At 71.5% G+C, this 56110-nt stretch carries 54 protein-coding genes, 1 tRNA gene, 1 pseudogene and 2 riboswitches (1 of these 58 cut by a window edge); of the genes and pseudogenes, 36 read left to right on the plus strand and 20 right to left on the minus strand.

All coding sequences use genetic code 11. The annotated features are described in order from the left end of the window. Together ESG85_RS21040 and ESG85_RS21045 are read left to right on the plus strand one after the other, a co-directional pair. A partial coding sequence (locus ESG85_RS21040; protein ID WP_246095201.1) for an RDD family protein occupies positions 1–930 on the plus strand: 930 nt, incomplete at its 5' end. A gap of 199 nt (positions 931–1129) precedes the next feature. Next, the gene (locus ESG85_RS21045) at positions 1130–1924 is read left to right on the plus strand and encodes an RDD family protein (RefSeq protein ID WP_128981528.1); all 795 of its coding nucleotides are present in this window, start codon (positions 1130–1132) and stop codon (positions 1922–1924) included. 42 nt (positions 1925–1966) lie between these two features. On the opposite strand, the gene ESG85_RS21050 is transcribed toward ESG85_RS21045, so the two are convergent. After that, positions 1967–2248, minus strand: coding sequence for a hypothetical protein (locus tag ESG85_RS21050; protein WP_128981530.1), 282 nt, complete (start codon positions 2246–2248; stop codon positions 1967–1969). 333 nt (positions 2249–2581) lie between these two features. Between ESG85_RS21050 and ESG85_RS21055 the strand changes: the two genes are divergently transcribed. Together ESG85_RS21055 and ESG85_RS21060 are read left to right on the plus strand one after the other, a co-directional pair. Continuing rightward, positions 2582–5002 (plus strand): immune inhibitor A domain-containing protein, encoded by a 2421-nt coding sequence (locus tag ESG85_RS21055; RefSeq protein ID WP_128981532.1) that lies wholly within the window; start codon positions 2582–2584, stop codon positions 5000–5002. Between the two features lie 144 nt (positions 5003–5146). Continuing rightward, positions 5147–5449, plus strand: a complete 303-nt coding sequence (locus tag ESG85_RS21060) for a hypothetical protein (RefSeq protein WP_128981534.1) — start codon at positions 5147–5149, stop codon at positions 5447–5449. 66 nt (positions 5450–5515) lie between these two features. On the opposite strand, the gene ESG85_RS21065 is transcribed toward ESG85_RS21060, so the two are convergent. Both ESG85_RS21065 and ESG85_RS21070 read right to left on the minus strand, forming a co-directional pair. After that, on the minus strand, positions 5516–6109 hold the full coding sequence (locus tag ESG85_RS21065) for an isochorismatase family protein (RefSeq protein ID WP_128981536.1): 594 nt from the start codon (positions 6107–6109) through the stop codon (positions 5516–5518). A gap of 313 nt (positions 6110–6422) precedes the next feature. Beyond that, positions 6423–7802, minus strand: a complete 1380-nt coding sequence (locus ESG85_RS21070) for a nicotinate phosphoribosyltransferase (protein WP_374050316.1) — start codon at positions 7800–7802, stop codon at positions 6423–6425. Between the two features lie 102 nt (positions 7803–7904). Here ESG85_RS21070 and clpS point away from each other — a divergent pair, with 102 nt between their 5' ends. The 10 genes from clpS to ESG85_RS21115 all read left to right on the plus strand — a co-directional run bounded on the left by clpS (position 7905) and on the right by ESG85_RS21115 (position 15662). Continuing rightward, positions 7905–8210 (plus strand): ATP-dependent Clp protease adapter ClpS, encoded by a 306-nt coding sequence (gene clpS, locus ESG85_RS21075; RefSeq protein WP_128981538.1) that lies wholly within the window; start codon positions 7905–7907, stop codon positions 8208–8210. Then, positions 8210–8794 carry a DUF2017 domain-containing protein gene (locus ESG85_RS21080; protein ID WP_128981540.1) on the plus strand — a complete coding sequence of 195 codons (585 nt, stop codon included), beginning with the start codon at positions 8210–8212 and terminating at the stop codon, positions 8792–8794. The genes clpS and ESG85_RS21080 overlap by 1 nt, the downstream gene beginning before the upstream one ends. Before the next feature lie 358 nt (positions 8795–9152). Further along, positions 9153–10598 (plus strand): amino acid permease, encoded by a 1446-nt coding sequence (locus ESG85_RS21085; protein ID WP_128981542.1) that lies wholly within the window; start codon positions 9153–9155, stop codon positions 10596–10598. Between the two features lie 76 nt (positions 10599–10674). Further along, complete coding sequence (locus ESG85_RS21090; RefSeq protein WP_128981544.1) at positions 10675–11136, plus strand: M67 family metallopeptidase; 462 nt, start codon at positions 10675–10677, stop codon at positions 11134–11136. 7 nt (positions 11137–11143) lie between these two features. After that, a riboswitch (cobalamin riboswitch) is annotated at positions 11144–11290 on the plus strand. A 39-nt stretch (positions 11291–11329) separates the two neighbouring features. Next, complete coding sequence (locus ESG85_RS21095) at positions 11330–12307, plus strand: ABC transporter substrate-binding protein (protein ID WP_128981546.1); 978 nt, start codon at positions 11330–11332, stop codon at positions 12305–12307. After that, positions 12304–13314: a FecCD family ABC transporter permease gene (locus ESG85_RS21100; RefSeq protein ID WP_128981548.1), complete on the plus strand. Its 1011-nt coding sequence runs from the start codon at positions 12304–12306 to the stop codon at positions 13312–13314. Before ESG85_RS21095 ends, ESG85_RS21100 begins: the two co-directional genes overlap by 4 nt. Continuing rightward, a complete protein-coding gene (locus ESG85_RS21105) occupies positions 13311–14096 on the plus strand; it encodes an ABC transporter ATP-binding protein (RefSeq protein WP_128981550.1) in 786 nt (261 codons plus the stop codon). Before ESG85_RS21100 ends, ESG85_RS21105 begins: the two co-directional genes overlap by 4 nt. Positions 14097–14140: 44 nt before the next feature. Continuing rightward, entirely contained in the window at positions 14141–14314 is a 174-nt protein-coding gene (locus ESG85_RS35075; protein ID WP_164986287.1) for a putative leader peptide, read from the plus strand. A 104-nt stretch (positions 14315–14418) separates the two neighbouring features. Next, entirely contained in the window at positions 14419–14697 is a 279-nt protein-coding gene (locus tag ESG85_RS21110; protein WP_128981552.1) for a MoaD/ThiS family protein, read from the plus strand. Positions 14698–14711: 14 nt separating this feature from the next. Then, a complete protein-coding gene (locus ESG85_RS21115) occupies positions 14712–15662 on the plus strand; it encodes a PLP-dependent cysteine synthase family protein (protein ID WP_128981554.1) in 951 nt (316 codons plus the stop codon). Between the two features lie 235 nt (positions 15663–15897). Here the strand turns inward: ESG85_RS21115 and ESG85_RS21120 are convergent, their stop codons facing one another. Continuing rightward, positions 15898–16371: a type II toxin-antitoxin system PemK/MazF family toxin gene (locus ESG85_RS21120; protein ID WP_128981556.1), complete on the minus strand. Its 474-nt coding sequence runs from the start codon at positions 16369–16371 to the stop codon at positions 15898–15900. Positions 16372–16570: 199 nt separating this feature from the next. Here ESG85_RS21120 and ESG85_RS21125 point away from each other — a divergent pair, with 199 nt between their 5' ends. Next, entirely contained in the window at positions 16571–17323 is a 753-nt protein-coding gene (locus ESG85_RS21125) for an MBL fold metallo-hydrolase (protein WP_128981558.1), read from the plus strand. Between the two features lie 108 nt (positions 17324–17431). On the opposite strand, the gene ESG85_RS21130 is transcribed toward ESG85_RS21125, so the two are convergent. Next, a complete protein-coding gene (locus ESG85_RS21130) occupies positions 17432–18697 on the minus strand; it encodes a PTS transporter subunit EIIC (RefSeq protein WP_128981560.1) in 1266 nt (421 codons plus the stop codon). A 344-nt stretch (positions 18698–19041) separates the two neighbouring features. Continuing rightward, positions 19042–20349 (minus strand): PTS transporter subunit EIIC, encoded by a 1308-nt coding sequence (locus tag ESG85_RS21135; protein WP_128981562.1) that lies wholly within the window; start codon positions 20347–20349, stop codon positions 19042–19044. A 196-nt stretch (positions 20350–20545) separates the two neighbouring features. Here ESG85_RS21135 and ESG85_RS21140 point away from each other — a divergent pair, with 196 nt between their 5' ends. The 4 genes from ESG85_RS21140 (at position 20546) to rdgB (ending at position 22870) form a co-directional block, all read left to right on the plus strand. Then, a complete protein-coding gene (locus ESG85_RS21140) occupies positions 20546–20779 on the plus strand; it encodes a PTS sugar transporter subunit IIB (RefSeq protein ID WP_128981564.1) in 234 nt (77 codons plus the stop codon). 254 nt (positions 20780–21033) lie between these two features. Further along, positions 21034–21765, plus strand: a complete 732-nt coding sequence (gene rph, locus ESG85_RS21145; RefSeq protein ID WP_128981566.1) for a ribonuclease PH — start codon at positions 21034–21036, stop codon at positions 21763–21765. Between the two features lie 89 nt (positions 21766–21854). After that, positions 21855–22241, plus strand: coding sequence for a hypothetical protein (locus tag ESG85_RS21150; RefSeq protein WP_128981568.1), 387 nt, complete (start codon positions 21855–21857; stop codon positions 22239–22241). 8 nt (positions 22242–22249) lie between these two features. Then, complete coding sequence (gene rdgB, locus ESG85_RS21155; protein ID WP_128981570.1) at positions 22250–22870, plus strand: RdgB/HAM1 family non-canonical purine NTP pyrophosphatase; 621 nt, start codon at positions 22250–22252, stop codon at positions 22868–22870. A gap of 28 nt (positions 22871–22898) precedes the next feature. Here the strand turns inward: rdgB and ESG85_RS21160 are convergent. After that, a tRNA-Leu gene (locus ESG85_RS21160) sits at positions 22899–22982 on the minus strand. A 54-nt stretch (positions 22983–23036) separates the two neighbouring features. Beyond that, positions 23037–23510, minus strand: coding sequence for a thioredoxin-dependent thiol peroxidase (bcp, locus tag ESG85_RS21165; RefSeq protein WP_128981572.1), 474 nt, complete (start codon positions 23508–23510; stop codon positions 23037–23039). Between the two features lie 127 nt (positions 23511–23637). Between bcp and ESG85_RS21170 the strand changes: the two genes are divergently transcribed. From ESG85_RS21170 to ESG85_RS21180, 3 genes are all read left to right on the plus strand, one after another. Then, positions 23638–23958, plus strand: coding sequence for a DUF3618 domain-containing protein (locus ESG85_RS21170; protein ID WP_128981574.1), 321 nt, complete (start codon positions 23638–23640; stop codon positions 23956–23958). A 54-nt stretch (positions 23959–24012) separates the two neighbouring features. Then, positions 24013–24351, plus strand: a complete 339-nt coding sequence (locus tag ESG85_RS21175) for a GroES family chaperonin (protein ID WP_128981576.1) — start codon at positions 24013–24015, stop codon at positions 24349–24351. Positions 24352–24526: 175 nt separating this feature from the next. Next, positions 24527–24593: riboswitch (guanidine-III (ykkC-III) riboswitch) on the plus strand. Between the two features lie 35 nt (positions 24594–24628). Further along, the gene (locus tag ESG85_RS21180) at positions 24629–24949 is read left to right on the plus strand and encodes a DMT family transporter (protein ID WP_128981578.1); all 321 of its coding nucleotides are present in this window, start codon (positions 24629–24631) and stop codon (positions 24947–24949) included. A 113-nt stretch (positions 24950–25062) separates the two neighbouring features. Here ESG85_RS21180 and ESG85_RS21185 read toward each other — a convergent pair whose 3' ends face one another. Next, on the minus strand, positions 25063–27660 hold the full coding sequence (locus tag ESG85_RS21185) for a transglycosylase domain-containing protein (RefSeq protein ID WP_128981580.1): 2598 nt from the start codon (positions 27658–27660) through the stop codon (positions 25063–25065). Between the two features lie 397 nt (positions 27661–28057). On the opposite strand from ESG85_RS21185, the gene ESG85_RS21190 reads away from it, so the two are divergent. Together ESG85_RS21190 and ESG85_RS21195 are read left to right on the plus strand one after the other, a co-directional pair. After that, positions 28058–29326 carry a DUF445 domain-containing protein gene (locus ESG85_RS21190; protein WP_128981582.1) on the plus strand — a complete coding sequence of 423 codons (1269 nt, stop codon included), beginning with the start codon at positions 28058–28060 and terminating at the stop codon, positions 29324–29326. A gap of 51 nt (positions 29327–29377) precedes the next feature. Further along, on the plus strand, positions 29378–30238 hold the full coding sequence (locus ESG85_RS21195; RefSeq protein ID WP_128981584.1) for a hypothetical protein: 861 nt from the start codon (positions 29378–29380) through the stop codon (positions 30236–30238). 70 nt (positions 30239–30308) lie between these two features. On the opposite strand, the gene ESG85_RS21200 is transcribed toward ESG85_RS21195, so the two are convergent. After that, positions 30309–30617: a hypothetical protein gene (locus ESG85_RS21200; protein WP_128981587.1), complete on the minus strand. Its 309-nt coding sequence runs from the start codon at positions 30615–30617 to the stop codon at positions 30309–30311. A gap of 104 nt (positions 30618–30721) precedes the next feature. On the opposite strand from ESG85_RS21200, the gene ESG85_RS21205 reads away from it, so the two are divergent. The 4 genes from ESG85_RS21205 to ESG85_RS21220 all read left to right on the plus strand — a co-directional run bounded on the left by ESG85_RS21205 (position 30722) and on the right by ESG85_RS21220 (position 35379). Next, positions 30722–31192 carry a very short patch repair endonuclease gene (locus ESG85_RS21205; protein ID WP_128981589.1) on the plus strand — a complete coding sequence of 157 codons (471 nt, stop codon included), beginning with the start codon at positions 30722–30724 and terminating at the stop codon, positions 31190–31192. A gap of 166 nt (positions 31193–31358) precedes the next feature. Then, positions 31359–33431 (plus strand): helix-turn-helix transcriptional regulator, encoded by a 2073-nt coding sequence (locus ESG85_RS21210; RefSeq protein WP_342781369.1) that lies wholly within the window; start codon positions 31359–31361, stop codon positions 33429–33431. Beyond that, positions 33428–34411 (plus strand): hypothetical protein, encoded by a 984-nt coding sequence (locus ESG85_RS21215; protein ID WP_128981592.1) that lies wholly within the window; start codon positions 33428–33430, stop codon positions 34409–34411. Before ESG85_RS21210 ends, ESG85_RS21215 begins: the two co-directional genes overlap by 4 nt. Continuing rightward, entirely contained in the window at positions 34408–35379 is a 972-nt protein-coding gene (locus tag ESG85_RS21220) for a DUF6339 family protein (RefSeq protein WP_128981594.1), read from the plus strand. The genes ESG85_RS21215 and ESG85_RS21220 overlap by 4 nt, the downstream gene beginning before the upstream one ends. A gap of 4 nt (positions 35380–35383) precedes the next feature. Here the strand turns inward: ESG85_RS21220 and ESG85_RS21225 are convergent, their stop codons facing one another. The 7 genes and pseudogenes from ESG85_RS21225 to ESG85_RS21250 form a co-directional block, all read right to left on the minus strand. Beyond that, the gene (locus ESG85_RS21225; RefSeq protein WP_246095207.1) at positions 35384–36103 is read right to left on the minus strand and encodes a DNA cytosine methyltransferase; all 720 of its coding nucleotides are present in this window, start codon (positions 36101–36103) and stop codon (positions 35384–35386) included. Between the two features lie 57 nt (positions 36104–36160). Further along, positions 36161–36391, minus strand: a pseudogene (locus tag ESG85_RS36100) (DNA cytosine methyltransferase); the annotation flags it as partial. A 56-nt stretch (positions 36392–36447) separates the two neighbouring features. Next, on the minus strand, positions 36448–37512 hold the full coding sequence (locus tag ESG85_RS21230) for a DNA cytosine methyltransferase (protein ID WP_128981672.1): 1065 nt from the start codon (positions 37510–37512) through the stop codon (positions 36448–36450). A 42-nt stretch (positions 37513–37554) separates the two neighbouring features. Further along, positions 37555–40527: a Z1 domain-containing protein gene (locus ESG85_RS21235; protein ID WP_128981598.1), complete on the minus strand. Its 2973-nt coding sequence runs from the start codon at positions 40525–40527 to the stop codon at positions 37555–37557. 49 nt (positions 40528–40576) lie between these two features. Next, positions 40577–41560 (minus strand): PD-(D/E)XK motif protein, encoded by a 984-nt coding sequence (locus ESG85_RS21240; protein WP_128981601.1) that lies wholly within the window; start codon positions 41558–41560, stop codon positions 40577–40579. Beyond that, entirely contained in the window at positions 41553–43097 is a 1545-nt protein-coding gene (locus ESG85_RS21245) for an ATP-binding protein (RefSeq protein WP_128981603.1), read from the minus strand. Before ESG85_RS21245 ends, ESG85_RS21240 begins: the two co-directional genes overlap by 8 nt. 90 nt (positions 43098–43187) lie before the next feature. Then, on the minus strand, positions 43188–44189 hold the full coding sequence (locus tag ESG85_RS21250; RefSeq protein ID WP_128981605.1) for an SEC-C domain-containing protein: 1002 nt from the start codon (positions 44187–44189) through the stop codon (positions 43188–43190). 62 nt (positions 44190–44251) lie between these two features. Here ESG85_RS21250 and ESG85_RS21255 point away from each other — a divergent pair, with 62 nt between their 5' ends. Further along, the gene (locus tag ESG85_RS21255) at positions 44252–45067 is read left to right on the plus strand and encodes a class E sortase (protein ID WP_128981607.1); all 816 of its coding nucleotides are present in this window, start codon (positions 44252–44254) and stop codon (positions 45065–45067) included. 21 nt (positions 45068–45088) lie between these two features. Here ESG85_RS21255 and ESG85_RS21260 read toward each other — a convergent pair whose 3' ends face one another. Further along, positions 45089–46528: an MFS transporter gene (locus ESG85_RS21260; protein WP_128981609.1), complete on the minus strand. Its 1440-nt coding sequence runs from the start codon at positions 46526–46528 to the stop codon at positions 45089–45091. A 276-nt stretch (positions 46529–46804) separates the two neighbouring features. Between ESG85_RS21260 and ESG85_RS21265 the strand changes: the two genes are divergently transcribed. The 5 genes from ESG85_RS21265 to ESG85_RS36105 all read left to right on the plus strand — a co-directional run bounded on the left by ESG85_RS21265 (position 46805) and on the right by ESG85_RS36105 (position 51834). After that, positions 46805–47350, plus strand: a complete 546-nt coding sequence (locus ESG85_RS21265; RefSeq protein WP_128981611.1) for a winged helix-turn-helix transcriptional regulator — start codon at positions 46805–46807, stop codon at positions 47348–47350. 63 nt (positions 47351–47413) lie between these two features. Further along, positions 47414–47710 carry a DUF6412 domain-containing protein gene (locus tag ESG85_RS21270; RefSeq protein WP_128981674.1) on the plus strand — a complete coding sequence of 99 codons (297 nt, stop codon included), beginning with the start codon at positions 47414–47416 and terminating at the stop codon, positions 47708–47710. Between the two features lie 152 nt (positions 47711–47862). Beyond that, complete coding sequence (locus ESG85_RS21275) at positions 47863–48591, plus strand: YidC/Oxa1 family membrane protein insertase (protein ID WP_128981613.1); 729 nt, start codon at positions 47863–47865, stop codon at positions 48589–48591. A gap of 369 nt (positions 48592–48960) precedes the next feature. Continuing rightward, positions 48961–49818, plus strand: a complete 858-nt coding sequence (locus ESG85_RS21280) for a fumarylacetoacetate hydrolase family protein (RefSeq protein WP_128981616.1) — start codon at positions 48961–48963, stop codon at positions 49816–49818. A 111-nt stretch (positions 49819–49929) separates the two neighbouring features. Beyond that, a complete protein-coding gene (locus tag ESG85_RS36105) occupies positions 49930–51834 on the plus strand; it encodes a choice-of-anchor A family protein (protein WP_246095202.1) in 1905 nt (634 codons plus the stop codon). Here the strand turns inward: ESG85_RS36105 and ESG85_RS21290 are convergent. After that, entirely contained in the window at positions 51806–52324 is a 519-nt protein-coding gene (locus ESG85_RS21290) for a heme-degrading domain-containing protein (RefSeq protein WP_128981618.1), read from the minus strand. The two genes, ESG85_RS36105 and ESG85_RS21290, sit on opposite strands and share 29 nt — an antisense overlap. Beyond that, positions 52321–53409, minus strand: a complete 1089-nt coding sequence (locus ESG85_RS21295; RefSeq protein WP_128981620.1) for a Gfo/Idh/MocA family oxidoreductase — start codon at positions 53407–53409, stop codon at positions 52321–52323. Before ESG85_RS21295 ends, ESG85_RS21290 begins: the two co-directional genes overlap by 4 nt. Positions 53410–53465: 56 nt before the next feature. Between ESG85_RS21295 and ESG85_RS21300 the strand changes: the two genes are divergently transcribed. Together ESG85_RS21300 and ESG85_RS21305 are read left to right on the plus strand one after the other, a co-directional pair. Next, positions 53466–54941 (plus strand): ROK family transcriptional regulator, encoded by a 1476-nt coding sequence (locus ESG85_RS21300; protein WP_128981622.1) that lies wholly within the window; start codon positions 53466–53468, stop codon positions 54939–54941. 251 nt (positions 54942–55192) lie between these two features. After that, positions 55193–56110 carry the 5' portion of a hypothetical protein gene (locus ESG85_RS21305; RefSeq protein WP_128981624.1) on the plus strand. The gene runs 180 nt beyond the window's last position, so the window shows 918 of its 1098 coding nt (coding positions 1–918); the start codon lies at positions 55193–55195; its stop codon lies beyond the right edge, outside the window.

The raw sequence follows: 56110 nt of genomic DNA on the forward strand, positions 1-56110 counted from the left end.
CCCCCGGCCGCCGTGCCGTCCGCGCAGGCACCCGCCGCGCAGTCGGCCGCAGCGACGGCACCCGCGCCCGCCCCTGCGCCTGCCACCGCCCCCGCGCCCACACCCCCTTCTGCTCCCACCTCCACCGCCGCCCCCGCACCCGTCCCCTCTCCCGCCCCCGCGTGGCCCGAGGCCGGTGGCGGTGCCCCCGTGGCGGAGGCGCCGCCCGCGCAGAACGGTCTGCCGGGCCAGCGGCTCGGCGGCATGCCCGTCAACCCGGCGCCCGCCCCGGCCTCCTGGGCCCCGCAGCCTCCCGCTCCGACCGTCCCTCAGGCCCCGGTGCAGCCCCAGCCCCAGCCCCAGCAGCAGGCGCAGCCGGCCGCCCCCGCGGCGCAGGACCCGCAGCCCGTGGTGCCGTGGAAGCCGCCCGTCGAGGACGTCTTCCTGTCGGCCGCGCGGGCGCAGGCCGCGGCGAAGCCCGCCGGGCTCGGGCGGCGGCTGCTGGCGCGGATCGTCGACGGGATCGTGCTCGGCGCGCTGGTCGGCGCCGTCTCGTACCCCTTCGTCACCGCCGCGCTCCAGCACATCGACGAGAAGATCGAGGCCGCCAAGCAGACCGGCGTCACCGTCCAGGTCTGGCTGATCGACGGCACCACCTCCGTGCAGCTCGGGATCGTGCTCGCCGCCTTCCTCGTGCTCGGCGCGCTGTACGAGGCGCTGCCCACGTCCCGGTGGGGCCGCACGCTCGGCAAGAAGCTGTGCGGGATCGAGGTCCGGGACATCGAGGCGCACGAACCGCCCGCCTTCGGCGCCGCGCTGCGCCGCTGGCTGCTGTACGCGGTGCTCGGGCTGCTCGGCATCGGCCTGTTCAACGTCATCTGGTGCCTGTTCGACCGGCCTTGGCGCCAGTGCTGGCACGACAAGGCGGCCGGCACCTTCGTCGCCCGCTAGCGCCGACTTGGGCAGCCCCAGGACGTCCGCCAGCGCCGTCCTGGGCGGCTCCCCAGGCCATCCGCCGGCGCCGTCCTGGGCGGCCCCTCCAAGCACCCGCCGCCTCCGCGCAGGCTGACCACCCGTCCGTCCGCCCGCCGTTCCCCCGAACGGCGGGCGATCGATTGCGGGGGTGCGGTGCCCGGGATGCACTGCCCCCATGAGCAACGATCAGCCGCCGCCGCCCCCAGGTCAGCCGCCCGACGACGATCCCTTCCGCAAGCGCCCGCCGGACCAGCCCCCGCCTTCCGGCGACCGGCCCCCGCCTCCGGGCGGACAGCCCCCGCCCTCCGGTGACCAGCCTCCGCCGGGCAACCCGTACGGGACACCTCCGCCGCCACCGCCGTCCGGTGGAGGCGACCCGTACGGGGGAGGCGGTGGTCCGTACGGCGGAGGCGGTGGTCCGTACGGCGGAGGCGGTGGCCCGTACGGGGGCGATCCGTACGGCGGCGGGCCCTACGGCGGTGGCGATCCGCTCGCCGGGATGCCGCCGCTCGCCGACTCCGGCAGGCGCATCGCCGCCCGGGTCATCGACTGGCTGATCGTCGCCGTGCCGCTCGCCATCATCGGCATCCCGTTCAAGGTGTACGACCGTGCCACCGACGGCAGCGACTGGGACGACACCGTCAACAGTCTGAACGGCGGTGGGCAGCTGGTCTTCCAGCTGATCACGATCGTGGCGTACGTCGCCTACGACACCGTCATGACCGCCAACAAGGGCCAGACCCTCGGCAAGAAGTGGATGAAGCTACGGGTCGCGATGCTCAACGACGGCTCCACGCCGCCGATGAACGCCTCGCTCATCCGCGCCGTCGTGCTCTGGCTGCCCGCGCTGATCTGCTGCGCCTGTCTGTGGCCGCTGCTCCTGCTGATCCTGATCCTCGTGGACAAGCCGTACAAGCAGGGCCTTCACGACAAGGCGGCCAAGACGGTGGTGGTGTCCGTACCGCAGTAGCCGCGGCTCGCCGCGGACCAAGCACCCGAAAGGGGCGCGCGGTTACGAACCGATCCGGGTGTCCGCCCCGGCCCCCACGGGCGCGGCGGGCACCCGGATCTCCTCGTTCGCGAGGGTGGGCGAAGTGGTGGCGGCGGGGGTCTTGACGTGCCGCGTCCGCACCGGCATCGTCACGGCCACCAGCAGCCCGAGCAGCAGGCCCGCGGCGCAGATCGCCGCGATGCCGGGCGTCGTGGTCGTGCCGGAGAGCAGCAGCAGGGCGACGGTCGAGAGCACGACGGTGGCCGAACCGTAGGCGTACTGTGCGGCGTTCGGTCGCTGCATGGCGGTTACCGTCCCTCGGGGCGCGTGGCGGGTGCGACTCTACGACGGTGGATGCCCGGCCGCACCGGAAGTAAGCGTGACCTAACCCACGTCGCCGATGCACGGGGGGCGCAGGGGCGCACAGACCCGGCGAATATGCGGCCGATGGACGTTAGTTCCATGTTCGACTATCGGAACCCGACTCCCGCATAGTGCACTTGGCCTGTTCAAGTCAAGATCTGGCTTTTCTGCTTCAACTCCGGTCGAATGTCGTCACTTGTGACGCGTCACCCGCTCGGCGGACACCCCACCACCGATCCGCCGATTGAGGTGCGCCGGGGAGGACAGAAACAAGTGAACAACAGACGACGGGCGATCCGTACGTCCGCGATCGTCGTGGCGCTCGCCGCCACGGCCGCCACCGCCTCGACCCTCGGTACCGCGTGGGCCGCCGATCACGACTCGGCGCCGGCCGCTGCCGCGGCCGCGCGGGCGAACGCCGTGGACGCGACCTCGGTCGACCACGACCTCGAGGGTCCGTTCAGCAAGCAGCAGGAGCAGCAGCGCAAGGCCGCCATCGAGCAGGTGCTCAAGGGCGAGACCAAGGTCGAGCGCCGCAACGGCTCCCAGGTGGTCAAGCTCGACAGCAAGAAGTACGTCGAGATGGCCCGCGAGAAGACCGACAAGATCTTCACCATCCTCGTCGAGTTCGGCGACCAGGTGGACAACACCACCCTCGTCGACCGCAAGGACGACGAGACGGACGAGCTGAAGCCGAAGTACGGCGGCCAGCCCGGCCCGCTGCACAACCAGATAGCCAAGCCGGACCGCAAGAAGGACAACTCGACGGCCTGGCAGGCGGACTACAACCGCCAGCACTTCCAGGACCTGTACTTCGGGACCGGCAAGGACAAGAAGGGCAACCAGAAGCAGTCCCTGAAGACCTACTACGAGCGGACCTCGTCCGGCCGTTACTCGGTCGACGGCACGGTCACCGACTGGGTCAAGGTCCCGTACAACGAGGCCCGCTACGGCTCGAACTACTGCGGCCAGCACAACTGCTCCAACGTCTGGGACACCGTCCGTGACGGCGTCACCGCCTGGGTCGCCGACCAGAAGGCCAAGGGCCGCACCGACGCCCAGATCAAGGCCGACCTGGCGCAGTACGACCAGTGGGACCGGTACGACTTCGACGGCGACGGCAACTTCAACGAGCCCGACGGCTACATCGACCACTTCCAGATCGTCCACGCGGGCGAGGACGAGTCGGCCGGCGGCGGCGCCGAGGGCTCGGACGCGCTGTGGGCGCACCGCTGGTACGCGTACGGCACCGACGCGGGCAAGACCGGCCCGGCGCACAACAAGGCCGGTGGCACCCAGATCGGCGACACCGGCATCTGGGTCGGCGACTACACGATGCAGCCGGAGAACGGCGGCCTCGGCGTCTTCGCCCACGAGTACGGTCACGACCTCGGTCTGCCGGACCTGTACGACACCGCCGGTGGCGAGAACTCGACCGGTTTCTGGACCCTGATGTCGTCCGGTTCCTGGCTCGGCATGGGCAAGGACAGCATCGGCGACATGCCGGGCGACATGAACGCGTGGGACAAGCTCCAGCTCGGCTGGCTGAACTACGCCAAGGTCAGCGACTGGCAGCGCGGCACCAAGACGACCCACAAGCTGGGCGTCGCGGAGTACAACACCAAGCTGCCGCAGGCGCTCCTCGTCGAGCTGCCGAAGAAGGCCGTCACCACCGAGATCGTGGCCCCCGCCGAGGGTGCCACCCAGTGGTGGAGCCAGATGGGTGACGACCTCAAGAACACCCTGACCCGTTCCGTCGACCTGACCGGCAAGTCGTCGGCCTCCCTGGAGCTCCAGGGCTGGTACGACATCGAGCTGGACTACGACTACCTCTACACCGAGGTGTCGACGGACGGCGGCGCCAACTGGACCGCCGTGGACGGCACCGCCGACGGCAAGCCGATCGCGCGCGACGCGTCCGGCGCCCCGGCGCTGACCGACGTCTCCGGCAAGCACCAGAAGCTGGTCTACGACCTCAACGCCTACGCGGGCAAGAAGGTCGACCTCCGCTTCCGCTACCAGACGGACGGCGGCGCGGGCGGCAAGGGCTTCGTGGCCGACGCCATCACGCTGACCGCCGACGGCGCCACCGTCTTCTCGGACAACGCCGAGAACGGTGCCAACGGCTGGACCGCCAAGGGCTTCGAGCGCATCGGCAAGGGCTTCACGAAGGAGTACGAGCAGTACTACATCGCGGAGAACCGCCAGTACGTGTCGTACGACCAGACCCTCAAGGTCGGCCCGTACAACTTCGGCTGGACCGGTGACAAGGCCAGCTGGGTCGAGCACTACCCGTACCAGAACGGTCTGCTGATCTGGAAGTGGGACCTGTCCCAGAAGGACAACAACACCTCCCAGCACCCGGGCAAGGGTCTGATCCTCCCGATCGACTCGCACCCGAGCCCGCTGAAGTTCCGTGACGGCAGCCTGATGCGCAACCGCGTCCAGGCCTACGACTCGCCGTTCACGATCGCCCGTACGGACGGCTTCCAGCTGCACCTGAAGAACGAGGCGTCGTGGGTCCCGTCGCAGGCCGGCAACCCGGTCTTCGACGACAAGAAGGGCGTGTACTGGTTCGCCGAGAACCCGCGCGCCGGTGTCCAGGTTACTGACACCAACACCAAGATCCAGGTCGTCAAGGAGCCGAAGAACGGCCAGACCGTCACGGTCCAGGTCGGCCCCTCGGTGAAGTAACACCCAATTCTCCTGCATCATTGCAGGTCAGAGCATGATCGGCCGTCGCCCTCTAGCGGGCGGCGGCCGATCGTGTTTAGGTGCGTCATACGGCCCCGGCCGTCCGACCTTATTGACAGTAGTTCCACGGGGGAGTGGTTCCGCATGCCCAACGGAGGGTTCAGCAGGCTGCCGGGAGGCAGCGTCGTCGTGGCCATAGGACTGCCCAGTCCGGCCGGCGACGGCGCCACCGTGCGCTTCCTGGTGCACGCGGCGAACCGGGCCCGCGCCCTGACCCGGCTGCGGAACCTGGGCCTGCGCGCGGTCTACCTCCGCGGCAACACCGAGCCGCCCACCCCGGACGAGATCACGGCCGTGCTGCACCATCCGGAGGGGCTGCTGTGGCGGAGCACGGCCCAGGAGCTCTGGCACCCGGTCCGCTCCCTCCCGAAGGCCCCGGCGGCCTGAGACGCCGCCGCGGGGCCCGTGCCCCGACGGCGTCGTGACGAGGGCGGCGGGGCGCCGGCGCCCGTGCTACGACGCCACGACCGGCTTGCCGGTCAGCACCACGCCCGCCGCGCGCAGCTCCTCCAGGGCCCGGTCGGTGGTCTCCTTCGCGACGCCGGCGGTCAGGTCGAGCAGCACATGGGTGCGGAAGCCCTCACGGGCCGCGTCCAGGGCGGTGGCGCGGACGCAGTGGTCGGTGGCGATGCCGACCACGTCGACCTCGGTGACCTTGCGGGCGCGCAGCCAGTCGGCGAGCGTGCTGCCGTTCTCGTCGCGGCCCTCGAAACCGCTGTACGCGGCCTCGTAGGCGCCCTTGTCGAAGACGGCGTCGATCGCGCCGCTGGCGACGGCGGGCGCGAAGTTCGGGTGGAAGCCGACGCCTTCGGTTCCGGCCACGCAGTGCCGCGGCCAGGACGAGACGTAGTCCGGGTGGTCCGAGAAGTGGTCGCCCGGGGCGACGTGGTGGTCGCGGGTGGCCACGACGTGCTGGTAGGCGGCGCCGCCCGCCGCCCCGACCAGCTCGGTCACGGCGGCGGCGACATCGGCACCTCCCGCCACCGCGAGGCTGCCGCCCTCGCAGAAGTCGTTCTGAACGTCCACAACGATCAATGCGCGGTGCATGGCGGGTGTCCTTAGCGAGGCGGCCTGGAGTCGGATTCGAGCCTAGAGACTTCCCCCTCCCTTCGGGAGGGGGCGCTCGGGGCGTGCGGTCATGTCCGGCGGACCGGCGGGTCCGGCGGGCGGTCCGGCGGCCCGCCGAAGCGGCACGCCCGCCGGACCGGGGTGACGTCTTGCCGTGGGTCTTCAGCCGTGACGTCTTCTTGCCGTGACGTCTTCGGCTCGGCCGTGGGTCTTCAGCCGTGACGTCTTCGGCTCGGCCGTGGGTCTTCGGCCGTGGGTCTTCGGCCTACGCGTACGCGGTCGGCTGGACCGGTCAGGCGTACTCGGTCGGCAGGACCGGTTCGCCGCGCGACAGCTGCGTCGCCGACAGCGGCAGCCCGGCGCGGGCCGCGATGTGCCGGGCCCTGGCGGCCTCCAGCGGTTCGCGGGCCACCACGTCGCCGCCCTTGACCAGCTCGACGAGCAGCTGCCGGTCGACCAGCTCCGGCGGGACGGGGCCGGTGCCGACCACCTCGGCCTCGGCGACGCCGGCGGCGTCGGTCCGGCGGGCGGCCCACTTGCGGCCGCCGACGGAGGCCTTGCCGCCCACGGACTTCTTGGCGACCGGGACCAGCGGGGCCTTCCGGTCGGCGGAGGCGGCCCGGGCCACCAGCTTGTAGACCATGGAGCAGGTCGGGTGGCCGCTGCCGGTGACCAGCTGGGTGCCGACGCCGTACGCGTCGACCGGCGCGGCCGCGAGCGAGGCGATGGCGTACTCGTCGAGGTCGGAGGTGACCACGATCCGGGTGTCCGTGGCGCCGAGCTCGTCGAGCTGCGCCCGCACCCGGTGGGCGACGAGCAGCAGGTCGCCGGAGTCGATCCGGACGGCCCCGAGCTCCGGGCCGGCCACCTCCACGGCGGCGCGGACGGCCTCGGCCACGTCGTAGGTGTCGACCAGGAGCGTGGTGCCGCGGCCCAGCGAGTCGACCTGGGCGCGGAAGGCGTCGCGCTCGGTGTCGTGCAGCAGCGTGAAGGCGTGGGCGGAGGTGCCCACGGTCGGGATGCCGTAGCGGAAGCCGGCGGCCAGGTCGGAGGTGGAGTCGAAGCCGCCCACGTAGGCGGCGCGCGCGGAGGCGACGGCGGCCAGCTCGTGGGTGCGCCGGGCGCCCATCTCGATGAGGCGGCGGCCCCCGGCGGCCGAGGACATCCGGGAGGCCGCGGCGGCGATCGCGGAGTCGTGGTTGAGGATCGAGAGGATCACGGTCTCGAGGAGCACGCACTCGGCGAAGGAGCCCTCGACCCGCAGGACCGGCGAGCCGGGGAAGTAGACCTCGCCCTCGGGGTAGCCCCAGATGTCGCCGGAGAAGCGGTAGCGGGCGAGCCAGGCGAGGGTCGGCTCGTCGACGATGCCGCGCTCGCGCAGGAAGTCGAGCACCGCGTTGTCGAAGCGGAAGTTCTCGACGGCGTCCAGGACCCGTCCGACGCCCGCCACCACGCCGTAGCGCCGCCCCTCGGGCAGTCGGCGGGTGAAGACCTCGAACACGGACCGGCGGTCCGCGGTGCCGGCCCTGAGGGCCGCCTGGAGCATCGTCAGCTCGTACTGATCCGTGAAGAGCGCGGTCGACGGAACGCCCACCCGTCGCCCACCACCGCCCTTCTTCGGACGCGCTTCGCGCACTTCTTCGTTCGGCAGCCCAAGGTCCGCAGCGTTCATGCGATGAGCGTACCGCAGTATTCGTCAGATTGACGAATACTGGTTCGCCGCATGGGTGACCCGTTTGTGCGACGGGCCCCTCGGGGTGGCAGCATGGGGTGAGTGAGCGTTGCGCCTATCGAGATCGAGCGGACCGAGTCGGCCGAGGAGGTCTCCGCCGTCGTCGAACCGGACGTGCCGTGGGTGACCATCGTCCACAACGACCCGGTCAACCTGATGAGCTATGTCACCTACGTCTTCCAGGCGTACTTCGGCTACTCCAAGGACAAGGCGCACAAGCTGATGCTCGACGTGCACAACAAGGGCCGCGCGGTGGTCTCCAGCGGCACCCGCGAGGAGATGGAACGCGACGTGCAGGCGATGCACGGCTACGGCCTGTGGGCGACCCTCTCGCAGGACCGCGGCTGATGGCGGGGCAGTTCGAGGCCCTCCCGGGCGGCGGCGCGGCCGTCGCGCTCGACGAGGTCGAGATCTCCATCCTGCGGTCCTTCGCCGTCCAGCTGATGGAGCTGATCGGCCCGGGCGACGAGCCGGTCGAGGGCGAGGACCCGCTCGCCGCGCTGTTCGCCGAGGGCCCGAGCGAGCCGCCCTCCGATCCGGCGCTGCGCCGGCTCTTCCCCGACGCGTACGGGGACGACACCGACGAGCTGCGGCAGGCGGCGGCGGACTTCCGCCGCTACACCGAGAACGACCTGCGGGCCCGCAAGCGCGACGACGCGCTCTCGGTGGTGCGCAGCCTGGACGCGCTCGCCTCCGCGGCGGCCGGCGAGGGCGGCGGCGTCCTCAAGCTCACCGCGGACGAGTCCCGCGCCTGGCTCGGCGCGCTCAACGACCTGCGGCTGACCATCGGCACCCGGCTCGAGGTCACGGACGACGACGAGAGCGAGGCGCTGTACCGGCTGCCGGACGACGATCCGCGCAAGCCGATGGTGATGGCGTACCTCTGGCTCGGTGGACTCCAGGAGTCGCTCGTCGAGACCCTGATGCCGTAGGGGCGGCGCGCCCCTTTCCGGCTACCGGCGAGTACCGGCCCGCCCGGGTCGGCGTTCGCTCAGCGGACGCTCAAATCCGGATAACGAATACGTTATCCAGCCGCCCTCCCTTGCCCTGCCGGGTCCCGTTTGTCCGGATTTTCGAGTGACGCGGGTCACACGCACATGCGTCGATCCCCGTGAACAGCGTGATAAATCTTCACGACCACCCGGGGACGCCACCCCTGTCCCCGGGGGCGCTTCGACCGGCTGACCGCCGGTGGCACTCCATCCACATCCGGGGGGATCAGGACCTGATCCGCAGCACGAACGGCCCAGCGGCCGGTGCGCGGATCAGCATGGAGAAAGGCGCACCACCATGACCTCAGTGCAGGTCGACAAGCAGCACGACGGCAATGAGGCCGCGGACACCGCAGCCGGCGAGGGCTATCACCGGGCCCTCGGCGCACGTCAGATCCAGATGATCGCCATCGGCGGCGCCATCGGCACCGGCCTCTTTCTCGGCGCCGGCAAGGGCATCTCCATCGCGGGACCCAGCCTGATCCTCGCGTACGCCATCGCGGGCGTCGTCATCTTCTTCATCATGCGGGCGCTCGGCGAGCTCCTCATGTACCGCCCGGTGTCGGGCTCGTTCTCGGAGTACGCGCGGCAGTTCGTCGGCCCCTTCGCGGGCTTCGTGACCGGCTGGACGTACTGGCTCTTCTGGGTCGTCACCGGCATCACCGAGGTCACCGCCGCGGCCACCTACATGACGTACTGGTGGGACATCCCGCAGTGGCTCTCCGCCCTGGTCTTCACCGTCGTCCTCTACCTCGCCAACCTGATCTCCGTGAAGCTCTTCGGCGAGCTGGAGTTCTGGTTCTCGATGGTCAAGGTCACCGCGATCGTCGGCATGATCCTGATCTGCGCCGGCATCCTCACCCTGGGCTTCTCCGACGCCGGCGACACCGCCTCGATCACCCACCTGTGGGACCTCGGCGGCTTCTTCGCCGGGGAGAACGGCATCGCCTCCACCCTCATGACCCTCCAGATGGTCATGTTCGCCTTCCTCGCCGTCGAGCTGGTCGGCGTGACCGCCGGCGAGTCCAAGGACCCGAAGACCGTCCTGCCCAAGGCCATCAACACCGTGCCGTGGCGCATCGCCGTCTTCTACGTCGGCGCGCTGATCATGATCCTGTCGGTCGTCCCGTGGACCGAGTTCAAGCCCGGCGTCTCGCCGTTCGTCGCCGCCTTCGAGAAGATGGGCCTCGGCGTCGGCGCGGCCATCGTCAACTTCGTCGTCCTCACGGCCGCGCTGTCCTCCTGCAACTCCGGCATGTACTCCACCGGCCGCATGCTGCGCGACCTCGCGCTCAACGGGCAGGGCCCGAAGTTCTTCACCAGGCTGACGAAGAGCGGCACCCCGCTGATCGGCACCACCTTCTCCGCCGCGCTGATGATGGTCGGCGTCTGGATCAACTACCAGTGGCCCGGCGACGCGTTCAACTACGTCGTCTCCTTCGCCACCATCTCCGGCATGTGGGCCTGGATCATGATCCTGGTCTGCCACGTCCGCTACCGCCTCAAGGCCGACCGCGGCGAGCTGCCCGAGTCCTCCTTCAAGGCGCCCGGCGGCATCTGGGCCAGCCTCTTCGCCCTCGCCTTCATCGGCATGGTCATCGTCCTGATGGGCATCGACGAGGGTGCCCGCGTCTCGCTGTACTGCGCGCCGCTGTGGGGCCTGCTGCTCGGCGTCGCCTACCTGGTCCTCAAGGCCCGCAACCCCGAGAGCGCCGCCTTCACCAAGCAGTCGGCAGAGCGCTGACCTGCAAGGTCTCAGCATCCGGGCCGTCTCGTATCGAACCTCGATACGAGACGGCCCGTCTGCTTATCCTGTCGGCATGCTGACCCTCACCCGAGCCCTGTACGACCGGATCGTGGAACACTCCCGCGCGGACCACCCCGACGAGGCCTGCGGCGTGGTCGCGGGACCGGCCGGCACGGGCCGCCCCGAGCGCTTCATCCCCATGCTCAACGCGGCGCGCTCGCCCACCTTCTACGAGTTCGACTCCGGCGACCTGCTGAAGCTCTACCGCGAGATGGACGACCGGGACGAGGAGCCCGTGATCATCTACCACTCGCACACGGCGACCGAGGCCTACCCGTCCCGCACCGACATCTCCTACGCCAACGAGCCGCAGGCGCACTACGTCCTCGTCTCCACCGCCGACACCGACGGCGCCGGCCCCTTCCAGTTCCGCTCGTACACGATCGTCGACGGCGTCGTGGAGGAGGAAGAGGTCGAGATCGTCGAGGCGTACGAGCAGACCCGGGCGTGCGGGCCCGCCCGAGCCGACGAGTAGTCTGAGCGCGACCTTCAGGGCGGCAGGATCCAGGAAGCCGGTGCGACTCCGGCGCGGTCCCGCCACTGTGACCGCCCCGACGGCCCGCCCGGCCCCAGCGCCGGACGGGCCGCGGTGGTGCGAGCCAGGAACTGACCTGCCGCCTTCTCACCACCGATCGGGGACGTGGAAATCCCCGGAGGAGGCCACCGCCGTGACCTGGCGCCGCCCGCTGCTGCCCGCGCTCGCCCTCATACCCCTGCTCGCCGCCTGCTCCGCGCCGGTGCCCGAGGGCAGGGACGCCCGGCCCGAACACGCCCCGCCCGGCTTCCCGTACACCGTCACCAACTGCGGCGTGACCCTCACCTACCAGGACCCGCCGACGAGCGCGGTGACCCTGAACCAGCACACCACCGAGATCATGCTGGCCCTCGGCCTGGAAGACTCCATGGTCGGCACCGCCTACCTCGACGACGCGATCCTGCCCGCCTACCGCAAGGCGTACGACAGCGTCCCCGTCCTCGCCGAGGAGTACCCCTCCAAGGAGGAGCTGTTCCTCTCCGGCGCCGACTTCGTCTACGGCGGCTACGCCTCCGCCTTCGACGCCAAGGCCGGCCGCGGCCGCGAGGAGATGAAGGCCGACGGCAGGGACTCCCGCCTCAACGTCGAGTCCTGCGCCACCGGCCGCGTCACCTTCGACGACCTCCACCGCGAGATCACCGAGGTCGGCCGCACCTTCGGCGTCCCCGAACGCGCCGAGAAGTGGAACCGCGAGGCCCGCGCCACGCTCGCCGCCACCGCCCGGCGGCTCAAGGGCACGCCGCCCGTGTCCGTCTTCGTCTACGACAGCGGCGACAAGACCGCCTTCACCGCCGGCGGCAAGGGCATCGGCAACGAACTGATCACCCGCGCCGGCGGCCGCAACGTCTTCGCCGACCTCGACAAGACCTTCGGCGACGCCACCTGGGAACAGGTCGTCGCCCGCAAGCCCGAGGTCGTCGTCATCTACGACTACGGCTCCACCACCGTCGAGCAGAAGAAGAAGCGGCTCCTCGACGACCCCGCCCTGCGCGAGGTCCCCGCCATCAAAAACCGCCGCTTCGCCGTGCTGCCGCTCTCCGACACCGTGCTCGGCGTCCGCGCGCCCGCCGCCGTCGGCAAGCTCGCCGCCCAGCTGCACCCCGGCCGGTGAAGCGGTACGCGACCGTCGTCGCCGCCCTGCTCCTGGCGCTCGCCGCGGCCGTCGTCGCCTCGCTGGCGCTCGGCTCCGTCCGCATCCCGCCCGGCCAGGTGCTCGACGCCCTGACCGGCCGGGCCGCGCCCTCCCCGTACCGGACGATCGTGCTCGACGTCCGGCTGCCCCGGGTGCTGCTCGGCGCCGTCGTCGGCGCCGGACTCGCCGTCGTCGGCACCGTCCTGCAGGCCCTGGTCCGCAACCGGCTCGCCGACCCGTTCCTGCTCGGCATCTCCTCCGGGGCCTCCGCGGGCGCCGTCGCCGTGATCGTCCTCGGCGTCGGAGGCGGCATCACCACCACCGTCGCCCTGCCCGCCGGTGCCTTCGCCGGCTCCCTGCTCGCCCTCGTCCTCGTCTACGGCCTGGCCCGGCGCGGCGGCACCATGACCGGGCCCCGGCTCGTCCTGGCCGGGGTCGCCGTCTCGTACGTGCTGTCCGCGCTGACCACCCTGCTCCTGGTCGTCGCCGGCCGCCCCGAGCAGTTCCAGGAAGCCCTGTTCTGGTCCCTCGGCGGCCTCGGCAGCGCCCGCTGGGACAGCCTGCTGCTGCCCGCCGCCGTCCTCGCCGCCGGCACCGGCGCCCTGCTCACCCTCGCCAGGCCGCTCGACCTGCTGCTCACCGGCGAGGAGGGCGCGACCGTCCTCGGCCTGGACACCGCCCGCTTCCGCGCCGCCGTCTTCGTCCTCGCCTCGCTGGTCACCGCCGTCCTCGTCGCCGCCAGCGGAGCCGTCGGCTTCGTCGGCCTGATGGTCCCGCACGCCGCCCGCGCCGTCGTCGGCGCACCCCACCGCCGGCTGCTGCCCGTCGCCGCGCTCGGCGGTGCGGTCGCCCTGGTCGTCGCCGACCTGGCCGCCCGGACCGCCGCCGCGCCGCAGGACATTCCCGTCGGCGTGCTCACCGCGCTCATCGGCGGCCCGTTCTTCCTCTGGCTGATGCGCCGCCGACCCGAAGGAGCGGCCCTGTGACCGAACTGCGCGTCGAAGCCCTGTCGTTCGAGGACCGGCTGCGCGAGGCGGACCTCGTCGTCCGTCCCGGCGAGACCGTCGGCCTCGTCGGCCCCAACGGCAGCGGCAAGACCACCCTGCTGCGCTGCGTCTACGGCACCCTCGCCGCCACCTCCGGCCGCGCCCTGCTCGACGGCGACGACCTGCGCGCGATGGGGCCGCGGGCGCGGGCCCGGCGGGTGGCGACCGTGCCGCAGGAGAGCTCCGCCGAGTTCGAACTGACCGTCCGCGAACTGGTCGCCCTCGGCCGCTCCCCGCACAAGCGGTTCTGGGAGGGCGACAGCGCCGCGGACCTCGCCCGGGCCGACGCGGCCCTGGACCGGGTCGGCATCCGGCACCTCGCCGACCGCCCGTACCCCGGGCTCTCCGGCGGCGAACGCCAGCGGGCGCTGGTCGCCCGGGCCCTGGTCCAGGACCCTGCCCTGCTGGTCCTCGACGAGCCCACCAACCACCTGGACATCCGCTACCAGCTCGAAGTCCTCGGCCTCGTCCGTCACCTGGGCACCAGCAACCTCCTCGCCCTGCACGACCTCACCCTCGCCGGGGCGTACTGCGACCGCCTCTACGTGCTGGAGCGGGGAAGGGTGGTCGCCGAGGGCCCGCCGCAGGACGTCCTCACGCCCGGGCTCCTGCGGACGGTCTACGGGGTGGAAGCCGAGGTCATGCCGCATCCCCGCACCGGAACCCCGCTTGTCGTTTATCTGCCGAGTCCGCCAGCCGAACGCAAACTGTCCGCCATGTGAGATCACATTCCGAAACCCGGACCGGGAATCGATACGATGACCGCATGGTTTCCCACGACGTGAGCGAAGAGACGCCGAGCACCGCCCTGCTCGCCACGTCCGCCGACGCTCCGTTCGCCTCCGCGTTGCTCGGGGCCTTCGGAGGCGGCGCGGCACGCCTGCACGTCGACCTGTGCCGACTCGCCAGCGCGATCTGTCCTTCTCGCGCCGAGCTCTGACGACCGGCCCGAGCGCACCTCAGCACGACCCCCTGCCGCGCGGGGGCCCCACGCGCGCGCCCACCACGCCACCCGCCCCGCCCCTTCCGACAGGAGCCCACGCCATGGCCATCGAGGTCCGCATCCCGACCATCCTCCGCACCTACACCGACGGCGCCAAGGCCGTCGAGGGCAGCGGTGAGACCCTCGCCGAGCTCCTCGCCGACCTGGAGTCCCGCCACGCCGGGATCGAGGCCCGCATCGTCGACGGCGACAAGCTGCGCCGCTTCGTCAACGTCTACCTCAACGACGAGGACGTCCGCTTCCTCGACGGCATCGACACCAAGCTCTCGGACGGCGACAACGTGACGATCCTGCCGGCCGTCGCCGGCGGCATGGTCTGAGCGGCCGGCACCCGATGCGTTACGACTCCCCGCTCGCGGCGGTCGGCAACACGCCGCTGGTCCGGCTGCCCAGGCTCTCCCCGTCGGACGACGTCCGCATCTGGGCCAAGCTGGAGGACCGCAACCCCACCGGCTCGGTCAAGGACCGCCCCGCGCTCCACATGATCGAGCAGGCCGAGAAGGACGGCCGGCTCACCCCCGGCTGCACCATCCTCGAACCGACCAGCGGCAACACCGGCATCTCGCTCGCCATGGCGGCCCGGCTCAAGGGCTACCGCATCGTGTGCGTCATGCCGGAGAACACCAGCGAGGAGCGCCGGCAGCTGCTCGCCATGTGGGGCGCCGAGATCGTCCCCTCGCCGGCCGCCGGCGGCTCCAACACGGCCGTACGCGTCGCCAAGGAGCTCGCGGAGCAGAACCCCGACTGGGTGATGCTCTACCAGTACGGCAACGAGGCCAACGCGGGCGCCCACTACGCCACCACCGGCCCGGAGATCCTCGCCGACCTGCCCTCCGTCACCCACTTCGTGGCGGGCCTCGGCACGACCGGCACCCTCATGGGCGTCGGCCGCTACCTGCGCGAGCACAAGCCCGACGTCAAGATCGTCGCCGCGGAACCCCGCTACGACGACCTCGTCTACGGCCTGCGCAACCTCGACGAGGGCTTCGTCCCCGAGCTGTACGACGCCTCCGTCCTCACCACCCGCTTCTCCGTCGGCTCCGCCGACGCGGTCACCCGCACCCGCGAGCTCCTGCAGCAGGAGGGCATCTTCGCGGGCGTCTCGACGGGCGCGGCCCTCCACGCCGCCATCGGCGTCGGCAGGAAGGCCCTGAAGGCGGGGGAGCAGGCCGACATCGTCTTCGTGGTCGCGGACGGCGGCTGGAAGTACCTGTCGACGGGCGTCTACACGGCCAAGACGACGGAAGAGGCCATCGAAACGCTCCAGGGCCAGCTCTGGGCGTGAGAGCGCCGGGCCCGAGAGCCCTCGGTCCGAGAACTCCGGGGCTGAGGGCTCCGGGATTGAGGGCTCCGGGATTGAGGGCTCCGGGGTTGAGGGTCTGAGACCCCTCGGGCCCTCCGGGGCTCTTTGGCCTTCGGGGTTCCTTGGCCCTCCGGGGGTTCTTTGGCCTCCGGGGTTCTTTGGCCCTTCGGGCCTCTCGGGCCTCGGAGGCCCTCGGCCCTTCCGGGGCCTCCGCCCCCTACCGGGCCAGGTGGCGGACCTGGTCCCAGATCACCGGGTCCGCCGTTCCCACCTTGCGGCGGAACTCCCACACCCGTACGTCCCGCAGCTCGTCCGTCTCCAGGAAGCTCGGGCGGCCCTGGGCGTCGCCCACCGAGCCGGGGGGCAGCGGGATCACGCCCGGGCGCTCGTCGTGGTACTTGCTGGTGATCTTGGCGACCAGGGCGCGGTCCCCGCGCAGGGCCAGGACCAGGCACGGCCGGTCCTTCGAACCCGGGCCGTCCTCGAAGGGCACGTCCGCCCACCAGATCTCACCCGGCCGCGGCAGCCGCTCCGGCACCCGCCCCCGCGGGCCCGCCGGCCTCGGCGGCCGGCCGGGCGGGCGGGTACGCCCCGCGGGCCGCCGGCCCGCCCGGCGCCGCCCGTCGGCGATCGCCACGACGAGCGCGAGCACCACCACCGCGACCAGCGCGGGCCACCACGACGTGTCCATACCTCAAGACGGTACCGCCGCGCACGCCGCGACGCCGCGACGCCCCGCCATCCATCCGAACCGGTGACAGGGCCCGTGAGTTCGCCCACAACCGGCCACCACGGAGGAGCGACCGGCCGCCACGCGCCGTACGCTCGACTGACCGCACGACCTCCCCTCTCAGCGCGCTTACGCACCCGTCCACGGAGGTTCACGCTCCATGAAGCTCACCGTCGTCGGCTGCTCCGGGTCGTTCCCGTCCGCGGAATCGGCCTGCTCGAGCTACCTCGTCGAGGCCGACGGCTTCCGGCTGCTCCTCGACATGGGCAACGGCGCCCTCGGCGAGCTTCAGCGCCACATCGGTCTCTACGACCTCGACGCGATCTTCCTCAGCCATCTGCACGCCGACCACTGCATCGACATGTGCGGCTACTTCGTCGCCCGTTACTACCGGCACGACGGCGGCCGCTGCGACGCCCTGCCCGTGTACGCCCCCGAGGGCGCCGAGCAGCGGCTGACCACGGCGTACGCGGACACGCCGTCGGCCGGCGCGATGGGCGAGGTCTTCGACTTCCGGACGCTGTCCTCCGGCACCTTCGACCTCGGCCCCTTCCGGGTCCGTACGGAGAAGGTGGCGCATCCCGTCGAGGCGTTCGGCATCCGGGTCGAGCACGGCGGCCGGGTGCTCGCCTACTCGGGTGACACCGGGGTCTGCGACTCCCTCGACGAGCTGGCGGCGGGCGCCGACCTGTTCCTGTGCGAGGCGTCCTTCACCCACGGCAAGGAGGACATCCCGGCCCTCCACCTCAACGGCCGCGAGGCCGGTGCCCACGCCGCCCGCGCCGGGGTCGGCCGGCTGGTCCTGACCCACATCCCGCCGTGGACGGACGGCGCCCGCAACCTGGCCGACGCCCGCGAGGTCTACCCGGGCCCGGCGGAACTCGCGCGGGTGGGCGCGGTCTACGAGATCTGAGGATCCGGGCCGCGCGGGCCGAAGCCCCGCCCGGCCGGACGGCCGAAGCCCCCGCCTTCGAAGAGAAGGGCGGGGGCTTCGGCGTGCGAGGCGAAGAAGAGGGGGAGACTACTTCGCCTCCGCCTTCTCCAGCTCGGCGAGCTCCTCGTCGGACTCGCGGCCCGGCGTCGGAAGGTTGAACTTGGTGATCGCGAAGCGGAAGACCACGTAGTAGACGCCGGCGAAGCAGAGGCCGACCAGCGCCAGACCCCACGGGTTCGAGGCGATGCCCAGGTTGAGGAAGAAGTCGACCGCGCCGGCGGAGAAGCCGAAGCCGTCCTTCATGCCCAGGGCCCAGGTCAGCGCCATCGAGACACCGGTCAGCACCGCGTGGAGCGCGTAGAGCACCGGGGCGATGAACATGAACGTGAACTCGATCGGCTCGGTCACACCGGTGACGAAGGAGGTGAGCGCGAGGGAGAACATCATGCCGCCGACGACCTTGCGCCGCTCCGGACGGGCGCAGTGGACGATCGCGAGGCAGGCCGCCGGGAGGGCGAACATCATGATCGGGAAGAAGCCGGTCATGAACTGTCCGGCGGACGGGTCGCCCGCCAGGAAGCGGGCGATGTCGCCGCTCTTGCCGTTGAACTCCCCGGCCTGGAACCACGGGAAGGAGTTCAGCAGGTGGTGCATGCCGACCGGGATCAGCGCACGGTTGGCGACACCGAAGATGCCCGCGCCGACGGCGCCGGAGTTGACCAGGCTCTCGCCGAACCAGTGCAGACCGGAGCCGAGCCACGGCCAGATCAGGCCGAACACGATGCCGGCGAGCAGACCGGCGAAGGCGGACAGGATCGGGACGAGGCGGCGGCCACCGAAGAAGCCGGCCCAGTCCGGCAGCTTGGTGCGGTAGAAGCGCTGGTAGAGGAGGGCGACGATGAGGCCCATGACCACGCCGCCGAGCACCTTGGCGTCGACCGCCTGCTCCACGAGGACGATCTTGCCGTCGACGATGGCTTCCTTCTTGGGCAGGTTGCTGTCCGTGAAGGTGCCGAGCACGCTCTTGAAGACCAGGTAACCGGCCACGGCCGCGAGGGCGGTGGAGCCGTCCGACTTCTTCGCGAAGCCGATCGCGATGCCGACGGCGAACAGCAGCGCCATGTTGTCGAGCAGGGCGCTGCCGCCGGCGTTCATATAGCCGGCGATCTTGGTGATGAACTCCGGGAAGGATTCCCTGCCGAGCATGTCGGGCTGGCCGAAACGGACCAGAAGCGCGGCGGCGGGCAGCACCGCGACCGGCAGCATGAGGCTGCGGCCGATGCGCTGCATGACGGCCATCACGCCGCCGCCCTTCTTCTTGTCGGCCGCGGGAGCGGCGGTTGCCGTAGACACAACTTCCTCCAGTGGGCAAGGCGCCGCCGGGGACAGGTCCTACGGGGGTGACGGCGGCGTCTCGGGAACGCGGTGGTCTGCGACCGCGTGGTCTACACCAATGAGTGGTGTAGACCAGTTGTAGCACGTGAGACTTAGATAAGGAACCTGTGAATTTCTCCGGCTCGGCCCGAGCCGGACGGCGCGCGACGGAAGGCCCCTGGACGACAGGTCCAGGGGCCTTCGAATGCCGGTCTTGCGGTGGGTTTCCGGTGCCCGTTCCCCGGGCTTTTCCCGCCTCCGGCCTTCGGTCGTTCGGTTCGGATACCCGGTCTCGGTCCCGCCGTGGTCTCGCCGCGTACGGGCTACGGCTTCGTGACGTCCCGTTCCATCTGCTCCTCCAGCTCCTCCGGCTCGCGCCCGGGCGTCGGAAGGTCGAACTTGGTGATGGCGAAGCGGAAGATCACGTAATAGACGAGGGCGAAGCCCAGACCGATCGGGATGATCAGCCACGGTTTCGTCGCCAGGTTCCAGTTGATCACGTAGTCGATCAGTCCCGCCGAGAAGCTGAACCCGTCCTTCACGCCCAGCGCCCAGGTCAGCGCCATCGACACACCGGTCAGGACGGCGTGGACCGCGTACAGCAGCGGCGCGATGAAGAGGAACGAGTACTCGATCGGCTCGGTGATGCCCGTGACGAACGAGGTCAGCGCCACCGACAGCATCATGCCGCCCACCTCCTTGCGCCGGTGCGGCTTGGCGCAGTGGGTGATCGCCAGCGCCGCCGCCGGCAGCGCGAACATCATGATGGGGAAGAAGCCGGTGGTGAACTGACCGGCCTCCGGGTCGCCCGCCAGGAACATCGTGATGTCGCCGTGCACCACCTCCCCGTCCGGCTTGGTGTACGAACCGAACTGGAACCAGATCGGCACGTTCAGGAACTGGTGCAGACCGATCACCAGGAGCGCGCGGTTCGCCACGCCGAAGATGCCCGAACCCCAGGCGCCGAGGCCCACCAGCCAGTCGCTGAAGCTCTCCAGCGCGTCACCGATCGGCGGCCAGACCCACAGGCACAGCGAGGCGAAGGCGATGCCGACGAACGCCATGATGATCGGCACCAGCCGCCGGCCGTTGAAGAAGCCCAGCCAGTCCACCAGCTTCGTCCGGTGGAACCGCTGCCACAGGTACGCCGCGAACAGACCCATGATGATGCCGCCGAACACACCCGGGTTCTGATACGTGTACCCGGCGAACGAGTCGTCCGTGCCGAGGCAGCCGCCGTCGATGTCCTGCGTCCCCGGCGGACAGTCCTCCGGGAACTGGCGCAGCACGTTGAAGTAGACGAGGAAGCCGACCACCGCCGCCAGCGCGGTCGAACCGTCCGCCTTCTTCGCCATGCCGATCGCCACGCCGATGCAGAACAGCAGCGGAAGGCCCAGGCTGCCGTCGAGCAGCGCACCGCCCGCGCCGTCCATCACCTTGGCGACGTTGTCCCAGCCCAGACCGTCCGCACCGAACACGTCGGGCTGGCCGAGCCGGTTGATGATGCCGGCTGCCGGAAGGACCGCGATGGGCAGCTGAAGGCTGCGCCCCATCTTCTGCAGCCCCTGGAAGAAGCCGCCCCAGGTCGGCCTCCTCGATCCGGCGGTGGCGCTGGCGCTGGCGCTGCTCATCGGCATCCTCCTGGGGGCTGCGGATGCATACTGGTGTAGACCAGTTGCGGTAGGGTCCCGGTGGTCGTGCGGGGGCGGGCCGCCGGTGATCGTCATCATTCGGCAGAACGGCCGCATCCGCTCGCGAGGTTGGGCCAACCGTGGGTTACCGTGACAACGCGGACCACCGGTGCGCAGAACGGACAGGGAGAGACATATGGCCAGCAAGGCTGAGAAGATCGTCGCCGGCCTCGGCGGCATCGACAACATCGAAGAGGTCGAAGGCTGCATCACCCGGCTCCGCACCGAGGTGGCCGACGCCAGCCTCGTCGACGAGGCCGCTCTCAAGGCCGCCGGCGCCCACGGCGTCGTGAAGATGGGCACCGCCATCCAGGTCGTCATCGGCACCGACGCCGACCCGATCGCCGGCGAGATCGAAGACATGATGTGACCGGCTGACACCGGCCGAGCGGCCGACGCCGCCGCTCACATCGCCAAGGGGCCCGTTCCGGCAGGGGAACGGGCCCCTCGGTCGTCTCTCGGCCGCCCCCGGTCGTCCCCCGCCGCCCCCCGGTCGTCTCCTGGGTCCGCCGGCCGCCCCTCGGCCGCCGCCCGGCGACTCCCTCGGTCCTACGCGGAGCAGGTCCACCGGCATCGGCCCGGATCCCGGAACAACGCCCTCCGTCGCACCGCTACGCTCAAGGCATGTCTCGTATCGACGGCCGTACGCCCGAACAGCTCCGCCCCGTCACCATCGAACGCGGATGGAGCAAGCACGCCGAGGGCTCCGTCCTCATCGCCTTCGGCGACACGAAGGTCTTCTGCACCGCCTCCGTCACCGAAGGCGTACCCCGCTGGCGCAAGGGCAGCGGCGAAGGCTGGGTCACCGGCGAGTACTCCATGCTCCCCCGCTCCACCAACACCCGCGGCGACCGCGAATCCGTCCGCGGCAAGATCGGCGGCCGCACCCACGAGATCTCCCGCCTCATCGGCCGCTCCCTGCGCGCCGTCATCGACTACAAGGCGCTCGGCGAGAACACCATCGTCCTCGACTGCGACGTCCTCCAGGCCGACGGCGGCACCCGCACCGCCGCCATCACCGGCGCGTACGTGGCACTCGCCGACGCCGTCGCCTGGGCCCAGGGCAAGAAGCTCGTCAAGGCCGGCCGCAAGCCCCTCACCGGCACCGTCGCCGCCGTCTCCGTCGGCATCGTCGACGGCGTGCCCCTCCTCGACCTCTGCTACGAGGAAGACGTCAGGGCCGACACCGACATGAACGTCGTCTGCACCGGCGACGGCCGCTTCGTCGAGGTCCAGGGCACCGCCGAGGCCGAGCCCTTCGACCGCAAGGAGCTCAACGCCCTCCTCGACCTCGCGTCCGGCGGCTGCGCCGAACTCGCCGAGATCCAGCGCAAGGCCCTCGAAGGAACTCTGTAGGACGCCACCGCGTCCTTCATGACACGGGCGCACGGGTCGAACCGTGCGCCCCGTCCATGTCTGTACGTACGTAGGGGGAGGACCCGAACGTGAAGCGCCGCCGCACCATAGCCCTCGCCGCTGCCACGGCCGCCTTCGCAGTCACCGGCCTGACCGGCTGCGGAGCGCTCGACAAGGCCGCGGACTGCATCAAGACGGCCGACGCCATCGCCACGTCCGTCGACAAGCTCTCGCAGGCCGTGAGCAACGCCTCCAACGACCCGACCCAGATCGAGGAAGCCCTCAACAGCATCGACACCGAGCTGGGCAACCTCAAGAACACGACGGGCGACGCGGACCTGTCCAAGGCCGTCGACGACCTCACCAAGGGCGTCGAATCCGTCCGCACGGCGGTCAAGAACGGCGACACCACGCCCGACATCAAGCCGGTCACCGACGCGGCCACCGAGGTGGGCAAGGTCTGCACCCCCGGATAATCGGGGACATGACCCGTCTGATCCTCGCCACCCGCAACGCGGGCAAGATCACCGAACTCCACGCAATCCTCGCCGACGCAGGCCTCGACCTCGAACTCGTCGGCGCGGACGCGTACCCCGAGATCCCCGACGTCAAGGAAACCGGCGTCACCTTCGCCGAGAACGCCCTGCTCAAGGCCCACGCCTTGGCCAGGGCCACCGGCCTGCCCGCCGTCGCCGACGACTCCGGCCTCTGCGTCGACGTCCTGAACGGTGCCCCCGGCATCTTCTCCGCCCGCTGGGCCGGCACCCACGGCGACGACAAGGCCAACCTGAACCTGCTCCTCGCCCAACTCGCCGACATCGACGACGCCCACCGCGGCGCCCACTTCGCCTGCGCGGCGGCCCTGGCGTTGCCGGACGGCACGGAACGCGTCGTCGAAGGCCGCCTCCCCGGCACCCTCCGCCACGCACCCACCGGCACCAACGGCTTCGGCTACGACCCGATCCTCCAGCCGGAGGGCTACGAGGTGACCTGCGCGGAACTCACCCCGGCCCAGAAGAACGCGATCAGCCACCGCGGCAAGGCGTTCAGGGCCCTGGTCCCGGTGGTGCGGGAACTTCTGGCGCGGACGCCACAGGCCTCGTAGGCGCGGGACGTGCCGTACGTGTCGTAAGTGCGGCCGGGGGGACTCGAACCCCCACGGGTGTTACCCCACTGGGACCTAAACCCAGCGTGACTGCCAATTCCACCACGGCCGCTCGCTGCCCGGTCATGCTACTGGCCGGGCAGCCCTGCTCACAGACCGCCGCGGGTCAGGCCTCGATCTTCAGATCCTTGATGATCTTGGCGACGTGGCCGGTGGCCTTCACGTTGTAGAGGGCGCGTTCGACCTTGCCCTCCTCGTCGACGACGATCGTGGAGCGGATGACGCCCGTGACGACCTTGCCGTAGAGCTTCTTCTCGCCGAAGGCGCCGTACGCCTCCAGGACCTTCTTCTCCGGGTCACCCACCAGCGTGACCTTGAGGTTCTCCTTCTCGCGGAACTTCGCCAGCTTCTCCGGCTTGTCCGGCGAGACGCCGATGACGTCGTAGCCGGCGCCTGCCAGCAGCTCCAGGTTGTCCGTGAAGTCGCACGCCTGCTTGGTGCAGCCGGGCGTCAGCGCGGCCGGGTAGAAGTAGACGATGACCTTGCGGCCCGCGTGGTCCGCGAGCGAGACCTCGTTGCCGTCCGCGTCGGGCAGGGTGAAGGCGGGGGCGGTGTCGCCGGGCTGCAGTCGCTCGCTCATGGCTGGTCTCCTCGGGAAATCTCGCTTACGCGATGAGAGCCTAATGGGGGTCGGGGACGACCCGCGGCGGAGGAAGCTGACAGACTGTCCGTCGACGACCGGAACACACGACCACGGAGGCAGCGCGGTGTCGGACGCCAGGACCCCTGCGCAGATCGAGGCGGACATCGTCCGCCGGCGCGAGCAGCTCGCCGTCACGCTCGACGAGATCGGCATTCGGATGCACCCGAAGACGATCGTCGGCGACGCCAAGGCCAAGGTGGCCGCGCACGTCGACCACACCGCCGGTCGCGCGTTCGTCGCCGTGAACCGCGTCGTGTCCGACGTGAAGGTCCGCTTCACCCACGAGGACGGCGCCCCGCGCCTGGAGCGCGTGGTGCCGGTGGCCCTCGTCGCCGTCGCGCTGGTCGGCCTGCTCGTCACGTCCTCCCGCAAGCGCAGGGGATGACCCGATGACCCGTCCGGCGTACGGACGACACGCCCGGGCAGGTAGGTTCGGACCGTGAGCGAGAACACCCACGACAAGCTGCCCATCCGGATGCTGCACGACCGGGTCCTGGTCCGCACCGACACCCCCGAAGGTGAGCGGCGCTCCGGCGGCGGCATCCTGATCCCGGCGACCGCGGCGGTCGGCCGCCGCCTTGCCTGGGCCGAGGTCGTCGCGGTCGGGCAGAACGTCCGGACCGTCGAGATCGGCGACCGCGTCCTGTTCGACCCCGAGGACCGCGCCGAGGTCGAGGTACGGGGCGTGGCCTACGTCCTGATGCGCGAGCGCGACCTGCACGCGGTCGCCGCCGACCGTTTCCAGGGCGCCACGGACTCGACGGGACTGTACCTCTAGACCCGTCCGGCGGATCCGACCGATCCGGCGGGCCGGCCGACCCGGCGGGTCTTACCGATCCGGCCGATCCGGCGGGTCCGACCGATCCAGCGGGTCCGGCCGATCCGGCCCATCTGATGCCTCAGCCGTCCGCGCGAAGGGCCTGGTGACCGTTGTCACCAGGCCCTTCGTCCGTCCCTTGCTACCCTGGAAGCACCCCGACGAGACGCGCCGTACCGGGTTTCACGACAAGACGACGCACCCCTTGTTGATCCGTCTCGCGGAGGTGTTCGTCGTCATGGCCTGGGTTCTCCTCGTCGTCGCCGGTCTGCTCGAGGTCGGCTGGTCGATCGGCATGAAGTACACCGACGGCTTCACCCGCCTCTGGCCCAGCGTCTTCACCGCGGCCGGCATCGTCGCGTCGATGCTGCTGCTCTCTCAGGCAGCCAAGACCCTGCCCATCGGTACCGCCTACGGCGTCTGGGTCGGCATCGGCGCGGCCGGTGCGGCGGTGCTCGGCATGGTGGTGCTCGGTGAGCCGGCGACCGCCGCCCGGATCTTCTTCGTGTGTCTGCTGCTCGTGGCGGTGGTGGGCCTCAAGGCGACCTCGGGCCACTGACGGCTGTTCCCGCCGGCGAGGCCGCCCCGCCGGCCGCCTCGCCTGCGCCTCGCCGGCCGCCCTGCTGTTCGCCTCGCCTGCGGCCGTGCCCGTGGCCCCGCCCGCGGCGCCCGCTACGGCCCGAAGGGTGCGCCGAGGGGCGGGACCTGTCCGGGCCCGTCACCGCCCGGGCCTCCCGCGCCTCCGTCGGGTTCGCCCGGTCCGCCCGGTCCGTCCTGCCCGCCCGGCCCGTCCTGCCCGCCCTGTTCCGCGGGCGGCCGGAGCGGCTGCGGGGCCTCGGCCGCCGTGGTCGGGACCTGCTCGGGGCCTGCCGCCGGGGCGGGGGCCGGGGCCTGCGGGGCCTCCCGTACGGGCTCCGCGCGCGCCCCTTCCCGTACCTCGCGGGCTTCCCGTACCTCGCGTGCCTCCCGTACGGGCATCCTCGGGTCCGTCGGACCGGTGGGCACGGTCGGGCCGGCCGGACCGCCGGGGCGCGGTCGCTGCGGCCTGCGTCCCGGCGGGCCCGCGCCCGGGACCTCGTGGCCTTCCGTCCCGTCCAGCTGGTCGGGCAGGGGCGGCTCCTCGACGCCCTCCATGAGCTTCAGGTCGAACTGCTTCGGTGCGACGCCGGCGAGCGCGTCGCGGGTGAAGCGGGCCCAGATCTCGGCGGGTGCGCCGCCGCCGTTGATCCGGGGCAGTCCGAGCGCCCCGTACAGCGGCAGCTGGCGGCCGGTCTCCGGGTCCTGGCCCATCATCGCGACGACGGTGGCGAGTTCGGGCGTGTAGCCGGCGAACCAGGCCGCCTTGTCGTCCTCGGCCGTGCCGGTCTTGCCCGCCGCGGGCCGTCCGGCGGCCAGGGCCGCCGTGCCGGTGCCGCCCTGGACGACGCTGCGGAGGACGGACGTGGTGGTGTCGGCGGCCTCGCGGGTGACGACCTGCCGGGTGCGGCGGCCGTGGTCGTCACCGTCGTGTTCGCTCTCGTCCGGGCCGTCCTGCGGGCCGTCGGGGCCGTCCTCGGGGCGTGCGAGGTCGGAGAAGCCGTCGTCGCCCGGCAGCGCGAACTCCTCCTCGTCGCGGGTGATCCTCTCGACCAGGGTGTACGGGCCGTGCCGGCCGTGGTTCGCGAGCGTCGCGTACGCCCGGGCGAGGTCCAGGACGCTCGCGGTGGCGGGGCCGAGCGCGATGGACGGCGAGGCGGTGAGGTCGGGCGTGCGCCGCGGCAGCCCGAGGGCCACGGCCGTGTCCCGTACACGGGAGGGGCCGACGTCGACCGCCATCTGGGCGTACACGGCGTTCACGGACCGGTCGGTGGCCGAGCGCACGGTGAGGGGGCCGTAGCTGGCGTCGTCCTCGTTGGCCGGGTCGTAGGGGGCGCCGCTCCAGCCCTGCACCGGGCGGCGGTTGTCGCCGTCGTACAGGGTGTCGGGGGTGATCCGCTCGCCCTCCTGCGTCTGGGCGCCGTGCTGGAACGCGGCGGTGAGGACGAAGGGTTTGAAGGTGGAGCCGACCTGGTAGTCGCGGCGGGTCGCGTTGTTGACGAACTGGCGGGTGTAGTCGATGCCGCCGTAGAGGGCCACGACCTTGCCGGTCGACGGCTCGACGGCGGCGCCGCCGACCCGTACGGAGCGGTCGGCGGGCCGGTGCTCGGGGTCGAGCCTGGAGTTCACGACCTCGTCGACGGCCTTCACGAAGGCGTCCTGCCGGGCCCGTTCCAGGGTGGTGGTGATCCGGAATCCGCCCGCGGCCAGGGTCTTCTCGTCGACGACGCCGGCCTCGGTGAGGTACTGCTCGACGGCCTGGACGAGGTAGCCGCGCTGCCCGGAGAGCCCGGCGGAGGCGCGGGCGGGCTGCGGGGCGGGGAACACGGCGGCGGCGCGCCCGGCCTTGGAGAGCCAGCCCTCGCCGACCATGCCGTCGAGGACGTAGCGCCAGCGGGCCAGGGCGCGTTCGCGGTTCTCGGGGTGGGTGGCGACGTCGTACGCGTTCGGTGCGTTGAGCAGCGAGGCGAGGTACGCGCCTTCGGCGGTGTCGAGGTCCTCGGCGTCCTTGCCGTAGTAGGCGCGGGCGGCGGCCTGGATGCCGTAGGCGTTGCGGCCGAAGTAGCTGGTGTTCAGGTAGCCCTCGAGGATCTCGGCCTTGTCCTTCTCGCGGCCGAGCCGGAGGGCGATGAAGAACTCCTTGGCCTTGCGGGTGAGGGTCTGTTCCTGGCCGAGGTAGTAGTTCTTGACGTACTGCTGGGTGATCGTGGAGCCGGACTGGCGGCCCTTGCCGGTGAGGGTGTTCCAGGTGGCGCGGAGCATGGCGCGCGGGTCGACGGCGGGTGAGGTGTGGAAGTCGCGGTCCTCGGCGGCGAGCACGGCGTGCTGCACGGTGAGCGGGACCCGCGACAGGCTGACGTTCTCGCGGTCGACCTCGCCGGCCCGGGCGAGCTGGGTGCCGTCGCGGTAGAGGAAGAGGTTGGACTGGGCGACCGCGGTGGCGTTGGCGGGTGGGATGTCCACGAGGAGGTAGCCGGCGACGAGACCGCCGAGGAGGAGCAGCGCGCCGAGGAACGCGAGGCCGACCAGCCACCGCAGGAGGCGCCGGAAGCGCCCGCCGCGGCGCCGGCGGGGCGGGCGCTTCCGGCGCGGCGGAGGCGTGGCGGGAACGGTCGGGTCCCGTGGCTCCCAGGCCGCCGGCGCGGGTGGCAGGACCTCGCTGGTGTCGGAGGGCATACCGGATGAAGGGGACATAAACGTACATCCTGCATGCGAGGTGCCGAAAGTCTGCAAAACGACTCGACTCGGCTCCGTCGTCCGCCCTACGGAGGGCGGCGCCTTTGATGCGAACGGAGGGACGCGCGGAACGGGCGGGGGGAGGGGCGGAGGGGAGGGGCGGGGGTGAGCAGGCGGGAGAACGGGCGGGTGAGCGGGCCGGGGAGCAGGAGGGCGAACGGGCGAGTGAACGGGTGAGTGAACGGGCGGGTGAGCGGGCCGGAGGGCAGGAAGGCGAACGGGAGGGCGAACGGGCGGGGGAATGGGCGGCGGATCGGGCGGCGGATCGGGCGGATCGGGTGGATCGGGTGGAGCAGGGAGGAACTAGTCGTGCGGCTGAGGAGTCAGTCAGGTAGGGAGGTGGGGTGACGGTGCGATGGTGAGCTTCCAGTACACGGCCGCGGACGAGGAGAAGAGCCGGGGCGTCCGCCGGATGAAGCGCCTGGCGACGGGCCTGCTCGCGGGAGTGGCGGCGGTCTACGCGCTGGCGACCTGGGGCGAGAACGCGGGCGCGGGCGCGTGGGCGGGCTATGTGGCGGCCGCCGCTGAGGCGGGGATGGTGGGTGCGCTGGCGGACTGGTTCGCGGTGACGGCGCTGTTCCGGCGCCCGCTGGGGCTGCCGATCCCGCACACCGCGATCATCCCGACGAAGAAGGACCAGCTGGGAGCTTCGCTGGGCACGTTCGTCGGCGAGAACTTCCTGTCGGCCGATGTCGTACGGGGCCGGCTGCGCGGCTTCGGCATCGCGCGCCGTCTGGGGGAGTGGCTGGCGGACCCGGCGCACGCGGACCGGGTCACCTCGGAACTGGCGACGGCGCTGCGGGGCGCGCTCACCGTGCTGCGGGACTCGGACGTGCAGGCGGTGGTGGGGGAGGCGATCACGCGCCGGGCGGAGGCGGCGGAGGTGGGGCCGGGCCTGGGCAAGACGCTGGAGCGGATCGTGGACGACGGCGCCCATCGCCGCGCCGTCGACCTGATCTGTGGCCGGGCGCACGACTGGCTGGTGACGCACCGGGACTCGGTGATGGAGGCGATCGAGGGCGGGGCGCCGGGCTGGACCCCACGCTTCGTGGACAGGAAGGTCGGGGACCGCGTCTACCGGGAACTGCTCCGCTTCGTGACGGAGATGCGGGACATGCCGGGGCACCCGGCCCGTGGCGCGATCGACCGCTTCCTGACGGACTTCGCGGCCGACCTCCAGGCCGACACGGACACGCGGGCCCGTGTGGAACGCCTCAAGTCCGAGCTGCTGGCCCGCCCGGAGGTCCAGGACATCATCGCCTCGGCGTGGTCGTCGGTCCGCACGCTGATCCTGTCCGCGGCGGAGGACGACCGGAGCCAGCTCCGCCGCCGCGCCCGCGCGTCCCTGATCTCGCTGGGCACCCGCCTGTCGACGGACACCCGCCTGCAGACGAAGGTCGAGGGCTGGGCGGAGGACGCGGCGGCGTACGTCGTCACCACGTACCGCACCGAGATCACGTCCCTGATCACGGACACCGTCGCCGGCTGGGACGCCACCCAGACCTCGAAGAAGATCGAGGCCAACATCGGCCGCGACCTCCAGTTCATCCGCATCAACGGCACGGTGGTGGGCGCGCTGGCGGGGCTGGCGATCCATACGGTGAGCAGGGCGGCGGGGGGATAGGGGGCCGGCCCGGCCCGGGCCGCTGTCATACCCACAGCCCATAATCGGCGCATGTCCGAGAACTTCGTCGACCTGGGCAAGGTCACTGCGCCGTCGGGTGTGCTGGTGCTCGGCATGGCCGGGTGGATCGACCAGTGGCCGGAACTGGGTCGGCCTCTGTCCGTACGTGCCGAGGAGGCCGCGGCCTCAGGGGGCGGCCACCTTCGCGACGGGTGGTGCGAGGCCGTCGTGGTCCCGGCCGCCGCCGACCGGCCGCTGCCGGTGCGAGCCACCACCTCGCCGTCCCCGTTCGACGAGGAACCGACGATCGCGACCCTGGAGATGGGTCTCGGTCTGCCGTGGCCCGGGAACGCGAACCGGACGGCGCCGGTTCGCCTCGGGGACCTCCCCGTCGACCGGTGCGGCATGGTGATCGGCGACGCCGTCGGGCTGGACACGTGGACGGGGGACGAGGGCGAGCCGGCTGACGGGCTGGCCGACGTCTCCTACTGGGGCCTGCACGAGGACGCGGCGTATGCGCGGTTCGGCGGTGAGCGCATCGCGCAGTACGGGGTCGAGGGCCCGCACGGGTGGCTGGACCTGCCGCTCGCGGAGGCGACCGCGCACGCGGCAGAACTCACCGCCTGGTGCGACCGGCACTGCCACGGCCGGGGCCTCGTGGTGGCGGTCGACAAGCACACCGACCACCACCGCTCCCGGCGGGCGGGCCGGCACCACCCGCTCCGCGCGGGCGCGATCGAGGTCGGCGGCAGTCAGGTCCTCGCGATCGAGTGGGACCCCGGCGACCACTCGATCAGACACCGCGGGGAGCGGCAGGCGGGCCAGGTCTACCCGGTCACGCTCGAAGCCGACGATTCGGGGCAGACGGTGCTGCGATGGACCATCCCGCCGTACGAACCCGACGACGCCTGACGAACCGGTACGGCAGGCCGCCGGTCGCCGTCCCGCGCGGGACGGCGAGCCTCCGGCGGCGGGCCGGGCGTCAGCCGGCCTTACGGGCCACGGCCCAGGACGTGGCGGCCATGGCTCCGGCGACGGAGAACACCGCGGGCCAGGCCCCGATCTTCTTGGCCAGCGGGTGAGACCCGGCGAAGGCCCCCACGTAGGCGGCCGTCAGCCCCGCCGCGCCCTTCCCGCCGACAGCCTGCTGCCACTCCCGCGCGGCCACCCCACCCGCCACGGCGAGCACGACACCCCCGAGCGGCCGCTTCTTGGTCCACCGAGCCACGGCATACCCGCCGACGAGCCCGGCGGCGGCGATGACGGGGGAGAGGGCACGGGCGCTGGGCATGGTGAGGGCCTTTCGTCGGTGGAGTCGTTCCTTGAGCCTAGGACACGAGGCTTTGCGGCCGGCGGCGTACTCCCGGCCGAGCCGATCGCGTCACAATGGCCGGCATGAGGGTCCTGGAGACGACCGAGGCGACACGCTCCCGAATGAGCCGACAGCGTAGCCACGACACCGGTGTCGAGATGGCGTTGCGTCGTTCGTTGCATGCGGCGGGATTCCGCTATCGCGTGCACCGGCGGCCGCTCAAGGGGGTGCGGCGGGAGGCCGACATCGTCTTCGGCCCCGTCAAGGTCGCCGTTTTCGTCGATGGTTGCTTTTGGCACGGTTGCCCCGAGCACGCGACGTGGCCGAAGCGGAACTCTGGGTTCTGGCGGGAGAAGATCGAGAAGAACCGGGCTCGGGACGCGAACACGGATGCTCGTCTGCGGGAAGCGGGGTGGGTCGCGCTGCGGGTGTGGGAGCACGAGGACGCGCACGAGGCCGCCGCGCGGGTGGCGGCGGTCGTCATCGAGCGCCGTGCCCTCCTGGCTGATCGGATGAACCGGGCGAGGGTGAATGTCGTCGAGCCGCCGGCCTGAAGACGACGGTCGGTACTTGACACGCTTCGTTCTGTCAAATTCCTGCTGGTAGCCTGTCCGGCGGGCTTCCGCGCCGAGTTTCGCGGCGAATGGCCCCGCAGGGTGCAAGAGGGAACTTCGGGGGACGGACGTGGCCCAACCGCCAGGCAAGGCGTTCGGGAGATGGTTGGAGCATCGACTCGCGCAGGCCGGCATGGATTCGGCCGAACTCGCAGAGCGACTCGGGTATCCCACCCGGGCACCGATCTCCGCATGGATCGCGGGACGTTCGGAACCTCGTGACGAAGTGAAACGGGAGATCGCCGTGGTCTTCGGCAACGGCACGGAAGCGGTGTCCGACCGCACGGGGCCCATCGTTTCCGCGCTTCCCCGCCGGTGGCACCATCGGTGGGCGCATCCCGACGGCGGTCGCGAGTACGGCAACGCGGCGGCCTTCGCCTTCGACGCAGACCTTTCCGTGCTTGCTCGTGAAGCCACCCAGAACTCCCTCGACGAGCGTCTCGACCGCGCGACGCCGGTGCGAGTTCGCTACGTGCTGCACGAGCTGACGGGCGAACACCTTGACTCCTTCCTCGACGCCATGGGGTGGGACGAGCTTCGCCCCCATTACGAAGCCGCCGCGGCAGGCGAGCAGAAGGTGTCGCGCAGCCTCCGCGCTGCGCTGCGGGACCTGGACGAACAGCGGTCCTTGTTGTTGCTCCGAGTGGAGGACCACAACGCCGCCGGTCTGACGGGCCCGGAGTACCAGGACGGACGCTATGCCGCCGTCGTGCGGCGTCAGCTGGACAGTCACAAACAGGCGGGCGGGCGCGCCGGTGGCTCGTACGGACTGGGCAAGGCCACGCTGTGGGCCACCAGCCGCCTGGGTCTCGTCGTCGTGAATTCCACCCTTTCCGAGCCCCATGAAGGGCATCGCGAGCGCAGGTTGGTGGCCCGCCTGGATCTCCCCTGGCACGAGGTCGACGGGCAGGCCTACGCAGGTCCCGCCTGGTTCGGCGAGCCGGATCCGGAGACGGCGCACGAGGGCGTTTCGCGATCCTGGTGGGCCGACGAGGACGAGGCACGTGCCCTGCACCTCGAGCGGGACGGAGACGCGCCCGGCACGTCGTTCCTGATCGTCGGGGCCCATGACGCGTCGGGCGATGCCGGCACGCTGCAGGAGATGCACGACAAACTCGTCCGTTCGCTCGCCGACGGATTCTGGGCCTCCATGATCGGAGGCAGGTCGGCCGGGCCGCTGTTGGAGGCGAGCGTCACCACGCTGCGCAACGGACGTGTCGTGATCGCCGAGGAGCAGGTCGACGCGCATGCTCATCACCCGGCACTCGGCCGTGCTCTCCAGGCTTACCTGGACGGCGAAACCGTCGACGAACTGACCGCCGGCGACCAGGTCGTGCTCGCCGAGGTGCCTCTGGTCGTCTCCCCGCTCAAGGGGCACGGGCGTGCGCGGGACAAGGGCCGGGAACATCGTGCCGTCCTGCTGCTGACCGCGGCCGCGGACCGCGACGAGAAGCACAGCCGTGTCGTGTGCATGCGCGGCAACCGGATGACGATCACCGAGCAGCGCCCTCGGGAACTCCCCCTCGGGACGATGCCGTTCCAAGCCGTTCTCCTGGCCGGATTCGCGACCGGACGCGAGGGAGACGACGTCGAGCGCGCGGAGGCGTTCCTGCGCGCCTCGGAGCCGCCGGAGCACGATCGCTGGGACCGGACCGAGGAGCTCACCTCGCTCTACGAACGTGGTGCACTCACCCGTCTCAAGGAGTTTCGGTCGGAGATCGACAAGGCCGTGCGGAACGTCGTCGGGCGACGTGCCGCTGCACGAGCCGGCGGCCCGGCCGTCCTTCGCGAACTGCTCAGGCTGGACGCGCCCGGTGGTGCAGGGGGTGGCGGTCGACGGGCACAGGGTTTCCCCGTCGTCCGCAGCGTCCAGGCGCGAGTCGAGGACGGTGGTGCCTGGAACGTCACGGTCGGGATCAGACTCCCCGACGGCAGTGACCCCTGGGTCCTGACACCGGTGGCCAAATTCGACGTGAGGTCGGGCGGCCGCCCCGCCGTCGGGTGGGCCGACTTGACGGCCTCGGAAGCCTGCCGTGTGGAGAACGGCAATCTCGTCGTCGAGCCCGGGGTTCGCAACGCGGTGTTCACCGGGGTCACCGATCCGGCCACCCACCCGGTGCAGGGGACTCTGGCGAGGCTCGTGGTCGACGTGCAGAGGGCCCGCGGAGGAGCGGTATGAAGTCCGTCTACCCTTATCCGACCCTGTTCGGCGACATCGAACTCGACATCCTGTCCGTCACCGTGGACGGGGCGGCCGAGTTCCCGTACTCCCACGTGTCCAGGTCCGAGAGGACGGTGGCACTGCACCGATCCGGACGCGAGCGGTGGGACTACTGCACGCTTCGACTCCGGGCGACGCTCCCCGATCGCGAGATCGCGGACGGCCGGTGGACGGACCTCGCCTGCCTCGCGACGCTCACCGAGAAGGCCACCAACGCCCGCACCACGACGCTCCTCGAAGCATCCGCGGACGGTTCGTGGTCCGGCACCATCGATCTGCATCGGAGCCGCCACGTCGATCGGGCGACCCTCGGTCTCGTCGTCGTTGCCACCGTTGACGGGGTGGCAGGCAGAGTGATCGGTACCACGGAGCGGGACTGGTATCTCGACCTGAAGGCCTCCACCCCTGTGCGTCAGCGCGAGATCGAGATCGTCGAGGCGGACTTCCGGGAGGGGCCCGACGAATGGCTTCGCCCCTACAAGGACTCCCCTTGGATCGTCGAGACCACCGGCGACGTGCCGACGGTCCACCTCAACACCGGGGGTGTCGACGGACTCGTCGACCTGCTGGGGGACAGCGGTGGGAGCCCGGCCGAGAGGATGCTGCGGGAGATGGTCGCCGGCCAGATCGCCCAGGACGCGTGGACCGCCATGTTCCACACGGCCATCAGCGATCTGGACGTCGACGAGGACGGCACGCCCGTGATGCCGACGGGCTGGCGCGAAGCCGTCCTCCGCATGATGCTGCCCGACGTCCTCCCCGGCCGTCAGCCCGTCGACGCCCTCTACGACATCGCGGAGCGCCGGGCCAAGGGATTCGGGTGGGCGGAACTGCAGACGAACATCCAGTACGCGGCGGGCAAGCGAAGCCGGATCACCAGGAAGTTGACGAACGCGGTGCGGGGGCTCGACGTCGCTGACAGGAATGGCACGCGATGAGACCGTTCACCTCCGGCGACCTCCCGCCCGTGTTTGCGCTGCTGCCCGATGCCGCCGTCGCCGGACACCTCGGCCGCAGCATCCAGGCCGGCCTGGAACTGCCTCCTCAGGTGGCCCTCGCCCGGGCCTGCGTCGCATACGACGAGTCGACCGCCGAACGCCGACAGACCGCGCCCGTACGCGACCTCCTGGACGAGGCCATGAGGCGATTCGCCGACGATCGGTCGTCCGCCGACGGTTGGCTTGCCCCTCGCCTCCACGCCACGCTCCGGATGACCCGGGCCGAGGCGGCCGACGGGCGTCTCTGGAACCACCTGGCCATGATCGTCGCCCCGGACTACGTGGTGTGGCGACACAAGGGAGCCGACAAGGCCGAAGGCCCGGGGGTGGCCACCGCCGCTCGGTTCAGCGGCCCCCACTACACCCAGGCGTTCTCGCGACTTTGGTGGGCCGCCGAACTGTTCCGCGACGGGGACGACTACCGACCGGTCGTCACCGCGTGCCGGGTGCAGGACGTCCTCAACACGACGCTGCGCCTGGACGTGATCGACCATCGGCCCACGGCCCAGGCCGTGATCCGAGTCGTCGGACGGCTTGTCGATGAGGGCGCTCCCCGGCCGGGCGACCGGGTCAATGCCCTGTCCTCGGCGGTGAACGCCGCCGGAAGCACGCTGATGTACGACGTGCTGGCGCGGGACGACGCCCCCGACCCCGACGAGCTTCTCGACTGGATCGAGGCGGGCAAGAGCGAGGTCGTGGACTGGGAGCGACTGCCCGAAGGGCCCTCCGACGGTCGGGTCAGGCCGGCCGCCGTCGACGCCCTCCTCCCCTTCTTCGAGAAGCTGCTCGAAGAAGCCCCGCTGCGCCGGAGGAAGCCGACCGAGGGCGAGCGGAGCGAGGCGGCGACGCTGCCGGGCCCGCGCGCTCCCGGAGTCGTCCTGGCGAAGCCGTCGGACTTCACGGGGTAGTGGGTCAGACCTCGGACCCCGCCGCGTACTCCTCTGCCGGGCCGAGGGCGGCCTTCAGGACCGCCTTGCCGAGCAGCGGCGGAATCGCGTTGCCGATCTGCTGGGCGATCGCTCGACCCGACCAGGGATAGTCGCGGGGAAACGTCTGGAGGACTCCGGCCTCGGCGTCGGAGAAACGGGGCAGCTCGGTGCCGTCCCTGCGAACGACCCGGTTGCGGGACACCTTGCCGGTGACGGTGAAAGCGGGCTCGTCGGAGCTGCGCCGACCACGGGTCTTCGGGTCGCCCCCGGTGCCGTAGTTCGACACCACGTCGAAGGGGGTGGTGCGATCCAGCACCTCCGACATCGGCACCCAGGGCGCCAGCGTCGGATCGCCGTGATCACGAGGCACCCCCTTGCGGTAGATGCGGTGGGTGGGCTTGGGCAGCTCCGCGATGCTGCTCCGACGAGCCACCAGGATGGCCCGACGGCGTGTCTGCGGGACGCCGAACTGCTCCGTGTGAAGGACCTTCGGCTCCGCCACCCAGTAGCCCTCGGCGGAGAGGACCTTCGCGTACTCCTGCCACACCGGGAGTACGGCGGGCACCTGCTCCAAGACGATCGCCTCGTAGGGCCGTCCGTCGCGGAGTGCCTCCAGCGCCCATCGAAGGGGTTCGAGGACCAGGCCGGTCCTGTCGTCGTCGAGGACGGCGAGCTTGGAGCGGACGTCCTCGCCGCGTGCCATTCGCCGAACGAAGCCGATCACCTCGTCCAACGCGCGACGGCCGGCACCGGTGCCTGCCACGGTGAACGTCTGGCACGGGGGGCCTCCGGCCAGCACGGTGGCGTTGGGGAACTTGTGCGGACCGAAATCGCGCACGTCCCCCTGCAGCGTGAGGAGTCCGGCCGCGTCACGCGTGTCACAGGCGTCCTGGTCGAATTCGATCCCCGTGGCTTCGTAGCCGAGTTCCCGCGCCGCTACGTCGAGCCCACCTGGTCCGGCGAACAGGTCGACAATCTCGGGGCGTGGCACGTCGTCTCCAGAATGTGGTGTGTGGTCGTTCCAGGGAGCGCGAGACCCCGGCGACGCTACAGGTTACCCGGCGCCGCGGCACCGGGTGCGGGGCCGGCGAGGGGCTTCCCCGATCGACCGTCGTCGACGGAATCCGTTCGATCGAGTCGGGCCTCCAGAGCGGAAGCGATCACTTCGCCCAGCGCCCGGCCGACAGGGGGCGGCGTGGCATGGCCGACCTGCCGATACTGGGCGGTCTTGCGGCCGGCAAAGCTCCAGTCGAGAGGGAAGCCCTGAAGGATCGCCGTCTGGCGCACGGTGAGCGGCATCATTCCGGACCGTCCGCGAGACGGATCCCAGTCGAAGTCCGGCCCCGGCACGTCGTCCGCCACCGTGCCGCCGTCCACTCCCATACGCGCCCATGCCCGCTTGGTGCCCGTAGGCCCGAGGTCGGCGCCTCCCCGGTTCCATGAACCACCGACCAGGGTCGGGGCCGGCCGATCCGCCTGGGCGGCCCAGACGGAGGCCTGGCGCCAGCCTCGCTCGGCCATGGAGGCACCGAGTACCTCTCCGACGGTTCGATGCCGGGTGACGGAGGCGGTAGGGGGCGTGAACGAGTCCAGGAGCCCGTCTTCCAAGGCCACCAGCACGCCCTGCTTGCGATCCTGCGCCACGCCGAAGTCCACCGCGTTGATCACGAACCCGAGCACGTCGTAACCCAGGTGGGTGAGCTCCTCGGTGATGTACTCACGGATCGGACCGTAGGCCGGCTTGGTGACGAGATCCGGAACGTTCTCGATGAGCAGGGCCCTGGGTCTGATTCCGTGCATCAGCATGATCGTCGCCTTGAGCAGATCGAGCTCGTCGTCCCGCTCGGCACGCCCCACGGAAGCGGCCGCCTTGACGCGCGGGAGACCGGCTGCCAGCAGATCCACGTCGTAGGTCTGTTCGTGGTCGACGGGGTCGAAATCGACGAGATCGAGGTTCAGGACGTTCCACGCCGGCCTGTTGGCTCGGAGCGTCTCACAGGCGACGGCCTTGTTGTCGAGAAGCAGCACGGGATCGAACCCCGCCTGTTCCAGCCCGAGGGCCAGACCGCCCGCCCCGGCGCAGACGGCTACGCTGCGCAGCCGCGGCCTCATGGTGATCATGTGTGTTCTCCGTGACCTCTTCGTTCCTTTCGGTCAGAGGGCTGCCGTGGTCGTGGTGTCGATGATGGCGACGCCTTCCTGGGAGGAGTCGACCGTGGTGAACCTCAGCACGCGGCCGTCGTCGCTTCGGGCCGATGCGGGGGCGACGAAGCCGAACGCCATCACGACCTGGCTCGGATCGAGTGCTTCGCCCTCCACGAGCGTGGCGCGATGCTCGGGCTCGACGACCGGGTAGAGCGTGACGACGCCCCGTCGCGGGGAGACCAGGCTCTCGACGGCCACGTCGCCGGAGTCGGGAAGCCCGCCCGCGATGCGCGTGGCCGCCGCACGGTGCTTGAGGTCGCTGATGGCTCCGAAGAGCGGATCGCGGCGACGATCACGGGCAAAGTACGAGAACGAGCGCCCCGAGGAGCCGAGAGCGATGCGGTGGCCCGGCTGGGAGTGCTGGGGCGCCAGCACGACCCAGTCGTCCACTTGGGCGGGGTGGCTGTTCGTGATCTCCCGCAGGTAGTCCAGGTGTGGGGCGAACTGCGACGGAGCACCCCACTGCACCGCCGCGAGCAGTTCGAGCAGCCGGGCGGCGTCGATCCGCCCGGTGAGCGCGGAGAAACGGTGGGTGACACCCTTGGGGAAGTGGTACGAGAACTGTGCCGGCTCGACGGGCAGCGAGTCGAGTACGGGCACCCACAGGGCGGTGTTGTGCCGCAGCGCGGAGGCCTTCTTCGGGTAGGCCGTGGGCTCCTGCCACAGGCCGGGCGAACGAAGGGTGACCAGCCGGGAGTTGTACATCTTGTTCGGGCTGGTGGGCTTGAGCCACGGGATGTGCTGCGACACCAACGGAGGGACCTTGTCCGGAGTGATCTGCGGGCGGCCGTCGACCATCACCGAGTACTGGGCGAGCTCTGCGCGGAAGGCCTCCTCGTCACGGCAGATCGCCTCGAAGCCCTCGTAGAGGTCGATCTCCTTCCTGCCCATGGTCTCCTGACGTCCCAGATACAGCCGGACCAAGTCCCGGTAGCCCTGCCGGAAGCCGAACCAGCGGCCCATCTGCATGAGCGTGGAGGCGTTGCCGGCGCGTCGCCGGAAGTAGGAGACGGTCAGGCCTTCGACGGTGAAGCCTCGCGCCAGCTTCTGCCCGCCGATGAGGATCTTCCAGATCGACCGCTTGTCGAAGTCCGCCTCGCCGGTCGCGAGGTCCTTGTCCCCGTTGACGACGATGATCGGCTTGTCGTCGCCACCGATGCGGATCGCGGCGGGACCGATGTACGGGGCGAGCTCCTCGAAGGACGCGGGCACGGCCTGGCCGTCGGCGCGCACGGCCGACACCGGGGCGATGTCTTCGTCGAACAGCCGGCGCAGTCGACCGTGGCCGGCGGCCCCGGGGTAGCCGGCGTCCCACCAGAGCTCCGTGACGCGGCCGAGCAGCTCCCGATGGTCGTCCTGTCGCACGGATTCGTGGATGAGCATCGTGTGGTGCTGGAAGTACCGGTCGCCGAGGCCGCCCTTGTCCTCCCGATACAGCTTCATGGCGGCGGTCAGCACGAACATGTCCATCGCGCGTCGGAGACAAGTGTCGTCTTCGTCGTCCTCCACGACGATGGAGCGGACATGGGCCATCTCGTTGGAGTCGGCGTAGGTGCGCTCGTCGGACGGATCCCAGTCGAGGTCGTGGAAGTCGCGCGCACCCATGTAGCCGTCGGGACGCGGCAGCGAAATGATGAAGTCCTTGGGGAAGATGTCCTCCGCATCGCTGGGATCGATGAACACGTTCGCGAAGGGCGTCGCCGTGTAGCCCACGTACTGGGCGCGCGGCAGCATGCGCAGCAACTCCGAGATCTTCTTGTTGATCGCGGTCCGTTCGGCATTGGGCTTGGCCAGGTCGGTCGTGTTGACCGAGGCCTCGTCGGACTCGTCGTCGATGATCAGGACGGGGATCTCGGAGAGGGGCGTCTGGATCTTCCCCAGGTCCTTGACCAGCTTGGTCAGGACCGTCTTGTTCTTCTTGACCACCATCAGGCGCGCTGCGGCGCGATGCAGATTGCGAGGGTCGTACAGCGGAAGACCGGGTTCCTGCTTGTCGGACTCCAAGGCGGCGATCCCCTGCTGGAGACTCTGGTAGTCGACGTCGCGGGTCGTCATCCGGTGGATGTCGAAGGCGCCCAGCGAGGAGGGCATCGCACCGAACGAGGCGAACTTGCCCTGGATCCAGGCCGGGTCGTCGGCATAGTCCGACTCGTAGGCGCTCGCGCCCCGCATGATGTTCTCGCGGCCGACCAATTCCATGTCCAGGCGGCGCTGCGTCTGGGCTCGCAGCATGTTGAGAGTGCCGCCCAACACGATCACCAGTCGGTAGCCTGCGTCGATCGCCTTGGCGATGACGCCGGCGAAGTTGGCGGTCTTTCCGGACTGCACGTAGCCGACGACGAGTCCCTTCGACTGGTAGGCCTCGGGTGCCGTCGGATCGGCGAGACGCTCCACGACGCGATCGGTCGCCTCGTCGAGCCCGGCCACGACGTCCTCGGCCCAGCCCTTGTCCACGAGCAGCCGGCGGTACGCGGGCCAGTACCAGGGGCGCCCCTGGAGGGACTGCGGTGTGTACCACGACTTGTGTTCGGCGCTGATCACGACGGCGCCGGCGGCCTTGGAGACGGGGACGAGCGCGTCGAGTCGCTTGCCGGTCTCGTCTCCGATGCCGAGCAGGGCGTACGTATCGGCGCGTCGTTCGTCCGTCCGGGGCGGGTGGTCCGACCAGGTGGGGTTCTCGCTGAAGTCCCAGCGGGTGAGCTGCTTGCGCCACACCTCCACCAGGCGGTCGGTGGAACGTGCCTCTCGCAGTACGGACAGGAAATCCGCTTCGGAGGCGTACCGCATGGCCTCGGGCGAGAGGTCCTCGGCCTGGTACTCCAGAGCGCGTTCGAGCCGCTTCGGCTTGCCCGAGCTCATGTCGCCGAGTGCCCGGGAGTGGAGGTCGATCCGGAGGCTGGTGGACGGGTCGGGGCTGGTCATCGGCGGTTCCTCGGCAGTCGGGTCAGCGGGCACGAAGGGGGCGGAGATGTCACGGAAGCCGAAGGCCGGACAGGTCCACCGGTGGCTCGGGGCTGGGGGCGAGCCCGGTGACGTCGGTCTCGTATCGCACGGCCGAGATCCGCTCGAAGGCTGCCGCAGCGAGCAGCTCCGGTGTGAGACGGGGCACGGATTCGGACGTCAGCAGCAGGACCTCGTCGCGGGGCGCCCACCGCTCGTCGTCCTGCCGTTCCGGCGACCAGCCACACCTCTCCAACGCCGCATCGAGCCGGCGGAGCGTCGCCGGTGCGTGCTCCGCGACGGCGGTGCGAACCGATGCGACGGATTCCGTCAGCGTGCGACCACCGGCGCCACCCCGGGTCAACCGCAGCGAGGCGAACCACAGCGGCCTGCCCGGCTTGGGATGAAGCTGGCCGATTCCGTGGATGACGTGCCTTCGCCTTTCCGTGGCCGTCGTCTTGACCTCGATGTCGAAGTCCCCGAGGGAGAAATCGTGTTCCTCTCCGTACGGGCCGGTCCAAGAGGCCATGGCGGTGTGCCACCCATGGGCCTCCGCGAGGCGGTTCAACACGGAGAGCTCGCCCATCAGGCCGATGCGACGTTCGACGCTCGTCTCGCGAGGTCGTCCGAGCAGGGAACTCCAACCGTCCACGGTCTCCGCGAAGGCGCGATGGAGGGGCCGGTTCTTCGTGACGATCCGGTCCGCCACGGTGGACAGCAGGTCGTGGAAGTCGCGCATCAGGGCGACCTGCGTGGTGCGTATGCGGGCCATCCGGAGCCCCTTCTCCACGGCGACCTGATCGATGCGCACGGCGGGGAGGGGGGAACGAGGCGGCTGTTCGTTTCGGCCGAGTTCGACGAGCAAGGCGATCTCGCTGCCGCCGTCCCCGATCTCGTACGAGACGACCGGGCGGCTTTCGGTCGTGGAGAGCGGGATGCTCGCGCCGAGGCCTTCGCCCAGATAGTGCTCGACCGTGGACCAGGACAGCGAGGATCCCGAAGACGAGTCAGTCATTGTCCGTCACCCGGTTCATCTCGGCCCGTGCCGCAGCGACCAGCACGGACTGCCACAGTTGGAGATTGTCCTTCTCCCGACTGCCGCTGTACTCCTTCTCGAAGACCTGATGGAGCAGCAGGTACAGCAGCGACTTGAGGGTCGGGGCGTCATTCAGGCCGCCACGACGTCCTCCGAGGATCGCGGCCCGATAATGATGGTTGAGGACGATCGTTCGGGACTCCCGGTCGATCTCGAAGAACTTGGCATTGTCGATCTTCTGCCAGAGCACGGATATCGGCTCCTCGCCGGGAAGGAGAGGAAGCTCGTCCTCGATCGCCTCTCGTACGGAGGGCTCGAAGCCCTTTCCCGGGGGAATGACCGGCTTGCGGGTCGTGGCGGTCCGCTTCCTCGCGCTCCGATAGGTCGCGTCGGCGTCGGAAACGTACTGGGCGAACGAACGTCCCTCGGCGTCCACTGCCGACTCCAGCGCCGTGACGAACTCGGGGGACGCGTCGACGCCGTCCTTCTTCACCGTGAGGCGGAAGACCTCGGAGGCGACCGCTTCGTCCGGGAGATCGACGGCGACGCGTGCGAGAGCCAGGTGCTGCTCCGGCTGCCGGAAGTTGTTCCAGCCGCCGGACTGGACGAGCCGGTCGTGGCGGTAGAAGTAGAAGCCCTGGCGGTCGATGCCCGTGCCGACGGCCTTGAACTCGTCGGTGTTGGACTTGGGCGGCCAGATGTGGGCGGACAGCGTGACCGGGCCGACGGACGGGACGGTCGCGACGAATTCGCGCGCGTAATCGGCGTGGCCTGTCACCGGGTAGCCGAATGGGTCCAGCGGTTGGACTCCGAAGTTCATGTACTCGGTGCCCGTGGAGACGTCCTCGACCGCGATGGTGATGTTGAAGTCGTCCCGTGCGAGGAACCGGTGCAGGTGCAGTCCGAGGTGGAGTCCCAGCTTGTTGATGGTCCGATGCAGGTACCGATCGGTCTGGCCCCCGCCTGTCCGCGGGAAGTTCTTGACCGCGTCCCAGCGGATGATCGTTCCCTGCCACACGATCGGACAGTCGTAGTAGCGGTCGATGAGCTGTTGGGCATAGTCCGGGGCGACGATGTCGCACTGGAACCCGTTCAGGGCTCGCTCCATGGTCCAACGGCGTCCGGCCGGGGCGGCGGCCCGCGTCCGCCGCACCTTGCTGACGACAGTGACCGCCCCCGCGTGGCTGAGTGAGGCGGACTTCAGACCCGTGCCGAACATGCCCAACGCCCGCGGGTCGTACTCCCGACGACCGCCGACGGTCATCGCGACGTCCAGCTCGTCCTCGTCCATCCCCTTGCCGTCGTCGACGACGAGCAGGCTGACGAGCCTGTCCCCGTCGCGCAGGAAGTGGATCACGACATCCTTCGCGCCCGCATCGATGGAGTTGTCGACGAGATCGGCGATCGCCGCCTCGAAGCCGTACCCCTGACTGCTGAGGGCCTCCATGTAGCGGGAGTCCGGGGGCAAGTGCTTGCTTCCCGATGTCGGTACCTCGAACTGCCAGTCAGTCGTCATGTCTCGCCTTGATACGCGCCGCATCCGATCAAGCGACATTAGCCGACGACACCGACATGGACGGTGGGAACGGGGACCGCTCGGTGTCCCTCACTCCGCCCCGTGGCACTCCCCATAAGCCCGCCCCGACCCGCACCAGCAGGGAGCGGTCCTCGCCGGTGGCCAGGCCGCCGCGCGTCCCCTTGCCGCCAGGGTCGTGGCGTACTGGGGGAGGAGGTCCGGGTTGGCGGGGGTGGAGGATTCCGAGGCGGCGAAGGCTTCGTAGGAGGGGACCGTGGCCGGGACGATGCCCAGGTTCGGGGTGCCCGACTGGGCCAGTTCGCGGAGGGAGGCCTCGATGTCCGTCAGGTGGGCGCGGTACGTGGGGTACTCGGCCTCCAGTTCCGGGTACGCCGCCAAGAGCTCGTCGAGTTCCCGTTCCGGCCAGTGCAGGACCGCCACCGGGAACGGGCGGGACAGGGCCGTGCGGTAGGAGCCGAGTTCCGAGCGGAGGCGGGTGATCTCCGCCCGGAGCTCCGCCGGGTCCGACGAGCCCAGGGACCACAGGCGCTTCGGGTCGTGCAGCTCGTCCAGCGGCACGTTTCCGGAGTGCAGCCGGTCCGCCAGGGTGTCGAGGTCGTCGTGCGGGAGGCCCATCGCCCGGCGGACCCGGTGGCGGCCCGCCAGGAGGGACTGCACCGCGTACGGGACCTCGTCGCCCGGCGCCACCAGCAGGCGGGCCGCCTCCGTGAACGTCGCCTCCGCTTCCGCCGGCTCGTCGTGCGCCTCCAGCGTCTCCGCCGCGATCGCCCACGGTGCCGGATCCGCCGGGCGGGCCCGCCGCACGCCCTCGATGATCGCCCGCGCCTCCGCCTCGTGGCCGTACTCCCACAGGTTCGCCGCCTTCAGCGACCTGATCAGGAGCGGGGCCGCGGGCGACGGGGCCGCGAGCAGGTCGTCGTAGAGCGTCGTCGCACGCTCGCGCTCGCCCGCCAGTTCCAGGTGGGCCGCCGCCCGCAGCAACAGCGGTTCGCGGTCCTCCGGGTACCGGCCCGCGGTGCGGAGCAGGCGCTCGGCTTCGGTGATGTGGTCGGCAGGAGTGTCGGGGCGCATGTCGACACCGTACTGCGGTACGGCCCTGGAGAGTTGGCGCCGCAGCACCTATCGTGCCCGCCGTGCGAGCGAGAGTACGCGGCCCGGTTCCGGTCGTCGTCCACACGGGCCGGCGGCGCGGGACCGCCTCCCGCGCCCTGTGGACCTCCGCCGAAGCCCTCGTCACCTGCGGCGTTCTCGTGCTGCTGCTCGTTGTGCACCAGCTGTGGTGGACCAACCAGCAGGCCCGCGCCGGAGCCGTCGCGCAGGTGCGCAACCTGGAACGCGAGTGGGACTCCTCACCTCCGGCCGGCCCGTCCCCTCCGGTTCGCTCGGCACCGGATCCGGGCCCCTCGCCTCCGGTCCCCTCGTCCTCGGACGGGTCCTCGGCTTCGTCCTCCGGCGGGGCGCCCCCCGGTTCCGAGTCCTTCGGCGGCCCTCCCGGGCGGGCGTCCGCCTCCGCCTTCGCCGTCCTCCGCATCCCCCGCCTCGGGCTCTCCGTCCCCGTCGCCCACGGCGTCGGCAGGCGCGGCGTCCTCGACAAGGGCTACGCCGGGCACTATCCCGGCACCGCCCAGCCCGGCCGCACCGGCAACTTCGCCCTCGCCGGGCACCGCAACACCCACGGCGAGCCCTTCCGTTACGTCAACCGGCTCCGGGCCGGCGACCCGATCACCGTCAGGACCCGCGACGGCACGTACACCTACCGCGTCGACCGGATCCTGCCGCAGACCTCGCCCCGCGACACCGGCGTCATCGCGCCCGTGCCCCGCTCCCTCCACAAGCCGTCCTACGGATACGACCGCCCCGGCGCCTACCTCACCCTCACCACCTGCACCCCCGAGTTCACCTCCACCTACCGGCTTGTCGTCTGGGCCCTGCTCGTCGGCGGACCCTGACCGCTCCCGTCCCCGTCCCCGTCAGCCGCGGCTTCGCGCCGCCGCCACGGTGATCGCCGCCCCCGCGAGGCCCAACACCGCCGACGCGACCAGCGCCGTGTCCGGGCCCGCCGTCGACAGGGCCAGGGCGAGGGCCACGCCCGCCGACGAACCGATGTAGCGGGCGGTGTTGTTCGCGCCCGAGCCCATCGCGGCCCGCTCCTGCGGTACGGAGTCGACGGCGAGGCGCGGCAGAGCGGCGTTCAGCAGGCCGCTGCCCGCGCCCGCCACGACCAGGCCGACGAGCAGCCGGGGCCAGGCCGGACCCGCGTCCACCGCGCCGAACAACAGGAGCACCCCCGCCGTCGACAGGAGGAAGCCCACGGCGAGCTGGTACGCGGCCGGGACCAGGCCCGCCAGCCGACGCGCCTGGAGCGCCACCACGAACGCCGAGCCCGACCACAGCAGGAACAGCCACGCCGTGGTCATCGGCGCCATACCGGTGCCGCGCTGCAGCAGCGCGGGCAGCACACTGAAGAAGCCGATCACGGCGAGGCCCGTGAACAGCGCCCCCGCCGTGGCCGCCCGGAACGCCGGCCGCCGGAACAGCGCCAGGTCGATCATCGGCGCCGGGCCGCGCCGCTCCACCCGTACGAAGGCCCCCGTCAGCACCACCGCGGCGAGCAGCAGGACGCCCACGGACGGGCGCAGCCAGCCGTCCCTGCCGAGGGTCAGTGCGGTGAGCAGCGCGCCGAGCGCGAGCCCGAGGGTGAGCGCCCCGGCGACGTCCGGCCGCCCCGCCCGCGGGGCCCGCGACTCGGCGAGGGCGCGCGCGCCGAACCCGGCCACGAGCAGCGTGCCCGCCGCCAGCACCTCGTACGTCCACCGCCAGCCGTCGACCGGGACGGCCGGTCCGGTCGGTCCGGTCAGTCCGGTCCGGTCGGCCAGGCCGCCCAGGCCGCCCAGCGCGGCCGTGCCACCCACGCTGCCCAGTGCGCCCGCGAGCAGCGGACCGAGCGCGATGCCCGCGCTCACGAACGCGCCCCACACCCCGGTCGCCCGGATCCTGGCCGCCCCGCCCGGGTACGCATGGGCGATCAGCCCCAGGCTCGCGGCGAGTACGGCTGCGCTCGCCGCGCCCTGGGCGATACGGGCGAGGGTGAAGGCGAGTGTGGAGCCGGCGAGGCCGCCGAGGGCCATGGTGAGGCCGAGGCCCAAGGTGCCGAGCAGGAAGACCCGGCGTCGCCCGTGGTCGTCGGCGAGGCTGCCGGCGAGGAGAAGGACGACGGCGAGACCGAGCGGGGTGCCGTTGAGCAGCCACGCCTGCGCGGAGGCGGGCGTACCGAACTCCCGGGCCATGACGGGCAGGTCGAGCATCGGCGCCGTGTAGTTCATCAGCGCGAGCGTGGTGGCGGCGCTGGTCACGGCGAGCGTCGCGGCGGGGCGATGGGGGCGGGCGGGGTGGTCGCCTTCGTGCCCCATCGCTTCCAATTCCGCTTCTGCTTCCGCTTCCGTTTTCGCTTCGGCTTCCGCATTCGCTGCCTTCGTCCGCGTCGCCGTAGCCGTTGCCGTTGTCAGCAGCGGCGTCTTCGTCGTCTTGGCGTCGGGGGCGGGCTGGGGCATGCCGGGACCTCGCCTTCGGTGAGAGGAGTGCGGCGACTCGCCGTCTCCTGGTAGGTTCGTTCACTGAACCTTGACTCTCGGCTCACCGTAGCAGCCGTAGTTCAATCATTGAACCCACTCGCTACACTCGTCCCCATGGCCCTCGGCAAGGACTACGCGAACCAGCACTGCTCCATCGCCCGCGCCCTCGAGGTCGTCGGCGAGCGCTGGACCCTCCTCGTCGTGCGCGACGCCTTCTACGGCGTCCGCCGCTACAACGACTTCCTCGTCCACCTCGGCGCCCCCCGCGCCGTCCTCGCCGCCCGCCTCCAGTCCCTCGTCGATGTCGGCGTCCTGGACAAGCGCCGCTACCAGGAAGCGCCTCCGCGCGACGAGTACGTGCTCACCGAGCGCGGCATCCGCCTCTGGCCCGTCCTGCGCGCCCTCGGGCTGTGGGGTCGCGAGGCCCTGCCCGGCACGCTGCCCATGCGGTCCTTCCACCACGTCGCCTGCGGCACCGAGCTCGCACCCGCGGGCGACTGCCCGGCCTGCGGGCTCGCCGTTCCGCCCGCCGACATCGAGATGCGGCCCGGCGCCGGTCTCGACCCCGACCCCGCCGATCCCGTCAGCCGCGCCCTGCTGAAACCCCGCCGACTGCTCGTTCCGCTGGAACTCCCGCCGTCCGAATCGCGTCGTGTATAACGGATGAGACCTGTGGAACGGACCGTGAGCGGCCTGCGGAACGGCCGGTGGACGGAGGGTGAGATGCTCGGCGATCTGGCCCTGCGCGTGCTCGCCCCGCTCCTCGTCCTCCTCGCCGTCGCCGACCTGCTCCTCTCCGAGGGAGCCGGCCTCTCCGCCACCGTCGCCGTCGCCGCGACCGCCTTCCTCTGCGCCCTCGTCGGCGGTGCCCGTACGGCCCTGCCCGTACCGCCCACCCGCGTGCGCACCGCCCTTCGCGACCGCGCGCGCCGCACCGCCTTCCTGCCGCAACGCGACCCCGACGCCTCGGGCCGCCGCAGGCCCCGGGCACCCGGCCGTCCCCTCCTGACGGCCGCGTAGGGGCACACACCTCGCAGGGGCACGCACCTCCGTACGGAGATCTCGTACGGAGATCCCCGTGCGAGATCTCCGTACTGCTGCTCCCCCCACGCGGTTCCGTCCTGCCGACTTCCCCTTCCTTCCGGCACGACGAGACCCCACGGAGGGCTCCCATGTCCGTTTTCGCCTCCCTTGTCGAGCAGCTCGCCGACCTGCTCCGGCCGCTGTTCGCCACCGCCTCCACCGCCGCGGCGATCGTCCTGTTCACCATGGCCGTACGGCTCGCCGTCCACCCGCTCTCCCGGGCCGCCGCCCGCGGTCAGAAAGCCCGGACCCGGCTCGCCCCGCAGCTCGCCGACCTGCGCAAGAAGCACGCCAAGAACCCCGAGCGGCTGCAGAAGGCCGTGATGGAGCTGCACGCGAAGGAGAAGGTCTCGCCGTTCGCCGGCTGCCTGCCGAGCCTGCTCCAGGCTCCCGCCTTCCTCCTGATGTTCCACCTGTTCTCCAGCGGCCGGATGGCCGGCCACGACCTTCTCGGCGCCCCGCTCGGCGACCACTACGCCGACGCCCTCGCCCGCGGCGGGGTGTTCGGGCACGCCGGCCTGGTCTATCTCGCCCTGTTCGCCCTCGTCGCCGTCGTCGCCACGTACACCTATCTGCGGACCAAGCGGCAGCAGCAGGCCGCGCCCGCGGTCGCCAACCCCGGCCAGCCGGGCGCCGCGCTCGCCGCCGGCATGGCCCGCTGGCTGCCGCTGCTCTCCTTCGCGACGCTGATCTCGGTCGCCGTCGTGCCGCTGGCCGCCGCGCTCTACATCGTCACCAGCACCACCTGGAGCGCGGTCGAGCGGGCCTTCCTCTACCGCGACATGCCGACGGCGGGGGCGCTGGCTCCGACCATGTAGCGAGCGCGAGGTGGCCGGGGGCGCGGGGGCGCGGGGTGCGGGGGCGTGGGGCCGCGGTGAGTCGTGGTCCAGCGGCCTCGCGGAGTCGGCGTGACCCAGCCCGCTCGCCCCCTCGCCGCGTCGCCGCGTCGCCGCGTCGCCGCGTCGGTGCGTCGGTGCGTCGGTGTGCCGGTGCGTCGGTGTGTCGGTGTGTAGCCGTGGGTGCAGGCGCGTGGCGATTACTCGTGCGTAAGGGTCCAGGGTGTGAACGGGGGCTTGCAGAGAGCCCCTTTCTCTTGGAGGATCGACCAATCCTCCGATGGCCGCACTCCATCGGCCGGGGCACTCCAAGGCCCGCCCCGCGGGCCACCTCGACCAGAGGAGAAGACCATGAAGCTGCTGCGTGTCGGCCCGGCCGGGGCCGAGCGGCCTGCCCTCGTCGACCAGGACGGGACGCTGCGCGACCTGTCCGCGCTGGTCGACGACGTCGACGGCGCCCTGCTCGCCGACGGCTCCGCGCTCGACCGGATCCGTGCCGCGCTCGCCGCGGGCGTGCTGCCCGCGCTCGACCCGACCGGGCTGCGCGTCGGCCCACCCGTCGGCCGCATCGGCAAGGTCGTGTGCATCGGGCTGAACTACCACGGCCACGCCGCCGAGGTCGGAGCCGCCGTCCCCGAGGAGCCGGTCGTCTTCCTCAAAGCCGCCGACACCGTCGTCGGGCCCGACGACACCGTGCTCGTACCGCGCGGCTCGGTGAAGACCGACTGGGAGGTCGAGCTCGCGGTCGTCATCGGCCGCACCGCCCGCTATCTGGAGACGGACGAGGAGGCCCTCGCCCACGTGGCCGGCTACGCGGTCGCCCACGACGTGTCCGAGCGCGAGTTCCAGATCGAGCGCGGCGGCACCTGGGACAAGGGCAAGAACTGCGAGACCTTCAACCCGCTCGGCCCGTGGCTGGTCACCGCCGACGAGATCCCCGACCCGCAGGACCTCGGACTCCGGCTCTGGGTGAACGGCGAGCTGAAGCAGGAGGGCCACACCTCCGACCAGATCTTCACGGTCGCCCAGGTCGTCCGCTACGTCAGCCGCTTCATGACCCTGTACCCCGGCGACGTCATCAACACCGGCACGCCCGCCGGTGTCGCCATGGGGCAGCCCGAACCCAAGCCGTACCTGCGCGCGGGCGACGTCGTCGAGCTGGAGGTCGAGGGGCTGGGACGGCAGCGCCAGGAGCTCAAGGGGGCGTGACGCCGGGCGGCCGGGTGTGAGGCGTTCGGGCGATGCGCCTCGCGCCGCTCGCGTGGGGCGTCGCCTCGGACGGCGGCATTCTGCATATTTCCGGATATGCGTTCAAAAGGAATGAATCGCCCACGTCCTTCGGTCCTCCCCGCCGCCGGCACCGCGCGGGCGGCGGCGGTCGCGGCGACGGTGGCCGGCTCGGTCGTCCTCACCGGGGCCCTCGCGGCCACCGCCGCGTTCGCCGACCGGCTCCCCGGCGGCCTCGGCCCCTGCATCCCGGGCACGCCGCCGTGCCCGACCCCGTTCCCGGACGTCAACAACAAGGACGTCGTCGGCCGCGACAACAACATCAACGTCTTCGTCGGCGGCGACTTCCTCGTACGCGAGGCCGCGGCTGAAGCCGAGGGCAAGGTCGTGGTGCTCGGGAACTTCGACCAGAACAAGCGCACCGGTGTCTCGCAGGTCTACAACGTCGGCGTCGCGGGCGTCGGATCGCGCGTCCCGCCCGACAACGACACCGACTTCCTCACCGCCGGCGGCAACGTCACCGTCGCCACCGGCCAGCGCCTGCTCGCCGAGGAGGGCAGTACGCACGGAGTCGTACGGTACGGGGGCACCCTGACCGGAACGGTCAGCCCCAAGTCGGTGGCCGACCCCAAGGCGGCGGACCCGTACCGGAGCCTGCGCGACAAGCTCAGCGCGGCCAGCCGCTGCTACGCGTACGTGAAGGGCAGTCCGCGGACCGCGACCGGCACGGCCGTCAACCGGGACTACGAGACCCTCTTCACGGGCGACAGCACCTCCGCGCTGCAGGTGTTCAACGTCGACTTCGACCTGGAGTCGAAGACCAACGGTTCGCAGGGGCTGCGTTTCACCGGCATCCCGGAGAACGCGACGGTGCTCGTCAACGTCTTCGGCGCGGACCGGGTGATCGACACCTACATCAACGGCTTCCAGGACGGGCTGCGCGAGCGGCTGCTGTGGAACTTCCCCGACGCGAACGGTGTGCTCTTCGAGGGCAGCGGCCAGTTCGAGGGCAGCGTGCTGATCGCGGACCAGTCCAGCACGGCGACCGTGACCATGCCGGGCATGAACGGCCGCTTCTACACGAGCGGCTCGCTCACCCACGCCTCACAGATCGACGGAGGCGGAGGCCAGGAGATCCACGCGTACCCGTTCGACGGCGACCTTCCCGCGTGCGAGGAAGGCGGGACGACGAATGGTGGGACGACGAATGGGGGCACGACGGACGGTGGCACCACGGATGGTGGCACCACGGATGGTGGGGCGACCAATGGTGGGTCCACTGATGGTGGGACGACCAATGGTGGGACCACGGACGGGGGCACGACGGACGGGGGCACGACGGACGGCGGGACCACGAACGGCGGGACGACGGATGGGGGGACGACGGACGGCGGGACCACCGACGGAGGCACGACCGACGGAGGCACGACCGATGGTGGGGCGTCCGACGGGGGCGTGACCAACGGCGGGACGACGAACGGTGGCGCGACCGACGGCGGGACCACGGATGGTGGGACCACCAATGGCGGCACGACCGACGGCGGCACGACCGACGGGGGCGCCACCAACGGCGGCACCACCAACGGCGGCACCACCGACGGAGGCGCGACGGACGGCGGTTCGTCCGACGGTGGTTCGTCCGACGGCGGGTCCACGAACGGCGGGTCCACGAACGGCGGCGCCACAAACGGCGGGACCACGACCGGCGGCGCCACGACCGGTGGGTCCACCTCCGGCGGGGCGACCACGGGCGGTCAGACCACGGGCGGTCAGACCACCGGTGGTCACACCTCAGGCGGCCAGACCACCGGCGGTCATACCTCAGGCGGCCATTCCACCGGCGGCCACTCCGGTTCCACCACCGGTGGTGGTGAACTGCCCGACACCGGTGCCGGGTCCAGCACCGGGCGGATCGTGATGAGTGCCACGGCCCTCGGTCTCGCCACCGCCGGTGGTGTGCTCGTCGCCGTTACGCGGCGTCGGCGGCGTACGTACTGAGCAGGCGCTCCAGGCCGAGGACGACCAGCGCGTGGTCCTCGGCCTGCGGGAGGCCCGAGACCGTGACCGAGCCGATGACCCCGGCGCCCTCGACGGCGATCGGGAACGAACCGCCGTGCGCGGCGAAGCGGTCGGGGTCCAGGCGCGACGAGTCCTCGAAGGTCGTGCCCTTGGCGCGGAACCTGGCGCCCACGAGGAACGAGCTCACGCCGTACCGCTCGACGACCCGCCGCTTCCGTTCGATCCAGGCGTCGTTGTCCGCGCTGGATCCGGGCAGCGCGCAGTGGAAGAGCTGCTGGGCCCCGCGCCGTACGTCGATCGCGACCGGGGCGCGCCGCTCCCGCGCCAGCTCGACCAGGATCGTGCCGAGCGTCCACGCGTCCTCGTACGTGAAGCGCGGCAGCACCAGCCGGGCCTCCTGCGCCGTCAGTTCCTCGACGTCGGCGTCGAGGGCACCGGCGACGCCGGTGACGGGGTTCGGGGTGGTCACAGGGTCACCGCGCTTCCCTCGCGGGCGGACGTCCTCGCCGCCTCCAGGACCTCGAGCGCGGCGGCGGCCTCGTACGCCGTGACGGGGTTCTCGCCGGTGCCGCGGAGGGCGGCGGCGACGGCCGCGTAGTAGGCGGGATAGTCGCCGGGCAGGGTCTCCACGGGCGTGCCGCCGCCGGTGAGCGGTGACTCTCCGGAGCCGAGGCGGCCCCACAGCTCCTCCGGCTCGACGCCCCACACGGCGCCGGGTTCCGGTCGCAGGCCCTCGCGCAGGGCGGCCTCCTGCGGGTCGAGGCCGTACTTCACGTAACCGGCCTTCCGGCCCAGGACGCGGAAGCGCGGGCCGAGTTGGGCGGTGGTGGCGCTCACCCAGAGGTGCGAGTGCACACCGTTGGCGTGGGTGATCGCGACGAACGTGTCGTCGTCGGCCTCGGCGCCCGGGCGGCGCACGTCGGACTCCGCGTACACGCGGACCGCCGGGCCGAAGAGGACGAGGGCCTGGTCGACGACGTGGCTGCCGAGGTCGTAGAGCAGCCCGCCGATTTCCTCGGGCGCGCCGGACTCGCGCCAGCCGCCCTTGAGCGTGGGGCGCCAGCGCTCGAAGCGGGACTCGAAGCGCTGGACCTCGCCGAGGGCGTCGTCGGCGATCAGCGCGCGCAGGGTGCGGAAGTCGTTGTCCCAGCGGCGGTTCTGGAAGACGGAGAGCAGCAGTCCGCGCGCGTCGGCGAGGGCGGCGAGGCCGCGCGCCTCGGCGGCGGTGCCGGCGAGCGGCTTGTCCACGACGACGGGCAGGCCGGCCTTCAGGGCGGCGGTGGCGACGGGCACGTGGGTCTTGTTCGGTGAGGCGATCACGACGAGGTCGAGCTCGGCGGCCCGTGCGATGAGCTCGTCGGCGGAGCCGACGACCCGCACGCCCGGGTGCTCGGCGCGGGCCTGGGCGGCACGCTCGGGGTTGCCGGTGGTGACCGTGTCCAGGACGAGGTCGGGGGAGGCGGCGATCAGCGGGGCGTGGAAGACGGACCCGGCCAGGCCGTAGCCGACGAGGCCGACGCGGAGCGGCTGGGCGGTGGAGGAGCTCATGGGCATGGGCACCACTTTGGCAACGCTGTTGCCAAAGTGCAAGCGACAGGCACAATGGCCTGGTGAACAGGGACAAGGGGAATCGCGGCGCGGGCGACAGAGACCGGGGGAGCGCGGCCGGGAGCGGTGGCGGGAGCGGTGGCGGGGTCAACCTCCCCGCGCTGCGCAGCCACAACGCCGCTCTGGTGCTCGACCTGCTCCGGACGGCGGGAGAGGCCGGCATCAGCCGTCTCGAACTGGCCGCACGCACCGGTCTGACCCCGCAGGCGGTCAGCAAGATCACCGCCCGGCTGCGGGCCGAGGGTCTCGCGGCGGAGGCCGGACGGCGCGCGTCGACCGGCGGCAAGCCGGCGACCGTCCTGCGGCTCGTCCCCGAGGCGGCGTACGCGATCGGGCTGCACCTCGACCGCGACGAGCTCACCGCCGTCCTCCTCGACCTCGCGGGCGAGCGTGTCGCCGTCCGCCGGGCCCCCCTCGACCTCGGCGCCGGCGCCGAACCGGTCCTGTCGACGGCCCAGGCGGAGATCGCGGCGCTGCTGGCGGCGGGTGGGGTGGGCACGGTGGGTGCGGTGGGTGCGGCCGGTGTGGCGCGTGCAGCCGGTGCGGCCGATGTGGCCGGTGGGGCGGGTGCGGCCGGTGGGGTGCGTGTGGCTGGTGTGGCGAGCGCGACGGGGACGCCGGAAGTGCCGGTCGCGCTGGGCGGTGCGCCGGAAGCACGGGAAGCGCCGGAAGTACGGGAAGTACGGGAAGTACGGGAAGTACGGGAAGCATCGGAAGCATGGGAGGCGCCGGAAGCACTGGAGGTGCCGGAAGCGAGCGTGTCGCGCAGCGCCCCGCCGGACAACCCCCCGGCGAACCGAGACGTCCCCGCCGCCCCGGCCGCCCCCGCCGGCCCCGCTGCCCCCGACCTCCTCGGTGTCGGGGTCGCCATGCCCGGGCCGCTGGACCATCTCGCCGGGACGCCCGGCCGGGTCACCGGGTTTCCCGAGTGGGACGGGTTCCCGCTGCGCGAGGAGCTGGGGCGGCGGCTCGGGCTGCCCGTGGTGCTCGACAAGGACACGAACGCCGCCGGCCTCGGCCTCGCCCTGCGCCCCGACGCGCCCGGCTCCTTCGCGTACGTCCATCTCGGTACGGGCCTGGGCGCGGGGCTCGTCCTCGGCGGTGCCGTCCTTCGTGGCGGCAGGACCGGTGCCGGAGAGCTGGGGCACCAGACCGTCCGGCTCGACGGGCCGCCCTGTGACTGCGGCGGGCGCGGCTGCCTGGAGGTCCTGTGCCTGGCCGCGCTCGCGCGCGGCGATCTCGACGAGGCCGCCAGGGTGCTCGGCACCGGCGCCGCGAACCTCGTGCGGCTGCTGGACATCGACCGCGTGCTGCTCGGCGGGCGCGCGGTGCTCGCCGAGCCCGAGGCCTTCGTGCGCGGGGCCCGCGAGGTCCTGGCCGGCCTCGGCCTCCCGACGCCCGTCGACGTCGTCGACCTTCCCGATCCCGTGGCGGAGGGCGCGGCGCACCTGGTCCTCGCCCCGGTCTTCGGCAAGTGACCTCGGCGGTCGCCGGGCCGGCCGCTGTCCCCGGCCCCTGTCCCCGGTCGCTGTCCCCGGCCGCCGCCCCCGCCCGTCCCCTCTCCGCTCCGCGAACCCCGGGAGGGGGCTGATCTTCCGATCATCGGCTGATCGGGCGGAATTCGCGGCCCGCTTCCGCTCCGTGCCGCGTCGCTCGCCGGGCGCCCGGCGGCGCCGTGGCAGGGTCGCGGGCGAGACGTACGTCCGCGAGCAGCAAAGGCACCGCCACCATGCGACCGCCCAGCACCGCCCTCGCCCTCACCGTTCTGGCCGGCGCCACGGCCACGGCCGCCGCGGTCGTCATGCTGCCGGTGGAAGCGGTGGCACGCGCGGTGCACGCGGCCCACGCGCCGCAGACCCCACACGCCGCGCCCGCTCTCCCTGTCGTCCCTGCCGTCCCTGCCGTCCCTGCCATCTCTCCTGTCTCTCCCGTACGCACCGCCCGCGCACCGCACACCGCGGACGGGCCGCATGCCGCGCCCGCTCCCCATCCCGCCCATCCCGGCCATTCCGGCCTTCCCGGCCACCCCGCCCAAGCCGCCCGCGCCCCGCAGGCCGCCCCGCACACCGCCCGCCCCCCGGGCCCCGTCGCCGTGCCCTCCTGCGGGACGGCCGACGCCGCCGAGTTCCCGCTGAAGACCCGGATCCACGGCGGGCCCGCGGACTATCCGGCCGGCGGCGAGTTCCGGACCTGGCAGCTGGACCTCACCAACACGACCGTCGCGGCCTGCCGTGACATCCACCCGGTGCTCGTCCTCACCGACCGGGACCGGACGCTGCGGCCGACGCAGATCCGGGCCGAGTTCTACGACGCCGACGCGCGGCTCTGGCGCCCGGTCGCCTTCGAGGCCACCGACCGCGCCGAGAACGTCGGCGTCTTCGACGCGCCGGTGCTGTCCACGGCGGTCCCGTCCTTCTCCGGGTTCGCGGTGCCCGCGGGCCGTACGCTCACCGTGCCCGTACGGCTCTCCTTCGGGGCCGACGCCGCGCCCGACGAGGTCGTCGTCAGCGCCGCCGTCGTGCAGAAGCGCGGCGGCGACGGCGACTGGGTCGGGGAGTCGGGCGACTACCGCCTGCAGATCGGCCCGGCCGACCCGGACGCCGAAGCCTCCCCGGACACCGACGCCGACGCCGGCCGCACCGCGGAC

The sequence above is a fragment of the Streptomyces roseicoloratus genome, assembly GCF_004117935.1.
GTDB classification, from domain to species: domain Bacteria; phylum Actinomycetota; class Actinomycetes; order Streptomycetales; family Streptomycetaceae; genus Streptomyces; species Streptomyces roseicoloratus.

Bases quoted from the DNA above. Each gene is read 5' to 3' on its own strand.
- ESG85_RS21045 (WP_128981528.1), top strand. From the start codon at position 1,130: ATGAGCAACGATCAGCCGCCGCCGCCCCCAGGTCAGCCGCCCGACGAC.
- ESG85_RS21050 (WP_128981530.1), bottom strand. From the start codon at position 2,248: ATGCAGCGACCGAACGCCGCACAGTACGCCTACGGTTCGGCCACCGTC.
- ESG85_RS21060 (WP_128981534.1), top strand. From the start codon at position 5,147: ATGCCCAACGGAGGGTTCAGCAGGCTGCCGGGAGGCAGCGTCGTCGTG.
- ESG85_RS21065 (WP_128981536.1), bottom strand. From the start codon at position 6,109: ATGCACCGCGCATTGATCGTTGTGGACGTTCAGAACGACTTCTGCGAG.
- ESG85_RS21070 (WP_374050316.1), bottom strand. From the start codon at position 7,802: ATGAACGCTGCGGACCTTGGGCTGCCGAACGAAGAAGTGCGCGAAGCG.
- ESG85_RS21080 (WP_128981540.1), top strand. From the start codon at position 8,210: ATGGCGGGGCAGTTCGAGGCCCTCCCGGGCGGCGGCGCGGCCGTCGCG.
- ESG85_RS21085 (WP_128981542.1), top strand. From the start codon at position 9,153: ATGACCTCAGTGCAGGTCGACAAGCAGCACGACGGCAATGAGGCCGCG.
- ESG85_RS21090 (WP_128981544.1), top strand. From the start codon at position 10,675: ATGCTGACCCTCACCCGAGCCCTGTACGACCGGATCGTGGAACACTCC.
- ESG85_RS35075 (WP_164986287.1), top strand. From the start codon at position 14,141: ATGGTTTCCCACGACGTGAGCGAAGAGACGCCGAGCACCGCCCTGCTC.
- ESG85_RS21110 (WP_128981552.1), top strand. From the start codon at position 14,419: ATGGCCATCGAGGTCCGCATCCCGACCATCCTCCGCACCTACACCGAC.
- ESG85_RS21115 (WP_128981554.1), top strand. From the start codon at position 14,712: ATGCGTTACGACTCCCCGCTCGCGGCGGTCGGCAACACGCCGCTGGTC.
- ESG85_RS21120 (WP_128981556.1), bottom strand. From the start codon at position 16,371: ATGGACACGTCGTGGTGGCCCGCGCTGGTCGCGGTGGTGGTGCTCGCG.
- ESG85_RS21125 (WP_128981558.1), top strand. From the start codon at position 16,571: ATGAAGCTCACCGTCGTCGGCTGCTCCGGGTCGTTCCCGTCCGCGGAA.
- ESG85_RS21135 (WP_128981562.1), bottom strand. From the start codon at position 20,349: ATGAGCAGCGCCAGCGCCAGCGCCACCGCCGGATCGAGGAGGCCGACC.
- ESG85_RS21140 (WP_128981564.1), top strand. From the start codon at position 20,546: ATGGCCAGCAAGGCTGAGAAGATCGTCGCCGGCCTCGGCGGCATCGAC.
- rph (WP_128981566.1), top strand. From the start codon at position 21,034: ATGTCTCGTATCGACGGCCGTACGCCCGAACAGCTCCGCCCCGTCACC.
- rdgB (WP_128981570.1), top strand. From the start codon at position 22,250: ATGACCCGTCTGATCCTCGCCACCCGCAACGCGGGCAAGATCACCGAA.
- bcp (WP_128981572.1), bottom strand. From the start codon at position 23,510: ATGAGCGAGCGACTGCAGCCCGGCGACACCGCCCCCGCCTTCACCCTG.
- ESG85_RS21180 (WP_128981578.1), top strand. From the start codon at position 24,629: ATGGCCTGGGTTCTCCTCGTCGTCGCCGGTCTGCTCGAGGTCGGCTGG.
- ESG85_RS21185 (WP_128981580.1), bottom strand. From the start codon at position 27,660: ATGTCCCCTTCATCCGGTATGCCCTCCGACACCAGCGAGGTCCTGCCA.
- ESG85_RS21190 (WP_128981582.1), top strand. From the start codon at position 28,058: ATGGTGAGCTTCCAGTACACGGCCGCGGACGAGGAGAAGAGCCGGGGC.
- ESG85_RS21195 (WP_128981584.1), top strand. From the start codon at position 29,378: ATGTCCGAGAACTTCGTCGACCTGGGCAAGGTCACTGCGCCGTCGGGT.
- ESG85_RS21200 (WP_128981587.1), bottom strand. From the start codon at position 30,617: ATGCCCAGCGCCCGTGCCCTCTCCCCCGTCATCGCCGCCGCCGGGCTC.
- ESG85_RS21205 (WP_128981589.1), top strand. From the start codon at position 30,722: ATGAGGGTCCTGGAGACGACCGAGGCGACACGCTCCCGAATGAGCCGA.
- ESG85_RS21215 (WP_128981592.1), top strand. From the start codon at position 33,428: ATGAAGTCCGTCTACCCTTATCCGACCCTGTTCGGCGACATCGAACTC.
- ESG85_RS21220 (WP_128981594.1), top strand. From the start codon at position 34,408: ATGAGACCGTTCACCTCCGGCGACCTCCCGCCCGTGTTTGCGCTGCTG.
- ESG85_RS21225 (WP_246095207.1), bottom strand. From the start codon at position 36,103: ATGGCACGCGGCGAGGACGTCCGCTCCAAGCTCGCCGTCCTCGACGAC.
- ESG85_RS21230 (WP_128981672.1), bottom strand. From the start codon at position 37,512: ATGAGGCCGCGGCTGCGCAGCGTAGCCGTCTGCGCCGGGGCGGGCGGT.
- ESG85_RS21235 (WP_128981598.1), bottom strand. From the start codon at position 40,527: ATGACCAGCCCCGACCCGTCCACCAGCCTCCGGATCGACCTCCACTCC.
- ESG85_RS21240 (WP_128981601.1), bottom strand. From the start codon at position 41,560: ATGACTGACTCGTCTTCGGGATCCTCGCTGTCCTGGTCCACGGTCGAG.
- ESG85_RS21245 (WP_128981603.1), bottom strand. From the start codon at position 43,097: ATGACGACTGACTGGCAGTTCGAGGTACCGACATCGGGAAGCAAGCAC.
- ESG85_RS21250 (WP_128981605.1), bottom strand. From the start codon at position 44,189: ATGCGCCCCGACACTCCTGCCGACCACATCACCGAAGCCGAGCGCCTG.
- ESG85_RS21260 (WP_128981609.1), bottom strand. From the start codon at position 46,528: ATGGGGCACGAAGGCGACCACCCCGCCCGCCCCCATCGCCCCGCCGCG.
- ESG85_RS21265 (WP_128981611.1), top strand. From the start codon at position 46,805: ATGGCCCTCGGCAAGGACTACGCGAACCAGCACTGCTCCATCGCCCGC.
- ESG85_RS21270 (WP_128981674.1), top strand. From the start codon at position 47,414: ATGCTCGGCGATCTGGCCCTGCGCGTGCTCGCCCCGCTCCTCGTCCTC.
- ESG85_RS21275 (WP_128981613.1), top strand. From the start codon at position 47,863: ATGTCCGTTTTCGCCTCCCTTGTCGAGCAGCTCGCCGACCTGCTCCGG.
- ESG85_RS21280 (WP_128981616.1), top strand. From the start codon at position 48,961: ATGAAGCTGCTGCGTGTCGGCCCGGCCGGGGCCGAGCGGCCTGCCCTC.
- ESG85_RS36105 (WP_246095202.1), top strand. From the start codon at position 49,930: ATGAATCGCCCACGTCCTTCGGTCCTCCCCGCCGCCGGCACCGCGCGG.
- ESG85_RS21295 (WP_128981620.1), bottom strand. From the start codon at position 53,409: ATGCCCATGAGCTCCTCCACCGCCCAGCCGCTCCGCGTCGGCCTCGTC.